The organism is Companilactobacillus keshanensis (genome assembly GCF_003946205.1).
Lineage (GTDB): Bacteria > Bacillota > Bacilli > Lactobacillales > Lactobacillaceae > Companilactobacillus > Companilactobacillus keshanensis.
The window spans coordinates 1-45,882 of record NZ_RHOS01000018.1 but is presented as its reverse complement, the minus strand read 5'-3'; the positions used below and the strand labels follow the sequence as shown (position 1 = coordinate 45,882).

At 34.4% G+C, this 45,882-nt stretch carries 45 protein-coding genes and 1 tRNA gene; 31 read left to right on the top strand and 15 right to left on the bottom strand.

Going from position 1 to position 45,882, the window contains the following annotated elements; genetic code table 11:
- Positions 1–237: 237 nt before the first annotated feature.
- Together EKM64_RS09290 and EKM64_RS09285 are read left to right on the top strand one after the other, a co-directional pair.
- On the top strand, positions 238–426 hold the full coding sequence (locus EKM64_RS09290; protein ID WP_125677905.1) for a hypothetical protein: 189 nt from the start codon (positions 238–240) through the stop codon (positions 424–426).
- A gap of 69 nt (positions 427–495) precedes the next feature.
- Entirely contained in the window at positions 496–741 is a 246-nt protein-coding gene (locus EKM64_RS09285) for a hypothetical protein (protein WP_125677903.1), read from the top strand.
- A gap of 12 nt (positions 742–753) precedes the next feature.
- Here the strand turns inward: EKM64_RS09285 and EKM64_RS09280 are convergent, their stop codons facing one another.
- Genes EKM64_RS09280 through EKM64_RS09270 form a run of 3 tightly spaced genes read right to left on the bottom strand, consistent with a single transcriptional unit; the run spans position 754 to position 3,168 of the window.
- The gene (locus tag EKM64_RS09280) at positions 754–1,521 is read right to left on the bottom strand and encodes an ABC transporter permease (protein WP_125677901.1); all 768 of its coding nucleotides are present in this window, start codon (positions 1,519–1,521) and stop codon (positions 754–756) included.
- A gap of 26 nt (positions 1,522–1,547) precedes the next feature.
- Positions 1,548–2,291: an ABC transporter permease gene (locus EKM64_RS09275; RefSeq protein ID WP_125677899.1), complete on the bottom strand. Its 744-nt coding sequence runs from the start codon at positions 2,289–2,291 to the stop codon at positions 1,548–1,550.
- Positions 2,281–3,168, bottom strand: coding sequence for an ABC transporter ATP-binding protein (locus tag EKM64_RS09270; protein WP_125677897.1), 888 nt, complete (start codon positions 3,166–3,168; stop codon positions 2,281–2,283). Before EKM64_RS09270 ends, EKM64_RS09275 begins: the two co-directional genes overlap by 11 nt.
- 199 nt (positions 3,169–3,367) lie before the next feature.
- Between EKM64_RS09270 and EKM64_RS09265 the strand changes: the two genes are divergently transcribed.
- The 7 genes from EKM64_RS09265 (at position 3,368) to EKM64_RS09235 (ending at position 8,763) form a co-directional block, all read left to right on the top strand.
- On the top strand, positions 3,368–3,925 hold the full coding sequence (locus EKM64_RS09265; protein ID WP_225420997.1) for a helix-turn-helix transcriptional regulator: 558 nt from the start codon (positions 3,368–3,370) through the stop codon (positions 3,923–3,925).
- A gap of 161 nt (positions 3,926–4,086) precedes the next feature.
- Positions 4,087–4,368, top strand: a complete 282-nt coding sequence (locus tag EKM64_RS09260) for an ArsR/SmtB family transcription factor (protein WP_125677895.1) — start codon at positions 4,087–4,089, stop codon at positions 4,366–4,368.
- A 129-nt stretch (positions 4,369–4,497) separates the two neighbouring features.
- Positions 4,498–5,871 (top strand): MFS transporter, encoded by a 1,374-nt coding sequence (locus EKM64_RS09255; RefSeq protein WP_125677893.1) that lies wholly within the window; start codon positions 4,498–4,500, stop codon positions 5,869–5,871.
- Between the two features lie 316 nt (positions 5,872–6,187).
- Complete coding sequence (locus tag EKM64_RS09250; RefSeq protein WP_125677891.1) at positions 6,188–6,553, top strand: ribonuclease G; 366 nt, start codon at positions 6,188–6,190, stop codon at positions 6,551–6,553.
- A gap of 75 nt (positions 6,554–6,628) precedes the next feature.
- On the top strand, positions 6,629–7,213 hold the full coding sequence (locus EKM64_RS09245; RefSeq protein WP_125677889.1) for a sugar O-acetyltransferase: 585 nt from the start codon (positions 6,629–6,631) through the stop codon (positions 7,211–7,213).
- 10 nt (positions 7,214–7,223) lie between these two features.
- Positions 7,224–7,952, top strand: a complete 729-nt coding sequence (locus EKM64_RS09240) for a sulfite exporter TauE/SafE family protein (protein ID WP_125677887.1) — start codon at positions 7,224–7,226, stop codon at positions 7,950–7,952.
- Positions 7,953–7,983: 31 nt separating this feature from the next.
- Complete coding sequence (locus EKM64_RS09235) at positions 7,984–8,763, top strand: hypothetical protein (RefSeq protein ID WP_125677885.1); 780 nt, start codon at positions 7,984–7,986, stop codon at positions 8,761–8,763.
- 148 nt (positions 8,764–8,911) lie between these two features.
- Here the strand turns inward: EKM64_RS09235 and EKM64_RS09230 are convergent, their stop codons facing one another.
- Together EKM64_RS09230 and EKM64_RS09225 are read right to left on the bottom strand one after the other, a co-directional pair.
- A complete protein-coding gene (locus EKM64_RS09230) occupies positions 8,912–9,541 on the bottom strand; it encodes an HAD family hydrolase (RefSeq protein WP_125677883.1) in 630 nt (209 codons plus the stop codon).
- A gap of 11 nt (positions 9,542–9,552) precedes the next feature.
- Positions 9,553–11,301: a sigma-54-dependent Fis family transcriptional regulator gene (locus EKM64_RS09225; RefSeq protein WP_125677881.1), complete on the bottom strand. Its 1,749-nt coding sequence runs from the start codon at positions 11,299–11,301 to the stop codon at positions 9,553–9,555.
- Positions 11,302–11,490: 189 nt separating this feature from the next.
- On the opposite strand from EKM64_RS09225, the gene pdxA reads away from it, so the two are divergent.
- The 9 genes from pdxA (at position 11,491) to EKM64_RS09180 (ending at position 24,021) form a co-directional block, all read left to right on the top strand.
- Positions 11,491–12,519, top strand: a complete 1,029-nt coding sequence (pdxA, locus tag EKM64_RS09220; RefSeq protein ID WP_225420996.1) for a 4-hydroxythreonine-4-phosphate dehydrogenase PdxA — start codon at positions 11,491–11,493, stop codon at positions 12,517–12,519.
- A 13-nt stretch (positions 12,520–12,532) separates the two neighbouring features.
- Positions 12,533–13,516, top strand: a complete 984-nt coding sequence (locus EKM64_RS09215; RefSeq protein WP_125677879.1) for a putative sulfate exporter family transporter — start codon at positions 12,533–12,535, stop codon at positions 13,514–13,516.
- Complete coding sequence (locus tag EKM64_RS09210; RefSeq protein ID WP_125677877.1) at positions 13,509–14,735, top strand: four-carbon acid sugar kinase family protein; 1,227 nt, start codon at positions 13,509–13,511, stop codon at positions 14,733–14,735. Before EKM64_RS09215 ends, EKM64_RS09210 begins: the two co-directional genes overlap by 8 nt.
- Before the next feature lie 559 nt (positions 14,736–15,294).
- Positions 15,295–17,532: a hypothetical protein gene (locus EKM64_RS09205; protein ID WP_125677875.1), complete on the top strand. Its 2,238-nt coding sequence runs from the start codon at positions 15,295–15,297 to the stop codon at positions 17,530–17,532.
- A gap of 64 nt (positions 17,533–17,596) precedes the next feature.
- Positions 17,597–18,970, top strand: a complete 1,374-nt coding sequence (locus tag EKM64_RS09200) for a DUF2252 domain-containing protein (RefSeq protein WP_125677873.1) — start codon at positions 17,597–17,599, stop codon at positions 18,968–18,970.
- The gene (gene ppk1 / locus EKM64_RS09195) at positions 18,960–20,954 is read left to right on the top strand and encodes a polyphosphate kinase 1 (protein WP_125677871.1); all 1,995 of its coding nucleotides are present in this window, start codon (positions 18,960–18,962) and stop codon (positions 20,952–20,954) included. The genes EKM64_RS09200 and ppk1 overlap by 11 nt, the downstream gene beginning before the upstream one ends.
- Positions 20,955–21,006: 52 nt before the next feature.
- Positions 21,007–21,492 (top strand): GNAT family N-acetyltransferase, encoded by a 486-nt coding sequence (locus EKM64_RS09190; protein ID WP_125677869.1) that lies wholly within the window; start codon positions 21,007–21,009, stop codon positions 21,490–21,492.
- An 89-nt stretch (positions 21,493–21,581) separates the two neighbouring features.
- Complete coding sequence (locus tag EKM64_RS09185) at positions 21,582–23,072, top strand: MFS transporter (RefSeq protein ID WP_125677867.1); 1,491 nt, start codon at positions 21,582–21,584, stop codon at positions 23,070–23,072.
- Between the two features lie 13 nt (positions 23,073–23,085).
- A complete protein-coding gene (locus tag EKM64_RS09180) occupies positions 23,086–24,021 on the top strand; it encodes an NADP-dependent oxidoreductase (RefSeq protein WP_125677865.1) in 936 nt (311 codons plus the stop codon).
- 124 nt (positions 24,022–24,145) lie between these two features.
- Here EKM64_RS09180 and EKM64_RS09175 read toward each other — a convergent pair whose 3' ends face one another.
- The 5 genes from EKM64_RS09175 to EKM64_RS09155 all read right to left on the bottom strand — a co-directional run bounded on the left by EKM64_RS09175 (position 24,146) and on the right by EKM64_RS09155 (position 27,701).
- Positions 24,146–24,859: an alpha/beta hydrolase gene (locus EKM64_RS09175; RefSeq protein ID WP_125677862.1), complete on the bottom strand. Its 714-nt coding sequence runs from the start codon at positions 24,857–24,859 to the stop codon at positions 24,146–24,148.
- 26 nt (positions 24,860–24,885) lie between these two features.
- A complete protein-coding gene (locus EKM64_RS09170; protein WP_125677859.1) occupies positions 24,886–25,512 on the bottom strand; it encodes an NAD(P)-dependent oxidoreductase in 627 nt (208 codons plus the stop codon).
- A 172-nt stretch (positions 25,513–25,684) separates the two neighbouring features.
- The gene (locus EKM64_RS09165) at positions 25,685–26,584 is read right to left on the bottom strand and encodes an IS3 family transposase (RefSeq protein ID WP_263852836.1); all 900 of its coding nucleotides are present in this window, start codon (positions 26,582–26,584) and stop codon (positions 25,685–25,687) included.
- Positions 26,584–27,078 carry a helix-turn-helix domain-containing protein gene (locus tag EKM64_RS09160; protein WP_125677855.1) on the bottom strand — a complete coding sequence of 165 codons (495 nt, stop codon included), beginning with the start codon at positions 27,076–27,078 and terminating at the stop codon, positions 26,584–26,586. The genes EKM64_RS09165 and EKM64_RS09160 overlap by 1 nt, the downstream gene beginning before the upstream one ends.
- A gap of 71 nt (positions 27,079–27,149) precedes the next feature.
- Positions 27,150–27,701, bottom strand: a complete 552-nt coding sequence (locus EKM64_RS09155; RefSeq protein ID WP_125677853.1) for a hypothetical protein — start codon at positions 27,699–27,701, stop codon at positions 27,150–27,152.
- Between the two features lie 107 nt (positions 27,702–27,808).
- Between EKM64_RS09155 and EKM64_RS09150 the strand changes: the two genes are divergently transcribed.
- Entirely contained in the window at positions 27,809–28,219 is a 411-nt protein-coding gene (locus tag EKM64_RS09150; protein ID WP_125677851.1) for a nucleoside 2-deoxyribosyltransferase, read from the top strand.
- Between the two features lie 8 nt (positions 28,220–28,227).
- On the opposite strand, the gene EKM64_RS09145 is transcribed toward EKM64_RS09150, so the two are convergent.
- From EKM64_RS09145 to EKM64_RS09130, 4 genes are all read right to left on the bottom strand, one after another.
- Positions 28,228–28,809: a hypothetical protein gene (locus tag EKM64_RS09145; protein ID WP_125677849.1), complete on the bottom strand. Its 582-nt coding sequence runs from the start codon at positions 28,807–28,809 to the stop codon at positions 28,228–28,230.
- A 53-nt stretch (positions 28,810–28,862) separates the two neighbouring features.
- Positions 28,863–29,501: a CPBP family intramembrane glutamic endopeptidase gene (locus EKM64_RS09140; protein WP_125677847.1), complete on the bottom strand. Its 639-nt coding sequence runs from the start codon at positions 29,499–29,501 to the stop codon at positions 28,863–28,865.
- A 151-nt stretch (positions 29,502–29,652) separates the two neighbouring features.
- Positions 29,653–29,838: a hypothetical protein gene (locus EKM64_RS09135; RefSeq protein ID WP_125677845.1), complete on the bottom strand. Its 186-nt coding sequence runs from the start codon at positions 29,836–29,838 to the stop codon at positions 29,653–29,655.
- Positions 29,839–29,918: 80 nt separating this feature from the next.
- On the bottom strand, positions 29,919–31,256 hold the full coding sequence (locus tag EKM64_RS09130) for an APC family permease (protein WP_125677843.1): 1,338 nt from the start codon (positions 31,254–31,256) through the stop codon (positions 29,919–29,921).
- Between the two features lie 520 nt (positions 31,257–31,776).
- Between EKM64_RS09130 and EKM64_RS09125 the strand changes: the two genes are divergently transcribed.
- The 9 genes from EKM64_RS09125 (at position 31,777) to grdD (ending at position 41,682) form a co-directional block, all read left to right on the top strand.
- Positions 31,777–33,132, top strand: coding sequence for an APC family permease (locus tag EKM64_RS09125; RefSeq protein ID WP_125677841.1), 1,356 nt, complete (start codon positions 31,777–31,779; stop codon positions 33,130–33,132).
- Positions 33,133–33,568: 436 nt separating this feature from the next.
- Positions 33,569–33,955 carry a GrdX family protein gene (locus tag EKM64_RS09120; RefSeq protein WP_125677839.1) on the top strand — a complete coding sequence of 129 codons (387 nt, stop codon included), beginning with the start codon at positions 33,569–33,571 and terminating at the stop codon, positions 33,953–33,955.
- 39 nt (positions 33,956–33,994) lie between these two features.
- A complete protein-coding gene (gene trxB, locus EKM64_RS09115) occupies positions 33,995–35,239 on the top strand; it encodes a thioredoxin-disulfide reductase (RefSeq protein ID WP_125677837.1) in 1,245 nt (414 codons plus the stop codon).
- A 103-nt stretch (positions 35,240–35,342) separates the two neighbouring features.
- Positions 35,343–35,675, top strand: coding sequence for a thioredoxin family protein (locus EKM64_RS09110; protein ID WP_125677836.1), 333 nt, complete (start codon positions 35,343–35,345; stop codon positions 35,673–35,675).
- 48 nt (positions 35,676–35,723) lie between these two features.
- On the top strand, positions 35,724–37,013 hold the full coding sequence (locus tag EKM64_RS09105; RefSeq protein ID WP_125677833.1) for a glycine/sarcosine/betaine reductase component B subunit: 1,290 nt from the start codon (positions 35,724–35,726) through the stop codon (positions 37,011–37,013).
- A gap of 56 nt (positions 37,014–37,069) precedes the next feature.
- Positions 37,070–37,519: a glycine/sarcosine/betaine reductase complex selenoprotein A gene (gene grdA / locus EKM64_RS09100; protein ID WP_125677831.1), complete on the top strand. Its 450-nt coding sequence runs from the start codon at positions 37,070–37,072 to the stop codon at positions 37,517–37,519.
- A gap of 41 nt (positions 37,520–37,560) precedes the next feature.
- A complete protein-coding gene (gene grdB / locus EKM64_RS09095; RefSeq protein ID WP_125677829.1) occupies positions 37,561–38,856 on the top strand; it encodes a glycine reductase complex selenoprotein B in 1,296 nt (431 codons plus the stop codon).
- A 99-nt stretch (positions 38,857–38,955) separates the two neighbouring features.
- A complete protein-coding gene (gene grdC, locus EKM64_RS09090) occupies positions 38,956–40,494 on the top strand; it encodes a glycine/sarcosine/betaine reductase complex component C subunit beta (RefSeq protein WP_125677827.1) in 1,539 nt (512 codons plus the stop codon).
- Positions 40,495–40,524: 30 nt separating this feature from the next.
- Positions 40,525–41,682 carry a glycine/sarcosine/betaine reductase complex component C subunit alpha gene (grdD, locus tag EKM64_RS09085; protein WP_125677825.1) on the top strand — a complete coding sequence of 386 codons (1,158 nt, stop codon included), beginning with the start codon at positions 40,525–40,527 and terminating at the stop codon, positions 41,680–41,682.
- 589 nt (positions 41,683–42,271) lie between these two features.
- Here grdD and EKM64_RS09080 read toward each other — a convergent pair.
- A tRNA-Gln gene (locus EKM64_RS09080) sits at positions 42,272–42,343 on the bottom strand.
- A gap of 101 nt (positions 42,344–42,444) precedes the next feature.
- Between EKM64_RS09080 and EKM64_RS09075 the strand changes: the two genes are divergently transcribed.
- From EKM64_RS09075 to yjeM, 3 genes are read left to right on the top strand one after another with little or no spacing between them, the layout of a single operon-like run.
- Positions 42,445–42,795 carry a heavy metal-binding domain-containing protein gene (locus tag EKM64_RS09075; protein WP_377769537.1) on the top strand — a complete coding sequence of 117 codons (351 nt, stop codon included), beginning with the start codon at positions 42,445–42,447 and terminating at the stop codon, positions 42,793–42,795.
- Positions 42,796–42,804: 9 nt separating this feature from the next.
- Positions 42,805–44,235, top strand: coding sequence for a C69 family dipeptidase (locus tag EKM64_RS09070; RefSeq protein WP_125677824.1), 1,431 nt, complete (start codon positions 42,805–42,807; stop codon positions 44,233–44,235).
- Positions 44,236–44,272: 37 nt separating this feature from the next.
- Complete coding sequence (gene yjeM / locus EKM64_RS09065) at positions 44,273–45,778, top strand: glutamate/gamma-aminobutyrate family transporter YjeM (protein ID WP_125677822.1); 1,506 nt, start codon at positions 44,273–44,275, stop codon at positions 45,776–45,778.
- Positions 45,779–45,882 lie beyond the last annotated feature (104 nt).

The following is a 45,882-nucleotide window of genomic DNA, read 5'->3' as shown; positions in this document are numbered from 1 at the left end:
GTCTCCTGTAGAATACAGGAGACAATCCATGATTTCTTAAAACTTATAAAAATGTCTAACTTTTTTATTGCACTTCAGTCCCATGACTTTTTATTTATGTCTTCGATATCCTATTAAGGGTAATAGTAGAGCTTTCATTAAAAATATTTTGTAAACGCCGGATAACTTGGTATCTATAAAAGCATGACCTCTTTCAGTAAACTTGAGTATATCAAGTAATTGAAGGAGGTTATTTTTTTGGAAACAGTTCAAATTAAAATGGATGAAATCGACAGTAATACAATTGATAAACCAACAATGCCCGTCGCAGCAACACTGCGCTATGGAGACGTGATTTTAGAGATTCATAATGGTATTGATAAATATGTGCTGTACCTTCTTATGAAGGAGCTTCACGAACATGTTGATTATACCAAGGTGTGGTAAGACTGATTTACATCGTGGTATCGATGGTCCGAAAAGAATAATTTAAAGCCAGGTTTTGTAAAAATCGAAGTGTTAAATAAAAAAGAAAATACCCTATTTTATAAGACCAAATATATCCTTTATATGCTCGATCCTATTTGCCCTGATAAAAATAAAAACATTCGCGCTGCCAGTATTGAGATGATGCACAGAAATTATCAAGCAAAAGTAGATGCCTATGAGAAAGCTTATGGTAAAAAGTTGGATTATAAGTTTGATTATGATGATATTGCTGGTTATATTCCATCTGAACCGGTGAGTCTGGAAACTATTTAATATTAGCAAGGTTTAAAATCTTTTCCTTCTGAAAATCAAGTATCCAAAGGCTGTGAATAACAACATATACAGGATAGTTCCAGTTAATAATTGCATATTACTAAGAAGTGTTACTGGATGGTAGGAACTATAATTGTAATACTGTTGGGTCAAATTAGTCATATTCAGTGGATTCCACTTTAATATGTTCATGGCATTTGACTTGCTCCAAAACAAATTAGTTGTAACAAACGGACCCATAAATATAATAAGAATATTAATCGTTATAACGGCCGAATTTGAGTTGATAATGCATGATAGCAAAAAAATCAAACTAATTATAAGTAGGGATGTAATCATATCAACACCGGTATTCATTATCATGTTCAGAGCCAATGGCTTTTGGTATTGATAAATATTTGACCAAGAAGCGGGATTGTTCAATGGTGTCAGTGACAGAATGATTGTAAATATGATTGCAATCAAATGTAAGATTACATCGTAAATAAAAATCACAATAAATTTGGAAAGATACACATGCCATTTACTAGATGCTTTATAGAGTAAGGTTAAAATGGCATTGTTTTGGAATTCCATCGAAAAAAAAGTTGAACCGACAATAATCAAAACAAGCGAGATCCACTGACTAGAATTATAAGCAGTCATTACCAATAATCGTTCACTGGATTTACCCATTGCAATACCCATAATTATCATGAAAAATATCATCATAAATGGAGCAATCCAAGCGACCTTCCTATGATAAAGTTTATAAAATTCTTGATATAAGTTTGAACTCATCATCTTTTCCTTTCACTGGTCAAAGATTACACACGTCTTTTTTTGAAAATAAAATAACCTATTGCTAAAAATAAAGTTGTATAAATTATGTTTCCAATAACAAATTGATTATTAGTAAGTTTTGTAAATTGAGAGTAGTTAGGATGCGACAATTGATTCATGATATTTATCATGTTTAGCGGATTCCAAGCAATAATCCTGTTCAAGTTAGAAAATACTGATAACAATACATTCGATATGCTTGCTCCAAAAAAGCCAATTGCCAATCCTATTCCTATAACTGCTGCATTAACTTTGACAAATGAAATCAATAGTAATTCTAGACTGATAATAAAAAATGAATATATTACGGTTCCCAGCATATTCAGCAACAATTCAATTAGGAGGGTCTGCTGGTCCCAGCTGTACCTATTTCCAATTATTAAAACCTTAATAATTAAAGTAAAAACGAATCCTAAAATCACTAGAAAAAGTGTATACAGAATTAATACCACAAATTTAGAAAAGTATATTTGCCACTTATTACGATTTTTGTACATCAGTGTAATAATCGTATTATCGCGATATTCCATTGCCAAAAAATTGGAACTTATTGTAATAACGATTATTGTTATCCATTGTCCAGAACCAAACCCTTGAGAAATAATTGATTTCGTATTTGAATTGGTAATTGCGACATAATTCATTAATAACAACAAACAAATTGCCCCATATAGTGTCATTTTTTGATGAATAAGTTTGTATAACTCTTGAATTAAATTATTTTTCATCTTGAGATCCTCTATGATTTTTCAAACTAGTGACAACCAGATCTTCAAAAGATGGCTGTTGGAGTTTTAACTCTAGTAGGAGAATATTATTTTGATAAAGAATTTTCTGTATTGAAGATAATGCGCCTCGACTTACCACAATGTGATTGCTAGATTGAGAAAAGTTAATATTGTAATCATTCAGGCTTTGAAGTGTCTTAGGCATATTTTCCGTATATAATTGATATTGTTGATTATTTATTTTTTCAAACTCTTCTATAGAACAATTTGTGATTACACGCCCATCGCTGATCAATACAACGGCTGTCATGACTTTTTCTAGTTCTCCTAGTATATGACTGGATATTAAAAATGAAGTTCCGCTAGAAGAATATTGTTTAATTATTTTTCGAACAAGAATTGTTGCTTCAATATCTAATCCATTCATTGGTTCATCTAAAATCACCAATCGTGGTTTATTGAGCAGTGCAATTGCAATACCTAATTTCTGTTTCATTCCTAGAGAATATCCTTTTGCTTTAAGATCAATGTAAGCATTCATCTTCAATTGTTCAACTATATTCATCATGTCAATTTTGTTTGATGAATATAGTTTGAGATTCTCCAATCCTGTTAGAAATGGATAAATTGCAGGATGTTCGATCAATGCTCCCACCTTAGTTAAGGGTGAATGATTATTTTCTGTTATTTCTTTTCCATTTAGCGTTATAACGCCAGTGAATTTGGTTAAACCTAAAATGGTTTTCATAATAGTGGTTTTACCTGCACCATTTGGACCAATTAATCCAACCACACTACCATCTTTAACTGTAAAAGAAACGTTATTGATTATTTTTCTTCGACCGATAAACGTATTGACGTTACTAAGTTCCAGCATCAGAGCACCTCGTAATTTGACTTATGATTCGAGTATATATTGTAAAAAATCAGCTACAAGGGCAGTTTTATCAATGCTAGAGAACATAGCATGTAAATCTATTAATATATAGGTTTGCTATAGGTAGTAGCATGAATGTTAACTCACATTTAAAAGGAAAGTATTCTATGAATAATAATCTTACTGATAATATGAAATATTGGCGGAAAAAAATAATCTGAATCAAGACGACTTGGCCAAAATGATCAATGTTTCCAGGCAAACTATATCAAGCTGGGAAACTGGTCGAAATAGTCCAGATATCGAAACGCTAGTCAAGTTAGCTGATATTTATCAAATCAGTCTGGAGCAAATATTATTCGATAAAAAACAGCCTATGAAGATCTATTCAAATGGTCTGAAAAGCATTCTTGCAATTGTATCCTCTATTTTATTAGTTGAAAGAATCACACAATTATCAACAGTCAATGCAAGACTATGGATGGATTTTATGTTATTGATTCCAATAGCACTTCTTCTAATTGTATTCTTAGTAAATAAAAATATAATCAATCCTAATATTGGTGCTCCAGTTATAATAATTAGTATGTCGCTATTTGGAGCTATTGGAATTATTAGCAGTGTCATTAATCTCTTTTCCATGGGATTAGGTTTTCAAATAACTTGCTTTGTATGTGGATCAATTGTCATTGTTTACTTACTTTATATACGAAAAAATCAAATCAAAATTTTAATTATGAAACTTAAGAAAAGATGACACGATAAAAAATGGATTAAATGCAAGTTCTTCAGATTTGCATTTAATCCATTTTAGTTTTGAGCTTTTCCACTTTTGAGTTATTTATTCAAAACTTGGAAGTTCAATAAATAGTTTTACTTTCTTGAAGTATTCTATACGAATCTAGTAGAATACATACTATGATGAATACAAAAAATACAGATCAAATAACGATTTTTAAAGCATTGGCGGATTCGGTGAGACTGGATATTATCGAATATCTGAAACATAATGATCATGAGGTTTCTTGTGGTGAGGTAGGGAAGGCACTGAATATTAGTAAAACTTCTGGATCTTATCATTTCAAATTGTTGCAAGAGGCTGGAATTATAACTACTAGAAAAGAGGCTCGAGAAAAATACGTGAGTCTTAATTCAAAGACGTTTGATAAATATGTTACTAATTTTTATAAAAATATTTGAGAGTGTATATTTACACTCTCTTTTTGTTTGTCATTTTACTTGTCATATTTTTTTGATAATGTTAGTTTTAAATAGTTCAAAAACATTTGAACTATTTTGAATAGAAAACAGTGAATGAGGGAAGCATAAATGAGAAATAAGCAAGTCAATTCAACCTGGATTTTGATTTTAACTTCATTAGGATTCTTCATGTCGATGATAGATTCAATGATTGTAACCACCGCTTCAACAGCTATTCGGACAGATCTGAATATCTCCATCGATACCCTGCAATGGGCCATGAACGCATATAATATTACAATTGCAGCTGTACTTTTGGTAGGAGTGTCATTGGGAGAGCGTATTGGGCGTCGAAAAATCTACAATTTTGGAATTTTTATTTTTACATTAGGTTCAATATTATGTGCATTATCTGGTAATATTACGATTCTGGTGATTGCGCGTGTCATTGAGGGAATGGGTGCTTCAGTTATGACACCGATGTCCATGGCGATTTTGACCAATTCAATACCAACATCAGAACGAGGTAAGGTATTGGGGATTTGGAGTGGTATTGGTGGCCTGGCATTGATCGTTGGTCCGTCATTAGGTGGATTGATCGTCGCCAAGTTAGCTTGGCAGTGGATATTTTGGATCAATGTTCCAATTGGAATTGTTGCAATTTATCTTTCGAATAGAATATTGCCAGAAAGTACTGGTAGCAGCGATAAAGTTAATTTGTTAGATTCAGTTCTCATTATAATTGCATCGGCAGGTATCATTTGGTCATTGTCCGCTATGACATCTGCAAACTTAACATTGTTGCCAGCTGTGATAGGAATAATTAGTATATTATCTGGAGTTTGGTTTGGATTTCGTCAGAGGTTTGAAAAAAAGCCGATGATCCCATCTGATTATTTTAAATCAGTAACTTTTACAGGTGGAAATATTGCCACTTTCTTGTTATATGGCTCAATGTACGGAGTAGTGTTCTTTCTTCCACAGTTTTTACAAGTAGTAACTGGTGCTAACCCATTGACGGCGGGTCTAGAAATACTTCCATGGACTGGAACTCTGGTTATCGTTGCACCATTTGCTGGGAAGGCGGTCGACAAATATGGAGAGAAAATAATTGCAACGTTAGGATTATTGTTTCAGGGAATTGGCTATATCTTGATAATAATTTTTGTGAATAAACGCAGTTCATATTTGAATATGGTTATTCCACTTGCACTAGCAGGGGGAGGTTTATCCATGGCTGGTCCAGCTTTACAAAAAGCTGTTTTAGAATCAGTTGATAAATCAGCTATCGGTAAGGCATCTGGAATTTATAATGTTTTTCGATTGTTTGGCGGTGCAGTTGGAACAACCATCTCAGTTATCATTTTTTACAAGTTTGGTGGAGTTTCGAATGCTGAACTCTTTACGAACGGCTTTCGTGCCGCAATATTTGGAGCGGGGATGATTTCTATCTTAGGTGTTATGTTTTCCCTGCAATTCAAAAGAAATAATTCGATAATGTGATTTTTGATATGAAATGACTGGTTAAATAAAATGATTAATATTTAGTATAAAAAAGCTTTAATTTTAAGAAAAAAGCAAATATGTTAAAGTTATTTTTAAACGAATAAGAAAATAATAATGAAACGGATTGCAGTTAGAATACATACTATTACGTATCTTGATTCTTTTATTTGGTATTTTTATAAAAATTCCTTTACTAAAATCATAACTACTCAAGCCATGAAAGACCATGTATTGACATATTGTCGATATTTTATAAGTGATGATTTGTTTACTATATAGGTAGAACCATAAAACAAATTCAGGGAGAATATCTATGCAAGAGTCAGCGAACTCGCAACAAGTAGAAATTAAAGGAATACCGGATGAAATCAAAGGTTGGAATTGGGGAGCGTTTGCTTTCAATGTATGGTGGGGAATCGGTAATAAGACTTATTTGCCACTGCTATGTTTGATTCCAGTTTTTAATATTATTTGGGCATTTGTCTGTGGTTTCAAGGGTAACGAATGGGCGTGGAGTAACAGTGATTATAATGATATTGATAGTTTCAAAGAAATACAAAAAACCTGGAATTTAGCGGGACTAGTTTATTTCCTGGTCAATTTAATTTTTAGTCTAATTGCAATATATTGGATGTATTCGTTGATTGTTGGATTGAATAGTTTAAATTCTATGTATTAATAAGATTAACTTTCAGGCCCTGAAAAGGGCCTTTTTTTGTTGGTTATTTGTTAACATATATGAGCGAGGTGAAAAATGGATATTAAAGAAATGATTCAAAAGGATCGTCCTTACGTGATAAGTTACAAGGACATGCCTATGAATTTACAAGATAAATCAAAAGAATTATATTTTGAATACAATCAGACTAGACCAACGGAGGCTGACAAGCGAAAAAGTATCATTAAGAAATTATTTGCGGAATCCACGGAACAAACAATGATTGAACCCAGTTTCAGATGTGATTATGGGTTTAACATTCACAGTACAGGAATGGCATTTATCAACTATAATTGTTCGATCCTTGATACTTCACCAGTTTATTTAGGAGATGGTGTTTTTATTGCACCTGGTGTCTGCATAGCTTGTGCCAGTCATCCATTAGATCCTAAACAACGTGCTTCTGGAATGGAAACTAGTGCTCCGATTCATATTGGAAATAATGTATGGTTGGGCGCAAATGTTAGTGTACTTGGTGGTGTAACTATTGGTGATAATAGTGTTATTGGGGCCGGTAGTGTCGTTAATAAAGATATTCCGGCCGGAGTTATCGCTACAGGGATACCTTGCAAAATGTTAAGAAAGATTACTGAAAAAGATCGCATCTTATTAACTAAATAGGAGGGGTATAGTGATATATTTTTTAGTCGTCGTTATTGCCTTATTCGGAGCTTTGATGAGAACGGTTTTTGGATTTGGTGAAGCACTGGTTACCATGCCGTTATTGGCGTTGATATCATTTAATATTGAATCGTCAACAGCACTGATTGGAGCTTTAGGATTAATCGTAGCCATTCCGGTAGCTATAAAATATAAGGGTAATATTGACTATCAAGTTTTAAAACGTCTAGTGATTGGATCAATTTTAGGAATACCGATTGGCATATTGATTATCAAACTAGGATCCCCTAAAGTAATTATGAAATTTTTGGGAATATTCATTATTGTTTATGGTGGCTATAATCTCTTTTTTATCAATAAGAATAGTCCGATAAATATAAAAATAAGTAATAAATATGACTATTTGGCGGGTATAATATCCGGTATTTTGGGAAGCTCATTCAATAGTCATGGTGTACCAATAGTAGTTTACGGCACGGCAAAAAAATGGGATGCTCTCAAATTACGAGGAATCCTGCAAGGGCATTTTGTATGTGTTGGTAGTATTGTTGTATTTAGTCAGATATCTTCCGGAATGTGGAGTGTGGAAGTAGTTAAATTACTTTTAATAATCGTTCCTTTGTTGATATTAGTGATACCATTGGGAAATTGGATCGCATCGAAAATAAATAGTGCTGATTTTGTGAAATATGTTTACATGATTTTAATATTATTTGGAGCAATACTTTTGATAAAATAAAATAATCAGTTCAAAATAAGGAGATTTCTCTTTGGAAGACTACTTTAAATGGATTCTAGGTGTTTTGATAACTTTTACTGTTGTGCCATATCTGACTGCAAGAATTGTTTCATGGATCGGACATGTTGCCAAGAAAGCCCTAGTAAATAATTTGGGAAATAATAGTCAGTTAGTTATTGGTGGTTTAGGAGTCGTGATCCATGAACTAGGTCATGCAATTTTTGCCTTTATTTTTGGGCATAAAGTTACTAAAGTTCAATTATTGAATGTTCATTATCAAAATTCGGGAGCTTTAGGGTCGGTTCAGCATTCTTGGAATGAAAGCAATATCTATCAACGTTTAGGCAATTTCTTTATTGGTTTAGCACCATACTATACATGTTCAATAGCACTGTATCTCTTGCAAAGATTTCTATTAAAAGCACAATTTAATTTCAGCTCTATCGGTACTGAAACAACCTTGGATGCTACTAATTTAATTGAGTCGGTTTTAAACAATTTAAAAACTGCTTTTGCTAATGGAACTTGGTCCATGATAATTTTATACTTAATTTTGACAATTATGATTGCCAGTACTGGATACGATTTGAGTGATGCTGATTTTAGTACAGTACACAAGGGAATAATACCTTGGCTAATTGTCCAATTTGTTGTTGGTAATATTTTTATAATTGTTGGTAAAATTGATCTTTTAAATAGTTACTTGCTATATTTCACGTCTTTTTCAATTTTATTTATGGTTCACGCTATTATTAGTATGATTCTAGCAATTATTGTTATTAAAATTTTAGGAATTTTTGAAATATTTTAGATAAAAAAAGCCATCAGATTGGGGAATCTGATGGCTTTTTTGATTTATAAAAATCAACCGGGGGGTGGATACAAACGGTAGGGGATGTTTGTATCTAAACATATTTTGTCAGGTTTAAGAAAGTATTACTAGATTTTTGCTCAAAAAACTATAAAATTATTTTCATTAATGAATCTGGAGTGCTTAATTTGTATTCAGCATTTTTGAATTCTGGATTATCTTTGGCTCCCCAAGTAGCCAAAGCAAATGGTACATCAGCATTATGAGCACATTTCATATCGTAAATTGAATCACCGATGTAGATAGAATTGCCTGGTGTTGCGTGTAACAAATCTAATGCTTTATATATTGGATCAGGGTTAGGTTTGTGTTTTTTTGTATCTGAGGCAGTTACAAAAATGTCGAAATATTTATTCAAATTGAAACGGTCAAAATCATTCTTTAGCTCCTGATGGGTTTTTGAAGTGATTATTCCTAAATTCAAATCAGCATTATTCAAGTTGAAAAAAAGCTTTTCCATACCATCAAAAACAGTTGAATAATTTGCATAATCAGCAATGATAATGCGCCATTTTTCTAATAGGTTATTTAAATCATCCTGATCATTTGAAAACTGTCTTACTCCATCTTCACCCGGTATTCCTAATATATAGTAGAGATCTTCGTCTTTAACCGAAATTCCCTTTTCACGTAAAAGCAATGTTTGAAGTGATTTAATAATCGTATATTCTGTGTCAGTAATGGTTCCATCAATATCAAAGAGAATATTTTTTATCATGTTTGCTCCTTTTAGTTAATTCGTTTTAATAATCGCCATAGTGTTGATCTAGATATGCCTAATGATTCTGCAGTTTTAGTTTTATTAAAGTTATTTATTGAGAGTTCTTTTTGAATGATTAAATCTATACTATCATTTAGGTCGTTATTTATAGGAATACTTAAAAAGTTTTGTTGAATATGTGTTATTTTTGAAGTATTTGTAAGATTGTATTCACTATTTTCTTGGTTTAATCCATATTTCAAACTGCTTAGATTAATATAAGGAGAACTTGAAGCCTTATAGCTTTCGGTCAAAACATTTATAAATTGACGATAGTTTCTTTCCCAAGGTCCTCTGAGTATACGATCAAATGTTATGTCAGTAACACCAAGTGTTTCTCTACCATATTTTATATTTAATTGATTTATCAATAGAGAAATAAGTAATGATATTTGCTGACTGTCTAAGTAGTTGAACGGTTTGATTTCTATATACTTGGGTTGTTTAATTAAGATTTTTGTTAAATTATTTCCACTTTGTGAATCGAGTTCATAACTGAAAATTAGCTTATTTCTTTTGAAAAGTAAAGTTTCATTAATGAAATGCATTAGTTTTTTTTGAAGATTTATGTTCAATTTGTCAAGATGATTGAAAATAATAGTATTTTTAGTGTCTAAAAATGGGGATGCCATTGAACTTTCTAAATTGGTTAGTTTGGATTCTGTTAGTTCATTACAATTTATTTGAAATGTTTGTTTAGATTCCGCAGAACTGATAATGCTTATCAATTGACCTTTTCCTGAACCATTTTCTCCAGCAATAAAAAGTATATCATCATTATGTTTGTATATTTCTAATGCGTTCAAAAATTCTTCCGATAAATTGCTCTTAAGATAAGCATTAAAAATTTTAATATCTATATTATTAGAAGAATCCCTAATTTCTCTAGGTTGGTAATTATTAAGCTGTTTAACTATATATGTAGTACTTTTTAGCTTATTTATTTGATACCATTTATTTTGGCTCATGAATATACTAGCTTTATTATCGTTCCAGTTAATATAATGAATCCTTTTTTTAATGTGTGGCATCAATTTGGCCACGTAATTTAAATTCATTGTGTAATTGATAATATTATCGTCATCAGTAACAACAAGGCCTTCGTTTCGATATTTTAATAACTCTAATAATGTTCTACTAGATTCTTTTTCGGAATATTTATTTTTTAGCAGATTTAAACAATTTTGTAATGCCGAAATAACGCTTTCGTCCCCGGAAGATATCAAAATACAGTTTATTCCGAGCTCATTAGCCAGACGACTTGTAATACGATCACCAATAATAACATCATAGTCATCCTCCTTTAATTTAAGGAGGATTTTTTGTGCATCGTTTAATGATTTTATCTGGAATACTGATAAATTTTTATTAAAGTCTTCAATTACATGTTCCGCGTTAATACTTAAAAAATCAAATCCAACTATTGCAATTTTATTAATATGTTTAAGACTCTGAATGGCCTGCAAAATATCATATTTAGAAACGCCAATGTCAATTATAGGTAAATCAAATTTTTGTTCGAGAGCGCGTTTAGTTCCCCCACGTGAAATTATTGCGTCATAGTTATGATTCCTTAATTGCTTGGTCGCAATTTCAATTCCATAGTTTAAATCTCCAACAAAGTGATCTATTTCTAATTCGGAGAATTCTGGAAGTTGTTTCTTGATAGATTGCTCCAATCCAGCATATGGATAGATACCTAATATTTTAAATTTCAATGCAAGTTATCCTCCTTTGTTTCAGATTGAAACGATAGTGAACATTATTGTGAATTTATAGATTTCTTTTGTAGAAATATGTTTCAATATGAATCATATTATGCTAGTGCTTTAATTTCAACCCATCTAAACTAAGTTAGGAAAGATAAGGAAGGGGAGTGAAGGTATTCGTGTAGAATACCGTGAAAAATGAAATTACCTATTATTGCTATTACTATGGGGGATCCAGCAAGTATTGGTCCCGAGATATCATTAAAAGCATTTAAGCATGAAGAACTATTTGAGAAATGTCGTCCCTTTATTGTGGGAGACGTTTCGGTTTTGAATTATGTTATGGAAGAGATTCCAGATTTGAAAATAAAATTGAACTCTATTTCCGAAGTTAGTGAGGCAAAATTTGAATTTGGTTCAATGGATGTTTTGGATATGCATCTTGTTGATATTGACAAATTGAAGTTTGGACAGGTTAGTGCAATGGCTGGAGATGCGGCTTATAAGTATGTCACTACTGTGATTGATTTGGCCATGAACAAAGAAGTAGATGCTACGGTGACTAATGCCCTTAACAAAGAAGCGATGAATTTGGCTGGACATCATTTTGCCGGGCATACAGAAATATATGCAAGTAGAACTGGCACTAAGAATTACACAATGATGTTGGCTCACGAAAATCTTAGAGTTGTTCATGTTAGTACACATGTTTCATTAAAACGTGCCACAGAATTAGTTAAAAAACCTCGTGTGTTAGAAGTTATTGAAATAGCTAATAAAGCTATGAGGCAATTAGGTATTTCAAATCCAAAAATAGGTGTTGCTGGATTGAATCCACACAGTAGTGAAAATGGGTTATTTGGAGACGAAGAGGAGAAAGAAATTATACCCGCGATCAATGCTGCAAAAGATGAGGGTATAGATGTTACTGGTCCCGTGCCACCAGATACTGTATTTCCTAAGGCCGTTGGTGGATGGTTTGATATTGTTGTAGCAATGTATCATGACCAAGGTCATATACCTATTAAATTAATAGGATTTAAGTATGATCAAAAGACTAAGACTTGGGGAAATGTATCCGGTGTAAATATTACACTAGGGTTACCAATTATTCGTACTTCAGTTGATCACGGAACAGCTTTTGATCAGGTTCTGACTGGAAAAGCAAACGATATAAGTTTATTAAATTCTATTGATTACGCAACAAAATTAGCAATCAATAAATAGAGGAGGTTTAGCAATGAAGATTCTTAAAGGGATAAATAGAGTTCCTGGAGGATTGATGGTGGTTCCACTGTTACTTGGGACTACTTTTAATACTTTCCTACCAAATTCACTTGAAATTGGTGGATTTACAACCGCACTTTTTAAAACTGGTACTTTAACTTTACTATCGTTATTCTGCTTTTGTAATGGTGCACAAATTTCAATTAAACAGGCTGGGCAACCAGTAATTAGAGGAACTGCTCTAACATTTTTCAGACTATTATTAGGTCTTATTTTTGGATGGTTGGTAGGATCTCTTTTTGGAAATGGAACATTTTTAGGGATTTTACCACTCGCTTTAATATCATCAATGACTAATGCAAATGGTGGATTGTATGGTGCGCTTGCAGGGGAATATGGTGATGCTAGTGATGTTGGAGCCATTTCAATTACTACTTTAATGGATGGACCCTTCTTCACAATGATTGCTTTAGGAGCAACTGGAACGGCCAAGTTACCGGTTATGTTATTCGTGGCTGCTTTAGTTCCCATCGTATTAGGATTTATTTTTGGTAATCTGGATTCCGAACTTAAAGATTTCTTTAAGGCAGGGACTGTTATGCCTATTCCATTCTTTGCATTTACACTTGGAGCAGCCCTGAATTTTTCGCAAATTATTAAAGCTGGGCTGCCAGGAATCGTATTAGGTGTTTTAGTAACAATAATTGCCGGATTTGGCGGTTATTTGATTATGAAATATGTACTTCGTACAGAGCATCCAGCTGTTGGTGCGGCTATTGGTACTACTGCCGGCAACGCCGCAGCAACTCCTGCTGCTATAGCTGCAGTTGTACCAGCATTTGCACATACTACTGCCGTTGCTACTGCACAAGTTGCAGCTTCTGTTATCATTACAGCAATCCTTTGCCCCTTATTAGTTTCTTGGTTAGTCAAGCATGAGGATAAATCAAAAGGTAAAGACTTTGTTGAGAAACAAGGTGTAGTTGCAAATGGATAAAAAATATTTAATTATGGCTGATGATTTTACAGGATCAACTGATACTGGAGTACAATTAGCAAAACGTGGAATACCAGTTCAAGTCAGACTTCACGATGAAGATGGAAGCCATTCCTCTCTAGTTGTAGATACTGAATCACGTAACTTGAGTCCTAAGGATGCTAGAGATAAGATTTCAAGAGCCGTTTTACAGACGGATATGAAGGAATTTGATTACACGATCAAAAAGGTAGATTCCACTTTACGTGGGAATATTTCTGATGAACTTAACGAGTTAAATAGACTTTATGATAGTGATATTTTGGTGTTTGCCCCTTCATTACCATCAATCGGCCGTCAGGTAAGAAACAGCATTTTAACTATCAATGGAATTAATGGACTGAATACACAGTTTGCTAAGGATCCCGTGAAACCTTTGACTGAAGACAATATATTTAATATTTTGAAAAAGGCATTTCCTGGCGAAAATGTTAATTCAATTTCATTAGATGAGATAAGAAATGGAAAAGTTCATATAACTCCTCAAACTAAGTTCTATGCAGCTGATTCTATGAACGACTTAGATTTACAATTATTAGTTCAATCTGTTTTGAAGACAAATTTGAAAGTATTATGGGTGGGGTCGTCTGGAATAATGGATGCAATATTAAGTATTGAAAATCCAATAGTACCTGCACTGGCAATCGTTGGTAGCGTGAGCGAGGTCACTGCCAAACAAGTTGAGTTTGCAAAGGAAAACAATGTCAAAATAATTTCAATTCCAATCTATGATGTTTATAAAGATGAATCCTATTATGATTATGTTGATGAAGCCGTTAATGCTATGCGGTCAGGTCAAGATGTTATTGTTACTTCATCTGCTACCGTTAATAGGAAGGAATTAAAGTATACCCAAGACAAATTAAAGGCCGATGGCCTTTCTATGGACGAAATAGGTTTAATAGTTCAATCAATACTTGGTGGATTGGGCAGAAGAATTATTAAGAAAATTAGGCCATCTGGATTATTTATTACAGGTGGAGACACTGCAAAAGGATTCTTTGATGTTATAAAAGCTAACGGTGTTGATATTATTACTGAAATAGCTACGGGTACACCTATGATGAAAATAAAGGGTGGAGAATATAATGATTTAAAAGTCATAACTAAGGCTGGAGCTTTTGGTAACGATGATCTAATTTCTTTCTCGTTTAAGAAATTGAAAGAGTCAAATAAGTAGAATTTGTTTTTGAAATCATATCAATTTTTGATATGGTTTCTTTTCTATTTTGAAAATTTCATCAAAGTAACAGATTTCAATTAAGCGGCTAGGATCCATTACTATAGTGAATTATGTTAGGAATTACTATGTATCTGATTAATCAATTATTTTGTGAAAAATATAGATAATATTGGAAATAATGTTAATGGTTTCAGGTTAAGTACATTAGTAATACTAATGTATCCCATTAACACAAGGCTTTATTAAAAATAAATGGCGAAAAATAAATTAAAATTTGGAGTGTGTTGGTAAGAATATATTTCAAATAATAAATTAAGAAAATTGAAATTTCATTTTGAATTTTAATATAAAACTTAAATCATTTCAGAAACTGAATTCATTAAAAAATATAATCTAGAAGACATTTTTATGTCTTCTTTTTTTATTGTCAAAATATTAAAAGTTAATTTTGAATTTGTGAATTGCAATCGATATACTTTGTACTTGCAAACGTTTACTTATGTTGTAAATAGGCGTTTTCTTATTCACAAAGTATCAAAAAGGAAGTGAGCAAGTCATGAAAAAGGGAGTATTGTTAGAATTTCTGATTAGTATAGGACTCTTATTATGTCTGATACATTTAATTTCTGGATATATAAATGTTAAGGCCGACGATAAGGATCTGGGACAAGATATGGTAATTGGAACAAATACGTTGGAACAATCTGATAAAAAAAATGATTCAAATGATGTTTTAAATAAAAAATCAGAAGAAGATGAGACAGAGAACATTAAAGAGGAATCAAATTCAACGTTTGAACAAATGATAGAAAAAAATCAGGAAGATTCTAGAAACGATGATGGTGACGAAGATGGTGCTGGGGAAGAAGGCTCAGCTGTTGGGAAGGGCAAGTATGTTCATCCAAGTCATCGACCACTAAAAAGTATGGGTATGATCGTTAAAGCAGGGTTCTTCGTTCAGCCATTAAAGAATTATTATGTCAAACAAGATAAGAAGATAGTTATAAAATCAAAATTCAAAGAATCAATTTGGAACAGACTATCTGGGGTTCTGATTTTAAAAGATCCAATACCAAATTATCGCTGGCGTTATTCAGAGGACATGACACATTGGTTGAGATTTAAGAAAAGTATCGCACATTCAAAAAACTATGAATTTAAAGAAAAAAAGGTTGGTACATATTATATGCAAGCTCGTGCCACATCAGGGGTTCTTCTTGGACTAGGTGCGATTTATTATTATTCTGAAATTGCTACTATACACGTGGTTAAGGAACCAAAAAATATCACAGATTTGAAAGTTGAAACGGATGAGGATTATCTCTTTAACATGAAGGGATTAGACAATATTACTAATGCACGAGAGATAATTACTCCAGAGGATGCAGCGGGTCATGTCGTCTGGAGTGGGGATAATAAGACTTTGGCCCGAATAGATCCAATAAGTGGGGAAGTAGAAGCTAATCAAAATGGGGTATCTGGGGATTATACAATTACCGGAACATTTCTCAATGATGATGGCACAAAAATGAGTGCTCAAAAAACGATTGAAGTTGGTGGTGGTCTGGATGATGAAACGGTAAATGTTGATGAGGATGCTACATTCGATTTGAAAGGTATTGATAAACATACTTTACCAGAGGATTGGCATGCTGAATGGTATGAGAAAAAAAGAGGTCGAGATGTTAAATTGGCTACTGATCCACATCAATTGTCTTATACGATTAAAAATACAAAGTTAGAGGATCATAAAAGAGAATTTTATGTTCGCGTCTATGTTAGAACCAAAATAGTTGAAGAAGATGGTTCAGAGAAATCTAAGGAACATAAATTTGAGACTAGGGTTGCTACATTGAATGTACTTAACCCCAATGTTCCTTACATCAACTTTGAAGTTGGAATAGAGAACTTGTCATTTAAGGATGAAAACCATAAATATAATATTGATAAAGTTAAAAAGGGTGATCGAATTAAAATCACCACGGTAATGAATAATGAAAATATATTGAGCGTTTTGAAATATGGTGTCTTTGAATTACCACTACAATCTAATATGAAAGAAAAACATATTGAGAAGGTTTCTTTGGATGGTAAGGATCTTGGAAGTAGATCGTATTCTGTAGAAAATGATGATGGTTGCCCTCATCTAAGAGTTGAAAATCTGAATTTTATTGTAACTGGAAAGGGAGAAGGACTCACACATACAATTGAGGTTGAATTTAATGCAAGAACACCTGATGATTCAATGAGTTTTAAAACTATTCCTAGGATTCATGGTAATTCTGATTTTGAGTCAAGTGATTCATCGGATAAGGCACATAACTATACAGAACACAGTAAAAATAATTTAACTATGAACTATACAAACGATAAGTTGGACATCAAACCTAATACGATTTCATTTGGCAGAGTGTCAACCATGAATCAAGGTGATATTCTTAATCGAACCTCTTTTAATGACAAATCAGAATCGGTTGTTACAATTGATGATCAAAGAAGAGATAATAAAAAGCATAGTTTATATGTTCGTCAGATAACTCCCTTTCAAATAAATGATTCCAGTAATACTTTGCCAGTATCGCTGCGCTATTATAATGAAGATGGTAGTTTTACGATATTGACTGATTCGAATGCACCGATTCCAAATGAGGATATTGAAGAAAATGGTATGTCTGATATGGACTGTGTTGTCTGGGGAAGAGACTGCGGTTTATTGATGCATGTTGATGAGGTTAGTTCGGCTGTTGGGACCTATCATGCAACACTAGAATGGACGGCCAAGGACGCAATATAAAAGGTCGCATTATCTCCTGATTTATTGAAAGGTTAAGGTATAATATCCTTAGGGAGATGATGGCATGAATCAAACACCATATACTTTTCAGGATACCGATGCCTTTAAAAGTACGGAACAGTTAATCATAAAGGGACGTTATTTTGCAACGATGGTTCCAGATGATTTTGATACTTTTGAACCACGTAAAAGAAATATTCATAAGATTCTTAATATAAAGAATAAATTACTTGTACCGGAATTATTAGCGGTCAAAAGGGAAAGAATGTCTAAATCACTATTCGCCTTTTTTCGGGGAACGGCGGATGTGATGCATTACGATTTGGCAAGTCACTCTGACAGTGCCATTAAGGTTTTGATCGGTGGGGATGCTCACTTAGGGAACTTTGGTTTTTACGGTTCTTCTGAAGGTCAATTATTATTTGATATGAATGATTTTGATGAGGCCCATTTGGGATATTGGGAGTACGACCTAAAACGTTTCCTGGTCAGTGCGCTATTAGTAGCTAGATCTCATGAATTTGAGGAAACTGACATTCAGGAATTTTTACTAAGTGTTATTAATACATATTTCGATACGTTAAAACATATGACAAAGATTTCAGAAATGAAGCGTTTTATTTTGCCGAACACATTGCAAAATATTACTGAAATTTTTGGTAACTTAAAAGATAATGAAGAATATTTTCAAAATTCTTTTGCAAAAATGATCACTAAGAGTATCAAGAAAGCTCAAAAAAGTAACTCTAAATTAGTGATCGAAAAATATACTGTTTTGAATAAAAAAGGCGAAAGACGATTTGAAGAAAATAAGCCGGTCACACAGCATATTACTAAAGAAGATTTTGACTCTTTGGTTAAGGGATATAAGGAATATAAAGCACGTCAAAGAAGTGACGTTAGATTATTTCTTGAAGATTTCAATATTATAGACGTAGTCAGGCATAGTGTCGGCGTGGGAAGTGTCGGAACACTGTGTTATCTGATTTTGCTACAAGATCTGGATAAAAATTATCTAGTATTACAGGCTAAACAGGCATTACCTATCTATAATGTTGAGGGATTATATTCCGATAAAAAAGTCAGCCAAGGTCAAAATATTGTGGATAGTCAATTAATCTTGCAAAGTGCTTCTGATCCTTTCTTAGGAGCATTTGACACTGATAAATACAGTTTTTATATGCGTCAATTTAAGGATATGAAGACTTCAATAAATTTAGATAAATTAGACTATGCTTCTTTTGAAGATTATGTAACAGTTTGTGTGACTTTGCTTGCCAGAGCCCATTCACACTCGCCGAATTATCCATTAATAATTGGATTTGGTGCAGAGTATCAGGATTTGGATAATTCTTTGATGAATTTTGCTAACAGCTATGCAAAGCAAGTTGAATACGACTATGATTCATTTAAGAAGGAACTGGAAAATGAAAATTAAATATTATAATAGGGATTTAAGCTGGTTATTATTCGACAATCGAGTTATTGACCAGGCTTATAACGGCAAGGTTCCATTGCTTGAAAAACTGCGTTTCTTGTCGATTGCATCAAATAACTTAGATGAGTTTTTCAGAGTAAGAATGCATAATGTTTATAGCATGATAACTCGAAAAAAGCGTGATCGCAGAACAGGATTAGATGGGGTGGACCTGTTAAGTTTTATCTATGATTTCAATTCACGAAATATTTCTAAGCAGTATCAAGCTTTAGGAATCGTTCTGGATGATATCAAGGATAAAGGCATTTTTGAAATTTCTTACTTCAAAAATACTAGTGACAAAGAAAAAGAATATCTAAAAAAATATTACACTAAAAATATTTCAAAAAAAATCAAGATAGTTGAGTTTAGCGCGGCTAAAAAATCGCATTCTAATTTGAATATCTTGTTATGTTCCAAAGATCAATTATTTACAGCTGAAATACCAGATGACTTAGAGCGATTGGTGGAAACAGGAGTACCTAACCATTTCGTTTTGCTAGAAGATCTGATTATGAATGCGGTCGATGAACGTTTTAAAAAACTTAAGATTGTTAATAGTTATGTCTATCGTCTAACCTTTGATAAAAATAAGCATTATGACTTTTTGAATGAGGATCTTAGCGATGAAGAGTATTTGGACAGTATGACCGATTATTTGACTAATAAAGGCCACAGAAAGGTTACTCGAGTGGAATTTATGAGCCACGATGTCTCAAGAGATAGAGTGTTCTTCAGCTCATTATTTGGTATCAGTAAAAAAAGTGTCTACGAAATTTGTGGTCCGTTGGACTTAAGATTCCTAGATAAACTTTTTAAAAAATATCGAGATGATCCAAAATTAGTATTTGCACCATTTACAGGCTTAACTTGGAATGATTCAAAAGATATTTTGAAATATCTGGATACTAAATCGTTACTGGTCAATTATCCATATGCATCATTTGATATCTTTTTAAAGTTTCTAAAAGCAGCAGTTAATGATAGTCGAACAACAGGTATCAAAATGTCGATTTATCGTACTGAGAAAAAGTCCCAAGTGGTTGATTTGCTTAGGACGGCTGCAAGCAAAGGGATAAAAGTTACAGTTATTGTGGAATTACGAGCAAGATTTGATGAACAACACAATTTGATCGTAGCTGATGAGCTTGAAAAGGCCGGTTGTAAAATTCTTTATGGTGATCGTATAAATAAGGTGCATGCTAAGATCTGTTTAGTTGAGCAAGATAAAACGGGTTATGTACAAATCGGTACTGGAAATTATAATGCAATTACTTCTAAAATATTCTCTGACGTGAGTTTCTTTACTAGCAATCAACAATACGTAAATGATGCCAAATTATTTTTTGACGCTGTTTCTGGAACACAGTCAAGTAATTTTGATCTGCTGGTGACTTCTCCAAATAGTATCAAGCAGATGGTTCTACATAAAATTAGAAAAGCAACTAGAAATTACTTGCGAACTGGTAAAGGTAAAATATTCATTAAAGTTAATGGTTTGACTGATATTGATATCATCAACGGTATCTACGGTGCAGCCAGACTGGGATTGCCTTTTAGAATTATAGTTCGTGGACCTTGTTCATTAAAATTAGGACTATGTGGTGAAAAAGAGGACATTATTGTCAAAAGTATCGTTGGAGAACTTCTGGAACATAGTCGAATTTATAATTTTGATTATGGAGACGGTAAGGACGAGATTTGGATTTCTTCAGCCGATTTGATGACTAGAAACTTAGATCGTCGTGTAGAAATCGCCGCACCGATGGTTGAAGAACCTGTTAAGAAGAAGTTAAGAAAAATGATCAAGATGTATATGAAAGATTCCGCCAATTCTTACTATCTAAATGCAGATGGTGAATATGGTAAGATTAAAAAGTTTTGGAACATTTCCGCTCAACAAACTTGGTTGAAACGGATAAAATATAGAAAGTACGTTAAATAGAAAAGACTTGTAGTTTATGCTACAAGTTTTTTTATATGAGAAGGCAAATAAAATGAGATTCGATTTAGCAAGTTTAAGTGATTTAGATGAAATAATGACAATAGAAAAACAGGGTTTTAATTCCGCAGAGGCCGGCAGTGTTGAAGGCTATCGTGAACGTATTCAAAAACTTAATAAAACCTTTTTAGTTGCCAAAGATGATTCAAATAAGGTTATTGGATTTATTTGTGGTCCAGCGGTTTCAACACGTTTTGTAAAAGATGAAATGTATGATAAGACACCTGATAATATGGCTATCGGCGGTCATCAATTGATTTTTACAATTGCTATAAGTCCAAATTTTCGTGGTCAAGGGATTGGTAGCAGATTGTTAAATGAATTTGAAAAAATTGCTAAAAGAGACAAACGTGAAAGTATCGCTTTGACATGTTTAAAGGATCGAATTCCATTTTATGAAAAAAATGGTTTTAAAAATATGGGACAAGCTGATTCTAACCATGGAAATGAAATTTGGTTTAATATGGAAAAAATTATTTAAGTAAACGCATTCAAAGTTTTTAGAACTCTTACCTTTTTTGTGATATAGCTGTTTAATAAAGGAAGTAGATTTCTATTGGGGGACTTTGAGTGAAAGAAAATAGACGAACATTAGTTACAATTGCATTATTACTGTCAAATATCATGACGGGAATGGATGCAACAATTGTCAATACAGCTTTGCCGGCTATTACGGGTGACCTGCATGGATTGGCATATATGGGTTGGATCGTAGCGACTTTTCTCTTGGGATTAGCGGTATCAACTCCACTTTGGAGTAAATTTGGTGAACATCGCGGTAACAAACGTGGTTATATTTACTCCACGATCTTGTTTATGATTGGAGCCATATTTCAAGGTATAGCCCCAAATATACAGTGGTTTATTATTGCTCGTACGGTCATGGGTATTGGTGGTGGCGGGATGAATACAATTCCGTTTATTGTGTTTGCTGATATCTATACTGACTTAAAAAAACGTTCACAAATTATTGGTTTAGCGACGGCTTTATTCAGTACCGCGTCAATTATTGGACCTTTACTTGGCGGTTGGATCGTTGATGTTTTAACATGGCGCTGGGTTTTTTATCTGAATGTTCCAGTTGCTTTATTGTCAGTTACCATATTGATGTTATTTTATAAAGATACGAAACGTAACGCGGCAGGTAAACCGGTTGACTATTTGGGTGCAACGCTATTGGTTATTGGATTGGTATCTATTTTGACGGGAATTCAGATGATTGGAGTAACATCGATTTTTGTAATTGTTGTTCTATTAATTGTCGGAATCGCTCTGATTGTTTGGATGATGAAAGTGGATAGTAAAGCAGAAGACCCGATAGTACCCAGTCGTTTGTTGACTAATCGAGATTTAGTGATCGACTTTAGTTTATTTGTCATTATCTGGGGTTCGTTTATTGCGTTTATTACATATATCCCCATGTGGGCACAGGGTATTTTGGGATTGAGTGCCTTAATGGGAGGAATGACTCAGATTCCTGGTGCGGTAACTAATATTATTGGTTCTGAATCAGTTGCCTTTTTACAGACAAAATGGAGTAAATATCTGATTGTCACTGTTGGTACAATAACTATTTTTATATCATTTTTGATTATTCTTTTATTTGGACAAAAAACTCCTTTTTGGTTATTGTTAACAGCAGGAGGATTTGAAGGTTTTGGAGTTGGAATAATTTTTAATATTTTACAGGTTAACGTTCAAACCGATGCAGAAAGAAGAGATATTCCAACTGCTACATCTTTGGGTTATCTACTGAGAATTCTTAGTCAAACGTTGATGTCATCGGTTTATGGTGTAATTTTGAACCATGCCTTGATGAAAGGTGTCAGCGAATCCAATCATACGATAACGATGAGAATGTTGAATAAACTAAGTGATGCTAGTGCTGCTAAGCAGTTGCCGCAAAATTTAGTGCCGAAAATGAGGAACATTTTGTACAGTGGTTATCGAAATATTATGATCACTGGATTGTTACTGATAATTATTTCAATGATAATTGTCATTACTATGTTGGCTTATTATCATAAACAAAGTTTGACTAAAAAAATCAATTTGAATTAGGGGGGGATGTCACATGCAAACAAATGCGATTGTTATTGATGGCTATGGAGATAGCAGTAAATTTAGAGATCAGATGATTGATATTCCGGAGTTGAAACCTAAGCAGTTATTAATAAAAGTTGCCGGAAGCTCAGTTACTCCATTTGATATTGCTGTTCGCGAAGGTGTTTTTAAAAATGATTTTGCTCTAGATATGCCGGCCATAACAGGAACTGATGTAGTTGGCAAAGTAGTCGATATTGGTTCAGCAATTGAAGGATACAATATTGGCGATACCGTCTGTGGAATGATTGGGGTCAAAGGTTTTGGAGCTTATTCAGATTATGCGATCTTGGGACAGAGTAAGGCCGCTAAAGTGGCAGATAATATTCCAGTAGAAGTTGCAGCAGCTTTACCGATGACTTCTATTCCAGCCTATAATGCTTTATTTGATTTAGGGCAATTGAAGTCTGGTGAAAAGGTGTTGATTCATGGTGGCGCCGGTGGAGTAGGTTCTATGGCTATTCAATTAGCTAATAATATTGGTGCAACAGTATATACAACTGCTAGTGACCTCAATGCTAAAGCCTTGAAACAATTAGGCGCTAGTCGGGTAATTGATTATCATACAGAAAAATTTGAAGAAGAGCTATCAGATTTAGATTTAGTCATTGATACAGTTGGACACTATACTTATAAAAATAGTTTTGAAGTATTAAAGAAAAATGGTCGTTTAGTTTCACTTGTTGAAGAACCAGACGATAGGCTAGCGGCTAAATATCAAGTTGACGCCATGTATTTGAGTGGAAAATTTGATAATCCGTTGAGCAAAGTAGTGAAGTTAGTCTCTGATGGAAAAGTAAAATTAAATGTGCAACAGACATATCCATTGACTGTGGTCGGTGTTAAAGATGCCCAGGATTATTATGAAGATAATCACGTTTTTGGAAAAGTTGTTTTATTAAAGTAAATTCTCTTGTGTACTTCGGTTTAATGTTAATTAAAATAGAATATCCCTTCAATATACATTTTCAAATATGTATATTGAAGGGATATTTTTTTATTACATTACTCAAAATTTTCAGAGATAAATACTATTTAATTTTACTATCTAACCAATGAATCAACAAACTAGCAACAATCTTTTGTTGATCAGAATTTTTGATGCTAGCCTTATTGTCACCTTTTTGTTTACCATAGCTACCAAACCCTGCATGATTACCACCGTTTATTACTAGATACTTTGTAGAGGCGGGGAGTAGTTTTTTAGCTTTTTTATAGTTAGATTCATTTAAGACACCGTCCTGACTAGCAGTTATGGAAAGAACCGGTTCCTTAAGCTGTCTGAGATTGATTTTTTTATCGGGATAACTAGCTAAGAAAAAGAGGCCCTTTAATTCTTTAGGATTATTATGTGCATATCGGGCAGCCATAGTTCCACCAAGTGAGTGTCCACCGATAACATATGGCTTGTTTGCTTGAACCTTTGATGCTGCATTTGCATTCATAATGGCCAAATCTAAAGGAAATCTGACAATATATACTGAATAACCAGCCTTTGCAACTTCATTGGCCCAGATACTGTAACTTTTGGGTTCCACTAAAGCCCCTGGATAAAAAATTATAGCTGGTCTAGTATCGTCACCTTGAAATTTGATAGTGTTTTCAACTGTAGTAGTAGTAGTGGCCGCATTTATAGCATCCGTTGAAGGTTCATACTCTTTATTTTTTACTACTAGGTAAGTAGATATAGTGATGATAAACAATCCCAAAATAATAGCGATTATCCACTTGGTAAATTTCTTCATATTAACTCCTCAATAAATAAAACTAATTAATCAGTAATTACGGCATTTCTGTGAATCCACTTATCATCATGAGCGGCTGCACATAAAAAGTCGGCCACATCGCCGCGACTGATCATAGGTATACCGTGCATTTTAATATGATCGTCTGCTTTGAATTTGCCCTTGGCACTTCCGTTTGTTAAAGCAGAAGGGTAGACGATCGTCCAGTTTAACTTGCTGGCATGGATAATTTGTTCGGAGGCTTTTTTATTAGCGTAGATATTTCTCAAAAAAGTTCTATAGGCGATTTTTTGAGTTGCAGTGGCATCTTGAAAAGTATCACCAACTCCAAATGATGACAACCAGATCAGACGTGGTACTTCAGTATGGTTGCAGGAATTGACTATTGAGACGGCCGCACGTGTAAATAAATTATGTGCATGTATCGATCCTCCACGGCCTAAAGTTGAAATGACAGCGTCTTGTCCAATCATGGCTTTTTCCAAATCGGCGGTTAAAATTGCATCTCCAGGGATAATGTTGATTTTATCATTGATATCATTTAAGGATTCAGTGTGTCTGGCAAATGCCGTTACTGTATCTCCTAACTCAAGTGCAGATTCAATGACCTTTCTACCAGTCGGTCCGGTCGCACCAATAATTAATAATTTCATTTCATTCGCCTTTTTCCTAAGAATTTCTTGCTGTAAACCTATTACTCATATTCTATTTTTTTGAGAAGTCTTTAGCAACTATATACCGTTATAAATTAAAAAAAACGATCTGCAATGAACCCCAGTAATTGGAGTTGATTATGAAATTTTACGTCTAATCACTTAAATGTGATTAGGCGTTTTTTGATACATACGATTCTCTAAATTCAATCGGTGTTTTCCATTCATTTGATTGTCTTATTCGCTTGTAATTATAGTAATGAATCCATTTCTTCACGGCTATCTCAAGCTCAGATTGAGTGGCATATGAATTATTTAAAACGGTTCCTATCTTCATTTTATGAATAACACTTTCTGTTGGTGAATTGTCATATGGAGTTCCTTTACGAGACATACTTTGTCTAATATTGGCTTTACGTAAGGCCTTTTGATATTTTCCGGACTGATATTGAATGCCTTGATCTGAATGAATTGTAGTTAGATATGAAACGCCTTCGGCACGTTTCATAACTGGATATAATGATTCCATCACGAATTCAGTAGTTGGATGTAAGGAAATACTGTAAGAGAGTATTTCTCCAGAATAAAAGTCTAAGAATAATGATATGAATATTCTTTCATCAGTAGATTTTCTTCCCCATCGTGCCTCTGTCACGTCTGTGCCAATCTTTTGCAGTGGTCTATCGGTCGTGAAACGTTGTCTAATATGATTCTTGTGACGTTTGTGATCATCACCGGAATAGCTGTTATATTTATTTGTTTTCTTTGAATAGGCATTACTCAATAATCCATTTTGTCTCATAATACGTAATACTCGTTTATGATTAACAACTGGTTCGTTACGACTAATGCGCTTTTCGTTAATATATTGAGTCAATGGGCGGTAGCCCAAACTCAATCCATCAATCATCTCGGAATCATTTCTAATGTTCTCTATATCTTTAATGATAGATGCATCCTCATTATAATGAAATCCGTAGTTTCTTTTTCGCGCATCAAAATAACTACTGGAACTTATATTCGCAATTTTTAAAAGTAAAGACAGACTATATTTTGGCCGTAATAAATCTATTACTTGTGCTTTTTCTTGGTTTGATGCATTACGGCTTCTAATTTTTTTAGATATTCATTCTCAGCTTCTAAATATTCTAATCGTTTCTTCAACTCTTTGTTTTCTTGTTCTGGTGTTAATTTCTTTTTGTCAGACATATTTGTGTCTCGCTTCCTTCGGTCAGCGAATCCACCAGCACCATAAACATCATATCGATGTTTCCACGTCCAGACTGTACCTTCATTTGAAATATCAAAATATTTGGCAGTTTGTGGATATGATGCTTTATTTTTCACCATCCAAATTATTACTTTCATTTTGAAGGAAGCTGAGTATATTGGCAATTTATTTGGACGTTTTAAACCACTTAATCCGTATTTACTCCATAAATGAATCCATCTAAGAATAGTGGTTTCTTGATGAATTCCCAATTGATGAGCAATGGTTGTACTTCCCAAACCACCATTATAAAGTTTTATGGCTTGTATTTTAGTTTCAACAGAATACTTTGGCATAATAAAAACCCCTTGCTTGGATTTCTCCAATACAAGGGGTTCATTACAATCACCTATTTAAGATGATTGTTTTAATATCCAGAATCATATTGATCATAATCTTGATCAGATTGATCATCAGTGTGATTTTCCCATTGCATACCTTTATCGGTCATATTTCCATTATGATCCATTAAACCTCGATCCATCTGACTTTCCGACTGTTGTTCTCCAAAGGTTTCCATAGAATCCGGGGTACTTTTGAGTGCATCATAGGCTGACATGCCATTATTTTGCATCTTGTAAGCGGCTGGAGACATACCATATTTATTAACAAATCCGCTTAAAGTATTTTCATCATAAGATATGCCACTACTTTGTTGAGATGGCTGTGTTTGTTGATTGGATTGGGTTGTTTGAGCTGGTTTATTAGATGATGTCTGATTACTAGTTTGGTCGTTGGTAGTTGGATCTGATTTCTTTATTTTTTCCTTCTTAGCTTTCTTTTTATGTACCGCTTTCTTTTTTATAGCAGTGGTTGTGTCTTTTTTGTGCATATTTGACGATTGTTTGTTGCTGTTAGAACAGCCCGTCAAAGAGAATACCACTGCTAAAAGTAAACCAGTATTGATTAATTTTTTCATAATTACCCCCATAACATCTGTTTTCTATATATAGCATAAATTATCAAAATATGAATGTAAATTGTTATATAATCTATTCTAAATAATATGTGGGAAAGTGTGACTTCATGAAAATATATTTTGCAGGTTCAATTCGTGGTGGTAGGGAAGATGTTGGTGTTTATAGAAAAATAATTGACTATTTGAACATTGATAATAAAGTTTTAACAGAACATATAGGAGACTATAAATTATCAGTGGAAGGTCAAGGTCAATTAGATAATGACTATATTAGAAATAGGGATGTTGATTGGCTTAACAAAAGTGACTTAGTAGTGGCAGAAACCAGCAATCCTAGTTTGGGTGTTGGATACGAATTAGCATATGCTGAAAAAATTAAAAAACCAGTCTTAATTTTACACAATAAAAATAAGAGTCAACTATCGGCAATGATAGAAGGCTCTAAATATTTTAGAAATATTAATTACTATAGTGATGTTACTGAAGCAATAAGTATATTGAAAAGTAAACTAAAGTAGAAAGTCAGCTATTTATTCCACTTGAATTCTTTGTAGTTAGACATTTTGGAACTACCAACGTTTTCGCCATCACAAAAAATAACAGTGTAGATTCCTTGTTTATAAGTTTTTTGTTTAACCTTTTTTTGTTTAGCGAGTCCTATTAATGCAATATTTTGTGCTTTAAGTGCCACTTCGCTCTTATTAGCAGCCGGTAAATCTTTGAATTCAGTTACAACGTGAACATTGATTCGATCTTCGTCTACCATTTTTATTTTAACAACTCCGTTAGACCATGCAAAAGCATTATTAGGAGTTCCGTTATCAGTCGGTTTACCGTTCTCATCAAGAGTGCCATTTGCAAAGCCTTTATCCATCTTCAATTTTGAGGCTATCGACTTGTTTACTTTGGAATAGTTCTTAATGGTCTTTTCAGTTTTAGATTCAGACGATTTAGTTTGATTGTTATCTTCCTGTTTAAAAAGGCTGATTATGATAAATAATGCAATAATGACGATTAAGATAATAAACCAGATTCGTTTATAAAATGGTTTTGGAGATTTACGTTTTCTATGCATTTCTGATCTAGTACGTATCCTTTGATTATTCATATTCAAATCCCCCAACGTTAATTCAAGTATATCAGATGTAAGTCAGCTTTCTTTTACAGAATAACTAAAATAGCCGAAATTAAATTATTTAAAAAATGTAAAAATATACTGTAGCGAATATCTCCAAATCTCACGTAAGCTAAGGCTAAGATAACACCCATTAAAATATATGGAATTACCGTCAGACTAAAACTTGTTACATGTGCCAATCCAAAAGCCAATGAAGAAACCAGAATATACCAAAATGCTGTCCTTTTGTCAGTGATTTTAGGGAAAAATAATTTAGCAATCAGTCCTCGGAAAATCAATTCTTCGGCCACTGGTCCCAGAAATACTGTAGTTAAAATAGTATTGATAGTATTACCATGTAATTGATCCAGAACTATTTTTTGGTTATCAGATTCTGGAAAGAATCCGCTGAAATATCCCACTACAACGATTGCAACGATAAAAATTACTAATTCTAAATGAACGTTTGTAGTTATATTAGTTTTAAAAAAGAAATCTTTTTTAAAATATTTCCACAGTGCATAAAGAAAAAGTCCGAAAATGCTTACTGATATTACTGTCACAACTAAATAGCCGATGTGATTATTAATTGCCATACCCGCAATAAAGGGAATGGTACATAATTGATAAACAAATAGGTAGAAAATAACTATCAAACCCTTACTAAATATGTGTTTTTTCATAGGGAACCTCCTACAAAATAAATAATTTCAAGGAAGTTATACAACTTTTTTAATTGTAAGGGTTAGTTAACTGCTTTAAAAATGTTAATGCAAATAAGACAGATAATCCAAAATCGGATTATCTGTCTTATTTACTTTTTTATGCGAAAACTTATACTAATTTATCTTTTCTTTTATCTAAAAGTTCCCGCAGAGCCTTAATGTCATCGAGAGTAGCTCGATTATTTATAAAACTCTTGGCTGATGACCGAGAATGTAAATATCTTACACGCTCTTTATGATTTTCGTCCCATTTTCTATTTGCTTTGATCCTTGCAGCTGTTAATTTCTCTGACAATTTTACTACCCCCTAGATATTTATTCCCGAACAAAAAGCAATCTACCAGTCAAAGACTAAGAAGATTGCCTTATTAAATATTAATCAGAATCTTTAGAGATATGATTATGTTTTCTCGCATATGCGTAAACAGGCAATCCTAACAAAGTGATACCAAGTCCAAGTAATGCCAAGGATGTTTGAGTGAAGATAGTTGAAACAACAATGAATATACCACCCAAAATGGCAACAATTGGAGTAAATGGATATAGAAGAGCTTTATAAGGACGTTTTAATTCAGGTTCACGTTTTCTCAAAATAATTGTTGCAGCGAATGTCATAGTATAGAAAATCCAGATTACGAAGACTAGCATATCTGTTAATGTATTAAAATCGCCTAAGAATACCATGATAAAAGCAATGAACAATTGAACTAGTGCAGCGGCAGTTGGAATACCAAATTTAGATAACTTAGATAGTTGTTTACTGAATGGTAGAGTTTTATCCAAAGCCATAGCATAAGGAATTCTCAATCCCGTCATTGTGTAACCGTTGATAGCACCATATACAGAAATTAAAATTCCGATTGTAACTAATCTACCACCGAAGTCACCAAAGATTACTTTGGCTGCATCAGCAGCAGTATTTTCGTTACCATTAATACTACTAATAGGTAATGATTTCAAAAAGACAAAGTTAATAAATAGATAAATTACAGTAATACCTAGTAATCCAAAAATAATAGCTCTTGGAAGATCTTTTTTAGGATTCTTTAATTCTCCGGCAATGTTACCTACTTGAATCCATCCATCATAAGCAAACATTGTGGCAAGGAGTCCATGACCAAGACCAGTTAAGAAATTGATATCTGTACCAGCCTTAACTGGGAATAGAGGAACTGGACCACCATTTTTTGAGAATAATCCAAAAACAATTATAAGTGCGATAGGAATTAGTTTAAAAATAGTGGTAAATGTTTGGAATCCACCACCGTACTTTGATCCACATAAGTTGATCAAAGTGATCGATAATGCAACTACTAATGCCATAGGTATCAAATATTTGAGATCAAGACCCAATAGATGAATCAGTTGAGTACTAAAAATAATTGATAGAGCTGAAATGTTAGCAGGGAAGTAGATGACCATCTCCGCCCAACCGAGCATAAATGATGGTGTTTTCCCATACGTGTGATTGATATATTCGACCATACCACCTGTTTCTGGAATGGCAGCAGAGAGTTCTGCAGTAGTAAGTCCTGCGGCAATAGTGATTAGTCCCCCTAGTAACCAACTGAATAATGTAAGACTAGAAGAACCAGTTACTTCTGTAACAACAGGTGTTTTAAAAAATACCCCTCCACCTATTGCAGTTCCGATAACCGTTGAAAGAGCAGCCCAAAAGCCAATGTTTCTTTTGAGCTGAGCATCTTCATTCATTATGTTGTACCTCCTTATTTCCGAAAACAATTTGATAATGTTTTCACAATCATTCTAACAGATAATGAAAATATTGAAAGAGGAATTTGGACTTTCCTTTCTCAAAAATCAAATTTTAGGTTCGAATACCTAATAAAATACTCTTTGAATCTATCAATAGCAATGATTATTTATCAAAAAAAGTGATGTTTTATTCCCTAAAATGGTCTGAAATTACTAAAATATTGCTATTTTAAGATTTTTTATCGTTGATTTAACAGTGTTTACTGAGTCGATACACTGAAGATACACTGTACGTTACAAAAAGTACTTAAATGAGATAAAAACCTGTTGTTTCAACGATTTATCGTGCTTATTCAATGGATACGAGTGTTTATTTATCATAGACATTATCATAAAACAAATTCGCAATTTCAGAAAACTATTGTTAAAATATTCACAAAATTCGGTTTGAATCTAAAAATCGTGCTATTATGAAAGAGATTTCAATTATAAAAAAAGCTTGAGATAGGGTGATATTATGCGACGAAAGTCAATTGATGATTTAATAAACGTTTCACAGGATAAGCCCAAAACATTAGGGCTTTTTGATCTCACAATTATGGGGATCGGAGCCATTATAGGTACTGGTATTTTAGTTTTGACAGGTATCGTTGCCGCAACGGATGCTGGTCCAGGTGTAGTATTTTCATTTTTAATAGCAGCTTTAGCTAGTGCATTGATTGGATTGTGTTATTCAGAATTAACAACAACAATTCCAAGTTCAGGTAGTGCCTATGTTTATTCATGGATAACTATGGGTGAACAGATTGCTTTCTTTTCCGGTTGGACATTGCTTGGTGTTTATATTACAACAACAGCGACAGTCGCTACTGGTTGGACAGGATATGTAACGTCATTTTTGAAAGAGGTAAATATTTTCTTGCCTCAAAGTTTAGTACAATCTCCATTTAACGGAGGGATAGTTAATTTACCCGCTGTTATAGTTGTACTACTAATAACTTTATTGTTAACCCGTGGTATGAGTGAAAGCAAAGTTGTTAACGATGTATTAGTTTTAGTAAAGATAGGTATTATCTTACTTTTCGTAGTTGTTGGGGCATTTCATGTTAGAACTACTAACTGGAAACCATTTTTACCATTTGGGGTAAAGGGGATCTTCACAGGAGCTTCAACGGTGTTCTTTTCATTCTTAGGGTTTGATGCTTTGGCCACATCAGCTGAAGATTGTAAAAAGGTTCAAAAGAATTTACCGATTGCCATTATTGCTTCATTAACTATTTCTACTATCTTATATATCATTGTTAGTTTAGTAATGACTGGAGACGTTAAGTATAATTTATTGAACGTTCCTGAAGCAATGTCATTTGTTCTGATTACTTTAAAACATCCAATTGTAGCAGAAATTGTTTCATTCGGTGCAATATTAGGTATTCTTGCCGTAATTTTAGCGTTTATCTATGCATCATCAAATATTGCCATGTCAATGAGCCGTGGGGGATTCTTACCAGCAAGATTCAGTAAGTTAAATTCTAAGACACAAACTCCTAATGAAGCACTCTGGATCATCGGAATTATCACTGCAACATGTTCAGGATTATTAGACATCAAAAAACTGGCGACTTTCGCAAATGTCGGTTCGCTATGTATATTCTTCTTGATTTCTGTTGCAGTTCTACTATTAAGAAAGCAACATCCAGAATTAAAACGTGCCTTTAAAGTTCCGTTTGGATCAGTTATTCCAACACTATCAGCTTTAGTATGTATCCTGTTATTGTTTAATCTACCGGGCTCTGCATGGTTAAATTACATAGGGTGGCTAGCGATTGGATTGATCCTATATTTTGCTTATTCTAAATCACATGTAATTTATTGATTTGTTTTAGTCTTGATTGTGAACGTAATCACTATATTGATTAACAAATGATTTTGAACCACTTAAGTGTTAATGCTTAATGAACACGACTATTGACGATCAATGATTGCTAGATTATAAAAAGATTATAGATGGCTTCGCGAAATTTACAAAAAGTTTAATGTGTAAAGTAGGAAATAAATTGATATATCATATGAAACACTGCATGTACAAAGCCTAATATATCAGGACTTTTCGAACAATTAATTGATTTTTTTAAGGATATTTTTACTGTACTGTAAAAGAATCAGTTCTCCAATTAATAAAATGGGCTTTAATGATCTTTAATATAAACAAATTGATATTTTTTTCGTAAAAACGCTTGCAAATCAATCGTTAATACGATATATTGCAGTTGTAAGAGAAAGTGAAAAAGTTAACAAAGGGGGTCTGAAGAATGGCAAATTTCCATATCTTGACTAATAATCCGATGGTTAAAGATAAGTATTCAGAATTTACCAAATTTGACCAGAACTTAACCGTTGCAGATATTTTTGCTCATAGTAGGGATTCCATTCATTTAGGAGCCAATTTGATTAATCATCCACTTGCTGGGAGCATCAAGCCTAATCAGAGTCCATATAAGAGTTTAGTTTTAAGTAACCAAAAAGGTGAACTTGATATGACTTCACTAAAACTAATAGAAGGATCGATTCAAGTTCTTAGAAAGTTTCCTCCTTTAAATCGGAAATATGATGAGAGTGTTTTAGAGGATTTTCAAGTAATTGACTTAGACTTATTAGATTCTGCAATTGATAGTTTGCCTTACAAATACCATGAATAATTAAATTAATAATTGTCTTATGTATGGGAGGAGAGTTTTATGTCAAAGATATATGATCTTTTAATTATCGGTGCTGGCCCTGGTGGATTAGCTGCAGGGATCTATGGGAGCCGTGCTAAATTGAGCACAGCTGTGTTAGATAAGAATGCTGAGCCTGGTGGACAAGCTTCAACAACAGATGAAATGGAAAATTACCCTGGATTTTATAACGGTACTACTGGCCCCGGTATTATGAAGGAATTCGCTGACCATGCTAAGTCATTTGGAACAGAATTTCTTAGAGGAACAGTTGATGAAGTTGATTTCACTGGACCTGTAAAAAAAGTTCACACACAACAAGGCGATACATATGAATCAAAGGTAGTTGTTTTATCACCAGGAGCTACACCAAGAAAAATCAACGTTAAAGGTGAAGCTGAATTAAGAGGTAAGGGCGTTAGTTATTGTGCAACTTGTGATGCCGACTTCTTTGTAGATTTGGATGTTGTAGTTGTTGGTAATGGGGATGCTGCCATTGAAGAGGCAATGTACTTAACAAAATTTGCTGAAACAGTAACGATTATCGTTATTCATGAAGAAGGAAATCTTGATTGTAATAAAGCTAGTGCTGAAAAAGCGATGAAGAATCCAAAACTAAAATGGGTTTGGAACTCAACTGTTGAAGAAATTGCTGGTGATGAACTAGTAGAAAAAGTTGTTTTGAAGAATATTAATACTGGTGAATTAACTGATCTTGAAACAAATGGGGTCTTCGTATTTATCGGTACAGAACCACATACAGACTTCCTTAAAGGAAAAGTTGAATTAGATGATCGTGGCTACTTAGTTGCTAACGATATGATGGAAACCAATGTACCTGGTGTTTACGCCGTTGGTGATGCAAGGGTTAAATATCTTCGTCAGGTTGTTACAGCCGCAGCCGATGGCGCAATTGCCGCATCAGCCGCAGAGAAGTATTTGTCAGAGCTTGAAACACTTCAAAATGATGTTCTAGATGTAAGTAACAAGAAACCAGTTATTTTAGCATTCTGGGCACCACAAGTTGAAGAAAGTATCGACTCGATCGCTGCAGTAGACAAAATTGTTGAAGAGAAAAATGGTGCAGTTGAATTAGTAAAACTGGATACATACAGAGCTAAAAAGACGGCTACACAATATAAAGTTACACAAATTCCTACTATTATATTGTTCAAAGATGGAAAAGATGTTGCTCGGATCGAAGGAGTAAAAAACATCACATCTTCAGCCGTTGAAAACCTATTGAAAGAATCTGTTGAAGTTTAGATGGATCAAATAAAAAATTTAGATTGATTTCTAAATTTTTTATCTTTGAAATTTAGTCCAGTATTAGATTTCAAAGATAAAAAATTGAAGGGAGGCGAAAATTATGATGGAACATCTTACAAAAGAAAACTTTGAAGATACAATCAGTAATTCGAAAGGTTTAGTTATGGTGGATTTCTTTAGTCCAAAATGCGTACCATGTATGGCACTTATGCCAGATGTTGAAAAACTATCAGATGATAAATCTGATGTAGCAACATTCTATGCATTCGACACTACAGGAAATATGAGAATGGCCATGAAACAAAAAGTCATGGGAATTCCAGCATATCTATTCTACAAAGATGGTGAAAAAGTTGCTACTCTTGGCAAAGAAATCTTGGAAGATAAGGGTATGGCAGCCGTAACAGCTAAACTAGATGAATTAACAGTTTAGTTTCATCATTCAGAACAACTGCAAATATGCAAAGAATGGAGGGATATTATGCGATTAGAAATTGGCAATATCCTAATTAAAGATATTGCCTTCGGTAAAAAAACCGAAGTTAAAGATGGCACACTATTCGTTGATAAAGACGAATTGATCGAAGCTGCAACAGGTGGAGATGAAAGAATCAAGTCTCTTGATGTGTATTTAGCTAAACCAGGTGACAAGACTCGTATCATTCCAGTTAAAGACGTTATCGAACCACGTTGTAAGGTTGACGGAAAAGGGAACATCTTCCCAGGTGTTATCGGTGATGTTGAACAAGTTGGATCCGGACGTACACATGTACTGAAAGGTGCAGCGGTTGTAACAACAGGTAAGATTGTTGGATTCCAAGAAGGAATCATTGATATGAGTGGTGAAGGTGCTAAATATACACCATTCTCAAAACTAAATAATATTGTAATTAAAATGGAACCAATCGACAGCATCAAACAACACGAACACGAAGAGGTTATTCGTCTAGCCGGTTTTAGAGCTGCCAACTATATTGGTGAAGCAGGAAGAAATGTTGAACCTGATGAAGAAAAGGTATATGAAACAAAACCTCTTCTTGAACAAGTTAAAGAATTTCCTGATCTACCAAAAGTAGTTTATGTATATGCACTACAAACACAAGGGTTGATGCATAATACATTCTTCTATGGTGCAGATGCTAAGAAGATCGTTCCAACATTCATGTACCCAACAGAAGTATTTGACGGAGCTATTACAAGTGGTAACTGTGTTTCAGCCTGTGATAAGAATCCATCATATGTACATTTAAACAGTCCAGTTATTGAAGATTTATATGAAAAGAATGGTAAAGAAATTAACTTTATCGGATGTGTTATTACCAATGAGAACGTAACATTGCAAGACAAGAAACGTTCATCAAATATGACCGCTAAATTGGTTGAATTACTTGGCGCTGACGCAGCAATCATCTCAGAAGAAGGCTTTGGTAACCCTGATGCCGACTTAGTTATGAACTGTAACAATCTTGAAAATAAAGGTATAAAGACAGTTCTTGTAACAGATGAATATGCTGGACGAGACGGTGCCAGTCAATCATTAGCCGATTCAACACCTAAAGGTGATGCTGTTGTAACTGCAGGTAACGCTAACGAAGTTATCGATCTTCCAGTTATGGATACAGTTATCGGTCATCCAGAAGTTGCCAACATTATTGCTGGTGCTTGGGATGGAAGCCTTCATGATGATGGATCAATTGAAGCTGAACTTCAAGTAATCACTGGTTCAACAAATGAATTAGGATTCTTTAATCTATCAGCTAAAACAATCTAGTATAACGAAATTATTTAGTAAACATTAAATTTAATAAAATTGAAGGAGAGCACATTATGGGTATTCTTGAAAACAAAAAGATCGCCATTTTAGGCGACCGTGATGGAATTCCTGGCATGGCTATCGAAGCTTGTGTAAAAACAGCAGGCGCAGAAGTTGTCTTTTCAACAACTGAATGCTTTGTTTGAACGAGCGCGGGAGCTATGGACCTGGAAAACCAACAAAGAATTAAAGATCTTACAGACAAATACGGTAAAGACGATCTAGTAGTAGTACTAGGTGGTGGGGAAGCTGAAGCTTGTGGTTTGGCTGCCGAAACCGTATCAACTGGTGATCCAACATTCGCTGGTCCATTAGCAGGAGTCCAGTTAGGACTCAAAGCATATCATATGTTTGAACTAAAAGATGAAGTAGATCCAGCAGTTTATGACGAACAAATATCAATGATGGAAATGGTATTAGATAAAGACGCTATTAATAAAGAAGTACAAGAATATCGTGGATAGTTTTCACTACTTCCCAAACCTTTTGTAAAGGAGGAAATAAAATGACCAAAAAAAGAATTGTGCATTACATAAACCAATTCTTTGCCGGGATCGGTGGTGAAGAGAAGGCTGATGTTAAGCCTGAGAAGAGAGACGGTGTTGTTGGACCTGGTATGGCTTTTAAGGGTCAACTTACTGATGTAGCAGAAATCGTTGGTACCGTCATCTGTGGTGATAGTTACTTTAATGAAAATGAAGCAGAGGCTTCAGAAACTGTTCTTGAAATGATTAAAAGCTACGATCCAGATATCGTCATCGTAGGACCAAGTTTTAACGCTGGTCGTTATGGTGTCGCAGCTGGTGCAGTTGCCAAATTGGTTGATGAGAATTTACATTTACCAGTTGTAGGTGGTATGTATCCAGAAAATCCTGGTTTCGAGCTATACAGAAAACACGGATATTTTGTAGAGGTTGGTAACAGTGCCGCTACAATGAGAAAAGCAATTCCTGCAATGTCTGCCGTTGTTAAACAAATTATTGACGGTAATAAAGAGATTACAGGCTATATGCCAAGAGGTCTCCGTGAAAATGTATTCAGAGAAGAACGTGGTTCAAAACGTGCTGTTGAAATGCTCGTAAACAAAATTCAAGGCAAGGAATTCACAACTGAGTATCCAATGCCTACCTTCGACCGTGTTGATCCAGCTCCAGCCGTTAAAGATATTACAAAGGCAAGAATTGCTTTGGTATCTTCTGGTGGTCCAGTTCCGAAAGGAAATCCTGACCATATCGAATCTTCAAGTGCATCTAAGTATGGTAAATACAGCTTGAAAGATATCGACGACTTTACTCCAGAAAACGGTGAAACAGCTCACGGTGGTTACGATCCAGTTTATGCAAATGAAGACTTAGATCGTGTTCTACCAGTCGACGTGATTAAAGAAATGCTTGCTAACGGTGAAATCGGTTCGTTACATGATTATTGGTACGCTACCGTTGGTAATGGTACATCTGTAGCAAATGCTAAAAAGTTTGGTACAGAAATTGCAGCACAACTTAAAGAAGACGGCGTAGATGCTGTTATCTTAACATCCACTTGAGGAACTTGTACTCGTTGCGGTGCAACGATGGTTAAGGCTATTGAAGCCACAGGACTACCAATTGTTCATATGTGTACAATTGTTCCTATTTCTAAGACAGTTGGAGCTAACAGAATTGTTCCTACAGTCGCAATTCCATATCCATTAGGTAATCCAGAATTGGATCCTAAAGATGAGAAAGAATTACGTAGAAAATTAGTAAGAAAAGCTCTTAAAGCGCTTGAAACACCTGTTACTGAACAGACAGTATTCAACTAGTAAGGGAGCTCAAGAGTTTCAACTGGGAGCCGAAAAAACAATTTTTCGACTCCTTTTTTTATAAGATAGTTTCAAATAATTATTTTGGGGGTGCAAAGTATGACTTTTCCAGTGCTTAAAGGAACCGCTTATACATTAGTCCATACACCAGATATCTTAGTTCATGAAGGTAAATTGCAAGAAAGTGAAATGAGAAATAGTCCAGATTCAGATTATCTTAAAGCTATTCCAGATCACTTACGTTCATTCGAAGATGTTGTTGGGTATGGTCCTAATCAAGCTTATATAGGTAATATTCATCCGCGTGATTTAAATGATATTGAGAAACCTTGGTACGAACATCCATTAGAAAACGCTTCAACCGAAGGGAAATTCGGTTCAATTATGCCAGAAGATATGTTTTATGGCTGTTTAAAAGCCGTTGACATGTTTGAATTAGTCGTTTTAGATGCAAGTTTTCAAGAAAAGATTGCCAAAAAAGTTAAAGAAGACCCAGTGATCGGTAAATATTGGGTAACTTTGGACAAATTAACAGAGAATCCCAGCTCAGTTGATGAAATTAAATCTTTAATTGAAGAAAAAGATGCAAAACCACTGTATTTGGATAATAAATTAGTTGGGTGCATCAAGAGAGCTCATGAATTTGACGCTGCTTTAACGAGTGATGTCATGTTTGAAAACTTAGTAAGTAAGGCTTCTGGTGCCTATGCATTAGCTGAATTATTTGCTAAGAATGATCTCGAACCAAGTGATGTTGACTATTTAATCGAATGTAGTGAAGAGGGTTGTGGTGACATGTTCCAACGTGCCGGTGGTAATTATGCCAAATCTATCGGTGAAATTTGCGGATGTGTCAACGCTACTGGATCAGATACACGTAGTTTCTGTGCCGCTCCTGCTCACTCTATGGTAGAAGCTTCAGCACTAGTACAAGCAGGCGTATATTCAAATGTTGTAGTCCTTGCCGGAGGTTCATCAGCTAAGCTTGGAATGAATGGTAAAGATCACGTTAAAAAAGATCAACCCCTCATTGAAGACTGTTTAGGTGCCTTTGCTATTCACGTTGCTGAAAACGATGGCAAGTCCCCAGTAATACGTACAGATATTGTCGGTAAACATAAAATTGGTAGTGGTGCCGCTCCACAAGCTATTATGCAAGCTATAGTTGCCGATCCACTCGAACATGCAGGTTTATCGATCAAGGATGTTGATGTATTTTCTGCCGAAATGCAAAATCCTGAAATTACTGTCCCAGCTGGTGCCGGTGATATACCTTCTGCTAATTACAAGATGATTGCCGCTTTGGGTATTATGAAAAAAGTATTTGCTAGAAATGAATTAAATGAAGTTGTTGAAAGAATTGGTATGCCTGGATTTGTACCTACACAGGGCCACATCCCATCAGGTGTTCCATTCTTAGGACATGCTATCGAGATGATTGAAAATGGAGATATACATCGTACAATGATCATTGGTAAAGGTAGCTTGTTCTTAGGAAGATTAACAAACCTCTTTGATGGTATTTCATTTATTGTAGAAGCAAATGATGGACATGTTGAAGACGATTCAGTCGACAAAGATACAATTCGTCAAATGATCGCCGAATCAATGAAACAATTTGCTGATTCTCTAAAATAAAGAATAATCATCCTTAAAGGGGGGAGAAAAATGGAAAATAACGTACAAAATACGATTGCCGAAGTGTTTGACGAAATTGCTCAAGGGCTAGAGGATGGTAATTTTGGCTCTAGACCTCGTGTAGGTGTAACACTACTTGGTAGTGAACATGGTGAAGAAGAAGTTCTTCGTGGTGCTGAACTGGCTCAGGCTAACGATCCCTCCATTGAAGTTGTAGTTATTGGTACTTTAACTGATACAAAACTAGAGACCGTTGCTGCATCTACCCCAGAAGATGCACATGATAAAATGGATGAATTGTTAGCCGAGGGCAAATTAGATGCCGCAGTAACGATGCATTACACATTTCCAATTGGTGTGTCGACTGTTGGCCGTTCAACTACACCAGGTGTCGGTAAAACTATGTTTATCGCTAATACAACTGGTACTTCAGATATGGATAGAACGAGTGCCATGGTTAAAAATGCCATTTCAGGTATTGCCGTGGCCAAAGCAAATGGTAACGAAAATCCAACAGTTGGAATTTTAAATATTGATGGCGCACACCAAGTTGAAAAGTCATTAAATAAATTAAAAGATAAAGGTTATAAAATAAACTTTACTCAAAGTCATCGTGCAGATGGCGGCATAGAAATGCGTGGTAATGATTTACTACAAGGTGTTCCTGATATCATGATCATGGATAGTTTGACGGGTAATATTATTACTAAAGTAATGAGCTCTTTCTTAACTGGCGGAAGCTATGAATCCGTTGGTGAAGGATATGGTCCCGGCGCTGGTAAGGGGTACGATAAGATTATTAATATTATTAGTCGTGCTTCAGGCGCCAACGTTATTGCCGGTGCACTAAGTTATGCCGGTAGATGTGTCAAAGGTAATTTAGTAGATAAAGTAAATGCCGAATATAAAGCTGCTGAAAAGGCTGGATTGTCTGACGTTCTAGCTAGTTTGACAGCTCCTCCAAAGAAAGACGATTCAGCTCAGGAAGTCAAAGAACCAGCCAAAAAAGCTGTCTCGGAAGCTATCTTAGGTATTGATATCTTAGTCTTAGAAGAAGCAGTTACAGAGCTTTGGAAGGCTGATATCTATGCTACAAGCGGAATGGGATGTACAGGCCCCGTTGTCATGGTTGCTCCAGCTGATGAAGATCATGCGCGCGAGGTTCTCAAGGCCGCCGATTATCTTTAAAAGGTATTTAACTCTGGTGAAAGAATTTTAGTAATTAATGTGATACGCACCTCCAAATATGAAACGATTCGTTGACGTTAAATCAAATAAGCCTTCAATCACGCGTGTGTGGTTGAAGGCTTTTGTTGTGAAGAAAAATAAAGTTTTTTTAGCTAGTATGAGGTTAATTTAATCCTCATATAAAAATTTAGTAAACAATAATGATGACTTCAAGAGTATAAAGGAGGGACTAAGCGCCATGCCGCGTATAGAAGACAGGAGAGGCTGTTTATTAATAGTCATGCACAATTAGATGAATTATCGGAATTAAAACTATTAATTGCAAAGCGTGAAGAAGAATTAAAAAGTAGATGACAGCGTAATTGCTGAATCTACTTTTTTTGAAACAAAAAAAACGCTAGTTATCATTAACTAACGTTTAATTAAGACCCCCCCCCACGGCATTTATTAAATCTTATTATTTAATTTCAGGGCCCGGTTTATGGTCCGGTTCGTTTGAATTCCATTGAATCTATTTGAAACAGATAAAACTTAAAATCCTAATCTATCAACGTTTTGAAGCCCATTGCATCTATTTAAACTACATCTATTGGGCAAGTAGGGTTCGAACCTACAAATTACGGATTCAGAGTCCGTGGCCTTACCGTTTGGCGATTGCCCATTAACAATAAAATTCTATAAAAGAATTATCTTTATGTCAAGTTCAAAATATCTACGACTTATTTATTACTAGTGTGTTATCTTATATATCAGGAGTGATCAATGAATAATTTGCGAGGTGAACAAATGGAGAAAAGTGAGATTTTAGTAAGCACGACGGAGCATATCCCTGGTGTTGAATATGAAATTATCGGTGAAGTTTTTGGTATCACGACTCAGTCTAAAAATGTTGTAAAAAATATTGGCGCTGGTCTAAAAAACTTGGTCGGTGGTGAGATTAAGGCTTATACGGAACTTTTATCTGAGGCTCGTGACATTGCAATTGAACGTATGCGAGATAACGCTGTCAAAATGGGTGCAGATGCAGTCGTAATGATGAGATTTGATTCTGATTCAATTAGTCAAGATATGGAAACGGTAGCTGCTTATGGTACCGCCGTAAAATTTAAGTAGGGTGAAATTATGTCTTTAGAATATAACAAAAATACTTTGTCAGCATGTACAAGTATCTTAATAGGAAAGAAAGCAACAATTGACGGTTCAACCATCGTGGGTCGTAATGAGGATTCGCAAGCATCGTGGCCTAAACATTTTGTTGTTCATGAACATACTGAGCTTCCCGAGGCTCAAAAGTTCATTTCTAAAGCCAATGGCTTCCAAATGAATCTGCCCAAAACTCGCTACAAATATACAGCTACTCCGGAATGGACTTTTAAAGAGGGTTTATTCGAAGAAGATGGTTTCAATGAGTACGGCGTAGCAATGAGTGCGACAGAAAGTGCTTATTCGAATCAACAAGTATTAGGTGCTGATCCGTTATTAGAAGACGGAATTGGTGAAGAAGCAATGGTCACAGTTGTCTTACCATATATCAAGACTGCTAGAGAAGGTGTTTTACGTCTTGGTGAAATAATTGAAAAATATGGTACTTGTGAGACAAATGGAATTATCTTTTCTGATAAAGAGGAAGTTTGGTATTTTGAAAATGGCTCTGGACATTATTGGGTCGCGCAACGTATACCTGATGATAGTTATGCCGTCGTCGCTAATCAATTGGCTATTCAAGAAATTGATTTTAATAATCCAAATGATTTCATTTATCGTGAAGATATAACTGAATTTGTTAATGACAATAATTTAAATCCAGCAGTGAAAGGATTTAATTTTAGAGAAATTTTTGGTACACATGACGAATCAGATGAGGTTTACAATACTCCGCGTGTTTGGTGGGGACAACAATTTCTTTCTGGAAGGTCTGAGGAGAGTCCAGAGAGTGAAAATTTGTCCTTTATTAAACAAGCTGATCGATTGATTAGTGTTGATGATGCACAAGACTACTTATCCTCACATTATCAAAAAACTGAGTTTGATCTTTTGAAAAATGGTGCTAATAACAAAAAATATCGCCCCGTTAGTCTTGCTAAGACACAAGAATCACATGTCTTACAGATTAGGCCCGATATGGATCTCAACGTTGCCTGTGTGCACTGGTTAGCCATGGGAGTATCTTCACAGAGTGTTTATGTTCCATTTTACTTAGGGATGACAGATACACCTGCGGAATATAAAATTGGTGAATTGCCATATGACAGTGAGTCAGCCTATTGGACTTATAAATTAGCCGGTGTTTTGTTAGATGCTCACTATTCTGAGTTTGGCAAAATGTATCAAGAAAAACAAAAAAATATCAATATTACATTGCGTAAAATGTTGCGCGATTTTGATATGAACGCTTTGAGCAAGGATGCTGAAGAATTACCACAATTTTTGACCGACGCATCATTCCAAATGTCTAAAATAGCTTTAGATGGTTATAAGGAATTGATCGCCCAATTAATTACGGACTCGACTGATTTTTCGCCCCTCAACTTCAAGCACGATAGCAATTTATAATTGCACATTGAAAACTTAATAAGGGGATTGTTTTACTATGAATGATAGTAGTTCGACAAAGAAGACTATTACATTATTTGCGTTAATAATGATGATCTTCACGTCGGTATATGGATTTGCTAATACCACAGTGGCCTATGAACAAATGGGTTTGGCAAGTATTATTTGGTACGTTTTTGCGGCTGTATTCTTCTTCCTACCTGTAGGATTTATGATGGCTGAATATGGTTCTGCCTTTAATGAAGCGCAGGGTGGAATCTATTCTTGGATAGAAGGAGCAGTTGGACCTCGCTTTGCCTTTACTGGTACGTTCATTTGGCTTGCTTCTTGGGAAGTATGGCTAGTTTCTACATCATCAAAGGTCTGGATTCCATTATCCACATTCTTTGCGGGACATGACGTTACCCAAACTTGGCATTTATTAGGTTTAAACTCAAACCAAGTTATTGGTATTTTAGCAGTATTTTGGATCCTCGTAATTACTTTTACTGCGACACAAGGTGTTGATAAAATCTCAAAAATTTCATCTTTTGGTGGAACAATGATGATTGTCTTAAATGTCTTGTTCTTAGTTTTAAGTATTAGTATGATCTTCCTTTCTGGATTTCATACGGCTGAACCAATACATGGCTTTGGAACCTTTATTCACTCAGCAAATCCAGCTTTTGCTTCACCAATTGGTATGGTTTCATTCGTTGTCTATGCTATCTTTGCTTATGGTGGTATGGAATCAATGGGTGGTGTTACTGATAGTATGAAGAATCCTAAGCGTGATTTTCCACGTGGTGTTTTGATTTCTGCTGTAATAATTTCCGTACTTTATTCACTGACGATCCTTTTATGGGGTGTCAGCACGAACTGGCATGCAATCATTGGTAAGAATGGTGTTAACCTGGGAAATATTACCTACGTTATGATGAGTAACTTAGGATATACTTTTGGTCAACATATCGGACTTAGCGGTACTGCTGCCATTACTGTAGGTGAATGGATGGCTCGTTTTACAGGATTAGATATGTTTATCCTGTATTTGGGCTCATTCTTTGTTTTGATTTATTCACCAATCAAATCTTTTATTCTAGGAACACCAAGAGATTTATGGCCAGAACATATGACTAAAATTAACAAAAATGGGATGCCTGCAAATGCTATGTGGATTCAAGCAATTTTTGTAGCAATTGTGATTGTCTTAGTTGATTTTGGTGGTAAAAACGCCAAAGCATTGTACAATGTTTTGACATTGATGGCCAATGTTTCGGCTACGGTGCCATATTTATTCTTAGTTGGAGCATATCCATTCTTTAATTTGAATGATAAGATCGAAAAGCCTTATTCTTTCTACAAAAATAAGACTTGGATGTGGATCACGACAATCGGAGTATTATTTGTACTTACATTTGCTGTAATCTTTACATTGATCGAACCAATTCTAGAACATGCCTATATGGATGCTTTCTGGACCATTATTGGACCAGTATTATTTGGTATTATTGCATTGATACTTTATGGTAGATATTCTTATAAAAAGAAACATACTGCCTAAATAAAAACGATATTCGCTTATGCGGGTTGTAATGAACCCCTTGCATTGGAGAAATCCAAGCAAGGGGTTTTTATTATGCCAAAGTATTCTGTTGAAACTAAAAT

Bases quoted from the DNA above. Each gene is read 5' to 3' on its own strand.
- EKM64_RS09245 (WP_125677889.1), top strand. From the start codon at position 6,629: ATGGATATTAAAGAAATGATTCAAAAGGATCGTCCTTACGTGATAAGT.
- EKM64_RS09145 (WP_125677849.1), bottom strand. From the start codon at position 28,809: ATGAATAATCAAAGGATACGTACTAGATCAGAAATGCATAGAAAACGT.
- EKM64_RS09170 (WP_125677859.1), bottom strand. From the start codon at position 25,512: ATGAAATTATTAATTATTGGTGCGACCGGACCGACTGGTAGAAAGGTC.
- EKM64_RS09105 (WP_125677833.1), top strand. From the start codon at position 35,724: ATGCGATTAGAAATTGGCAATATCCTAATTAAAGATATTGCCTTCGGT.
- EKM64_RS09175 (WP_125677862.1), bottom strand. From the start codon at position 24,859: ATGAAGAAATTTACCAAGTGGATAATCGCTATTATTTTGGGATTGTTT.
- trxB (WP_125677837.1), top strand. From the start codon at position 33,995: ATGTCAAAGATATATGATCTTTTAATTATCGGTGCTGGCCCTGGTGGA.
- yjeM (WP_125677822.1), top strand. From the start codon at position 44,273: ATGAATGATAGTAGTTCGACAAAGAAGACTATTACATTATTTGCGTTA.
- EKM64_RS09155 (WP_125677853.1), bottom strand. From the start codon at position 27,701: ATGAAAAAATTAATCAATACTGGTTTACTTTTAGCAGTGGTATTCTCT.
- EKM64_RS09120 (WP_125677839.1), top strand. From the start codon at position 33,569: ATGGCAAATTTCCATATCTTGACTAATAATCCGATGGTTAAAGATAAG.
- pdxA (WP_225420996.1), top strand. From the start codon at position 11,491: ATGAAATTACCTATTATTGCTATTACTATGGGGGATCCAGCAAGTATT.
- EKM64_RS09110 (WP_125677836.1), top strand. From the start codon at position 35,343: ATGATGGAACATCTTACAAAAGAAAACTTTGAAGATACAATCAGTAAT.
- EKM64_RS09180 (WP_125677865.1), top strand. From the start codon at position 23,086: ATGCAAACAAATGCGATTGTTATTGATGGCTATGGAGATAGCAGTAAA.
- EKM64_RS09250 (WP_125677891.1), top strand. From the start codon at position 6,188: ATGCAAGAGTCAGCGAACTCGCAACAAGTAGAAATTAAAGGAATACCG.
- EKM64_RS09125 (WP_125677841.1), top strand. From the start codon at position 31,777: ATGCGACGAAAGTCAATTGATGATTTAATAAACGTTTCACAGGATAAG.
- EKM64_RS09205 (WP_125677875.1), top strand. From the start codon at position 15,295: ATGAAAAAGGGAGTATTGTTAGAATTTCTGATTAGTATAGGACTCTTA.
- EKM64_RS09260 (WP_125677895.1), top strand. From the start codon at position 4,087: ATGATGAATACAAAAAATACAGATCAAATAACGATTTTTAAAGCATTG.
- EKM64_RS09270 (WP_125677897.1), bottom strand. From the start codon at position 3,168: ATGCTGGAACTTAGTAACGTCAATACGTTTATCGGTCGAAGAAAAATA.
- EKM64_RS09210 (WP_125677877.1), top strand. From the start codon at position 13,509: ATGGATAAAAAATATTTAATTATGGCTGATGATTTTACAGGATCAACT.
- EKM64_RS09280 (WP_125677901.1), bottom strand. From the start codon at position 1,521: ATGAGTTCAAACTTATATCAAGAATTTTATAAACTTTATCATAGGAAG.
- EKM64_RS09230 (WP_125677883.1), bottom strand. From the start codon at position 9,541: ATGATAAAAAATATTCTCTTTGATATTGATGGAACCATTACTGACACA.
- EKM64_RS09130 (WP_125677843.1), bottom strand. From the start codon at position 31,256: ATGAATGAAGATGCTCAGCTCAAAAGAAACATTGGCTTTTGGGCTGCT.
- EKM64_RS09150 (WP_125677851.1), top strand. From the start codon at position 27,809: ATGAAAATATATTTTGCAGGTTCAATTCGTGGTGGTAGGGAAGATGTT.
- EKM64_RS09070 (WP_125677824.1), top strand. From the start codon at position 42,805: ATGTCTTTAGAATATAACAAAAATACTTTGTCAGCATGTACAAGTATC.
- EKM64_RS09160 (WP_125677855.1), bottom strand. From the start codon at position 27,078: ATGCCAAAGTATTCTGTTGAAACTAAAATACAAGCCATAAAACTTTAT.
- EKM64_RS09140 (WP_125677847.1), bottom strand. From the start codon at position 29,501: ATGAAAAAACACATATTTAGTAAGGGTTTGATAGTTATTTTCTACCTA.
- grdD (WP_125677825.1), top strand. From the start codon at position 40,525: ATGGAAAATAACGTACAAAATACGATTGCCGAAGTGTTTGACGAAATT.
- EKM64_RS09275 (WP_125677899.1), bottom strand. From the start codon at position 2,291: ATGAAAAATAATTTAATTCAAGAGTTATACAAACTTATTCATCAAAAA.
- grdC (WP_125677827.1), top strand. From the start codon at position 38,956: ATGACTTTTCCAGTGCTTAAAGGAACCGCTTATACATTAGTCCATACA.
- EKM64_RS09075 (WP_377769537.1), top strand. From the start codon at position 42,445: ATGAATAATTTGCGAGGTGAACAAATGGAGAAAAGTGAGATTTTAGTA.
- ppk1 (WP_125677871.1), top strand. From the start codon at position 18,960: ATGAAAATTAAATATTATAATAGGGATTTAAGCTGGTTATTATTCGAC.
- EKM64_RS09215 (WP_125677879.1), top strand. From the start codon at position 12,533: ATGAAGATTCTTAAAGGGATAAATAGAGTTCCTGGAGGATTGATGGTG.
- EKM64_RS09190 (WP_125677869.1), top strand. From the start codon at position 21,007: ATGAGATTCGATTTAGCAAGTTTAAGTGATTTAGATGAAATAATGACA.
- EKM64_RS09255 (WP_125677893.1), top strand. From the start codon at position 4,498: ATGAGAAATAAGCAAGTCAATTCAACCTGGATTTTGATTTTAACTTCA.
- EKM64_RS09200 (WP_125677873.1), top strand. From the start codon at position 17,597: ATGAATCAAACACCATATACTTTTCAGGATACCGATGCCTTTAAAAGT.